Source organism: Nostocoides jenkinsii Ben 74 (assembly GCF_001046875.1).
Taxonomy (GTDB): Bacteria; Actinomycetota; Actinomycetes; order Actinomycetales; family Dermatophilaceae; genus Nostocoides_A; species Nostocoides_A jenkinsii.
Genome location: NZ_HF571038.1, coordinates 755,539 through 813,209, shown reverse-complemented (window position 1 = coordinate 813,209; position 57,671 = coordinate 755,539). Strand labels below are relative to the sequence as shown.

General features: G+C 67.6%; 54 protein-coding genes and 3 pseudogenes (1 of these 57 running past the window's edge). 31 read left to right on the top strand and 26 right to left on the bottom strand.

The features are described from left to right. Positions 1–826: pseudogene (locus BN13_RS20870) on the top strand (AfsR/SARP family transcriptional regulator); its annotated part reaches 197 nt to the left of the window's first position; the annotation flags it as partial. A gap of 284 nt (positions 827–1,110) precedes the next feature. Beyond that, positions 1,111–2,763 carry an ATP-binding protein gene (locus BN13_RS20550; protein WP_268806950.1) on the top strand — a complete coding sequence of 551 codons (1,653 nt, stop codon included), beginning with the start codon at positions 1,111–1,113 and terminating at the stop codon, positions 2,761–2,763. A gap of 36 nt (positions 2,764–2,799) precedes the next feature. On the opposite strand, the gene BN13_RS03800 is transcribed toward BN13_RS20550, so the two are convergent. Continuing rightward, positions 2,800–3,831, bottom strand: a complete 1,032-nt coding sequence (locus BN13_RS03800) for a hemolysin family protein (protein WP_048544560.1) — start codon at positions 3,829–3,831, stop codon at positions 2,800–2,802. Next, positions 3,828–5,159 (bottom strand): hemolysin family protein, encoded by a 1,332-nt coding sequence (locus BN13_RS03795; RefSeq protein WP_048544558.1) that lies wholly within the window; start codon positions 5,157–5,159, stop codon positions 3,828–3,830. Before BN13_RS03795 ends, BN13_RS03800 begins: the two co-directional genes overlap by 4 nt. A gap of 70 nt (positions 5,160–5,229) precedes the next feature. On the opposite strand from BN13_RS03795, the gene BN13_RS03790 reads away from it, so the two are divergent. The 4 genes from BN13_RS03790 to BN13_RS03775 all read left to right on the top strand — a co-directional run bounded on the left by BN13_RS03790 (position 5,230) and on the right by BN13_RS03775 (position 11,309). After that, the gene (locus BN13_RS03790; RefSeq protein WP_048544556.1) at positions 5,230–6,213 is read left to right on the top strand and encodes an ABC transporter ATP-binding protein; all 984 of its coding nucleotides are present in this window, start codon (positions 5,230–5,232) and stop codon (positions 6,211–6,213) included. Beyond that, positions 6,210–7,046, top strand: a complete 837-nt coding sequence (locus BN13_RS03785) for an ABC-2 transporter permease (protein ID WP_048544552.1) — start codon at positions 6,210–6,212, stop codon at positions 7,044–7,046. Before BN13_RS03790 ends, BN13_RS03785 begins: the two co-directional genes overlap by 4 nt. A gap of 142 nt (positions 7,047–7,188) precedes the next feature. After that, positions 7,189–11,070: a multifunctional oxoglutarate decarboxylase/oxoglutarate dehydrogenase thiamine pyrophosphate-binding subunit/dihydrolipoyllysine-residue succinyltransferase subunit gene (locus BN13_RS03780; RefSeq protein ID WP_048544551.1), complete on the top strand. Its 3,882-nt coding sequence runs from the start codon at positions 7,189–7,191 to the stop codon at positions 11,068–11,070. Next, positions 11,070–11,309, top strand: a complete 240-nt coding sequence (locus BN13_RS03775; protein ID WP_048544549.1) for a DUF6104 family protein — start codon at positions 11,070–11,072, stop codon at positions 11,307–11,309. The genes BN13_RS03780 and BN13_RS03775 overlap by 1 nt, the downstream gene beginning before the upstream one ends. 7 nt (positions 11,310–11,316) lie before the next feature. On the opposite strand, the gene BN13_RS19135 is transcribed toward BN13_RS03775, so the two are convergent. The 6 genes from BN13_RS19135 to BN13_RS03750 all read right to left on the bottom strand — a co-directional run bounded on the left by BN13_RS19135 (position 11,317) and on the right by BN13_RS03750 (position 14,821). Continuing rightward, positions 11,317–11,475, bottom strand: coding sequence for a hypothetical protein (locus BN13_RS19135; protein ID WP_157038415.1), 159 nt, complete (start codon positions 11,473–11,475; stop codon positions 11,317–11,319). Beyond that, the gene (locus BN13_RS03770; RefSeq protein WP_157038414.1) at positions 11,472–11,951 is read right to left on the bottom strand and encodes a hypothetical protein; all 480 of its coding nucleotides are present in this window, start codon (positions 11,949–11,951) and stop codon (positions 11,472–11,474) included. Before BN13_RS03770 ends, BN13_RS19135 begins: the two co-directional genes overlap by 4 nt. Before the next feature lie 300 nt (positions 11,952–12,251). After that, positions 12,252–12,833, bottom strand: coding sequence for an arsenate reductase/protein-tyrosine-phosphatase family protein (locus BN13_RS03765; RefSeq protein WP_048544546.1), 582 nt, complete (start codon positions 12,831–12,833; stop codon positions 12,252–12,254). Beyond that, positions 12,830–13,126 carry a PqqD family protein gene (locus BN13_RS03760; protein ID WP_048544544.1) on the bottom strand — a complete coding sequence of 99 codons (297 nt, stop codon included), beginning with the start codon at positions 13,124–13,126 and terminating at the stop codon, positions 12,830–12,832. Before BN13_RS03760 ends, BN13_RS03765 begins: the two co-directional genes overlap by 4 nt. Continuing rightward, a complete protein-coding gene (locus BN13_RS03755; RefSeq protein WP_048544542.1) occupies positions 13,123–13,557 on the bottom strand; it encodes an SGNH hydrolase domain-containing protein in 435 nt (144 codons plus the stop codon). Before BN13_RS03755 ends, BN13_RS03760 begins: the two co-directional genes overlap by 4 nt. Before the next feature lie 112 nt (positions 13,558–13,669). Further along, on the bottom strand, positions 13,670–14,821 hold the full coding sequence (locus tag BN13_RS03750) for an NAD(P)-dependent malic enzyme (RefSeq protein WP_048544540.1): 1,152 nt from the start codon (positions 14,819–14,821) through the stop codon (positions 13,670–13,672). A 42-nt stretch (positions 14,822–14,863) separates the two neighbouring features. On the opposite strand from BN13_RS03750, the gene BN13_RS03745 reads away from it, so the two are divergent. Both BN13_RS03745 and sodN read left to right on the top strand, forming a co-directional pair. After that, positions 14,864–15,220 carry a S24 family peptidase gene (locus BN13_RS03745; protein ID WP_201329040.1) on the top strand — a complete coding sequence of 119 codons (357 nt, stop codon included), beginning with the start codon at positions 14,864–14,866 and terminating at the stop codon, positions 15,218–15,220. 58 nt (positions 15,221–15,278) lie between these two features. Further along, positions 15,279–15,674 carry a superoxide dismutase, Ni gene (gene sodN / locus BN13_RS03740; RefSeq protein WP_048544538.1) on the top strand — a complete coding sequence of 132 codons (396 nt, stop codon included), beginning with the start codon at positions 15,279–15,281 and terminating at the stop codon, positions 15,672–15,674. A gap of 28 nt (positions 15,675–15,702) precedes the next feature. Here the strand turns inward: sodN and BN13_RS03735 are convergent, their stop codons facing one another. From BN13_RS03735 to BN13_RS03725, 3 genes are read right to left on the bottom strand one after another with little or no spacing between them, the layout of a single operon-like run. Further along, positions 15,703–16,974, bottom strand: a complete 1,272-nt coding sequence (locus BN13_RS03735; protein ID WP_048544536.1) for an HD-GYP domain-containing protein — start codon at positions 16,972–16,974, stop codon at positions 15,703–15,705. Next, positions 16,971–18,224, bottom strand: coding sequence for an HD-GYP domain-containing protein (locus tag BN13_RS19130; protein WP_048544535.1), 1,254 nt, complete (start codon positions 18,222–18,224; stop codon positions 16,971–16,973). Before BN13_RS19130 ends, BN13_RS03735 begins: the two co-directional genes overlap by 4 nt. Before the next feature lie 13 nt (positions 18,225–18,237). After that, the gene (locus tag BN13_RS03725) at positions 18,238–18,465 is read right to left on the bottom strand and encodes a hypothetical protein (protein ID WP_048544533.1); all 228 of its coding nucleotides are present in this window, start codon (positions 18,463–18,465) and stop codon (positions 18,238–18,240) included. A gap of 169 nt (positions 18,466–18,634) precedes the next feature. On the opposite strand from BN13_RS03725, the gene BN13_RS20865 reads away from it, so the two are divergent. Then, positions 18,635–18,709, top strand: a complete 75-nt coding sequence (locus BN13_RS20865) for a 50S ribosomal protein bL37 (RefSeq protein WP_369299113.1) — start codon at positions 18,635–18,637, stop codon at positions 18,707–18,709. 93 nt (positions 18,710–18,802) lie between these two features. Here BN13_RS20865 and rsrA read toward each other — a convergent pair whose 3' ends face one another. Together rsrA and BN13_RS03715 are read right to left on the bottom strand one after the other, a co-directional pair. Further along, a complete protein-coding gene (gene rsrA / locus BN13_RS03720; protein WP_048544532.1) occupies positions 18,803–19,066 on the bottom strand; it encodes a mycothiol system anti-sigma-R factor in 264 nt (87 codons plus the stop codon). Further along, positions 19,063–19,713: a sigma-70 family RNA polymerase sigma factor gene (locus BN13_RS03715; protein WP_048544531.1), complete on the bottom strand. Its 651-nt coding sequence runs from the start codon at positions 19,711–19,713 to the stop codon at positions 19,063–19,065. Before BN13_RS03715 ends, rsrA begins: the two co-directional genes overlap by 4 nt. Positions 19,714–19,892: 179 nt before the next feature. Between BN13_RS03715 and malQ the strand changes: the two genes are divergently transcribed. Next, positions 19,893–22,007, top strand: coding sequence for a 4-alpha-glucanotransferase (gene malQ / locus BN13_RS03710; protein ID WP_048544530.1), 2,115 nt, complete (start codon positions 19,893–19,895; stop codon positions 22,005–22,007). Between the two features lie 88 nt (positions 22,008–22,095). Here malQ and BN13_RS03705 read toward each other — a convergent pair whose 3' ends face one another. The 6 genes from BN13_RS03705 to BN13_RS03680 all read right to left on the bottom strand — a co-directional run bounded on the left by BN13_RS03705 (position 22,096) and on the right by BN13_RS03680 (position 28,864). Continuing rightward, complete coding sequence (locus tag BN13_RS03705; RefSeq protein WP_048544528.1) at positions 22,096–22,824, bottom strand: VIT1/CCC1 transporter family protein; 729 nt, start codon at positions 22,822–22,824, stop codon at positions 22,096–22,098. A gap of 59 nt (positions 22,825–22,883) precedes the next feature. Next, positions 22,884–24,020 (bottom strand): ABC transporter ATP-binding protein, encoded by a 1,137-nt coding sequence (locus BN13_RS03700; RefSeq protein ID WP_048544527.1) that lies wholly within the window; start codon positions 24,018–24,020, stop codon positions 22,884–22,886. Beyond that, positions 24,017–25,057, bottom strand: a complete 1,041-nt coding sequence (locus tag BN13_RS03695) for an ABC transporter ATP-binding protein (protein WP_048548849.1) — start codon at positions 25,055–25,057, stop codon at positions 24,017–24,019. Before BN13_RS03695 ends, BN13_RS03700 begins: the two co-directional genes overlap by 4 nt. Before the next feature lie 5 nt (positions 25,058–25,062). Then, positions 25,063–26,055 (bottom strand): ABC transporter permease, encoded by a 993-nt coding sequence (locus tag BN13_RS03690; protein ID WP_048544525.1) that lies wholly within the window; start codon positions 26,053–26,055, stop codon positions 25,063–25,065. Between the two features lie 7 nt (positions 26,056–26,062). Further along, positions 26,063–27,070, bottom strand: a complete 1,008-nt coding sequence (locus tag BN13_RS03685; RefSeq protein ID WP_048544523.1) for an ABC transporter permease — start codon at positions 27,068–27,070, stop codon at positions 26,063–26,065. Between the two features lie 96 nt (positions 27,071–27,166). After that, positions 27,167–28,864 (bottom strand): ABC transporter substrate-binding protein, encoded by a 1,698-nt coding sequence (locus BN13_RS03680; RefSeq protein ID WP_048544520.1) that lies wholly within the window; start codon positions 28,862–28,864, stop codon positions 27,167–27,169. Positions 28,865–29,259: 395 nt separating this feature from the next. On the opposite strand from BN13_RS03680, the gene BN13_RS03675 reads away from it, so the two are divergent. The 10 genes from BN13_RS03675 (at position 29,260) to BN13_RS03630 (ending at position 36,954) form a co-directional block, all read left to right on the top strand. Beyond that, positions 29,260–30,486 (top strand): CpaF family protein, encoded by a 1,227-nt coding sequence (locus BN13_RS03675; RefSeq protein WP_048544517.1) that lies wholly within the window; start codon positions 29,260–29,262, stop codon positions 30,484–30,486. Positions 30,487–30,490: 4 nt separating this feature from the next. Continuing rightward, positions 30,491–31,360 carry a type II secretion system F family protein gene (locus BN13_RS03670; RefSeq protein WP_048544516.1) on the top strand — a complete coding sequence of 290 codons (870 nt, stop codon included), beginning with the start codon at positions 30,491–30,493 and terminating at the stop codon, positions 31,358–31,360. After that, entirely contained in the window at positions 31,357–32,310 is a 954-nt protein-coding gene (locus tag BN13_RS03665) for a type II secretion system F family protein (RefSeq protein WP_048544515.1), read from the top strand. Before BN13_RS03670 ends, BN13_RS03665 begins: the two co-directional genes overlap by 4 nt. 52 nt (positions 32,311–32,362) lie before the next feature. After that, the gene (locus BN13_RS03660; RefSeq protein ID WP_053079708.1) at positions 32,363–32,572 is read left to right on the top strand and encodes a hypothetical protein; all 210 of its coding nucleotides are present in this window, start codon (positions 32,363–32,365) and stop codon (positions 32,570–32,572) included. A 4-nt stretch (positions 32,573–32,576) separates the two neighbouring features. After that, positions 32,577–32,993, top strand: a complete 417-nt coding sequence (locus tag BN13_RS03655) for a TadE family protein (RefSeq protein ID WP_235433925.1) — start codon at positions 32,577–32,579, stop codon at positions 32,991–32,993. Continuing rightward, positions 32,990–33,490: a pilus assembly protein gene (locus tag BN13_RS03650; protein WP_235433924.1), complete on the top strand. Its 501-nt coding sequence runs from the start codon at positions 32,990–32,992 to the stop codon at positions 33,488–33,490. Before BN13_RS03655 ends, BN13_RS03650 begins: the two co-directional genes overlap by 4 nt. A gap of 2 nt (positions 33,491–33,492) precedes the next feature. Further along, entirely contained in the window at positions 33,493–33,984 is a 492-nt protein-coding gene (locus BN13_RS03645; protein WP_235433923.1) for a pilus assembly protein TadG-related protein, read from the top strand. A 61-nt stretch (positions 33,985–34,045) separates the two neighbouring features. Continuing rightward, positions 34,046–35,257 (top strand): adenylyl-sulfate kinase, encoded by a 1,212-nt coding sequence (cysC, locus tag BN13_RS18525; protein WP_048544513.1) that lies wholly within the window; start codon positions 34,046–34,048, stop codon positions 35,255–35,257. Continuing rightward, complete coding sequence (locus BN13_RS03635) at positions 35,245–36,192, top strand: sulfite exporter TauE/SafE family protein (protein ID WP_048544512.1); 948 nt, start codon at positions 35,245–35,247, stop codon at positions 36,190–36,192. The genes cysC and BN13_RS03635 overlap by 13 nt, the downstream gene beginning before the upstream one ends. 3 nt (positions 36,193–36,195) lie before the next feature. Continuing rightward, positions 36,196–36,954, top strand: a complete 759-nt coding sequence (locus BN13_RS03630; RefSeq protein WP_048544510.1) for a 3'(2'),5'-bisphosphate nucleotidase CysQ — start codon at positions 36,196–36,198, stop codon at positions 36,952–36,954. Between the two features lie 115 nt (positions 36,955–37,069). Here the strand turns inward: BN13_RS03630 and BN13_RS03625 are convergent, their stop codons facing one another. Then, positions 37,070–38,662, bottom strand: a complete 1,593-nt coding sequence (locus BN13_RS03625; protein WP_048544509.1) for a polysaccharide biosynthesis tyrosine autokinase — start codon at positions 38,660–38,662, stop codon at positions 37,070–37,072. A gap of 189 nt (positions 38,663–38,851) precedes the next feature. Here BN13_RS03625 and BN13_RS03620 point away from each other — a divergent pair, with 189 nt between their 5' ends. From BN13_RS03620 to wecB, 9 genes are read left to right on the top strand one after another with little or no spacing between them, the layout of a single operon-like run. After that, positions 38,852–40,654, top strand: coding sequence for a polysaccharide biosynthesis protein (locus tag BN13_RS03620; protein ID WP_048544507.1), 1,803 nt, complete (start codon positions 38,852–38,854; stop codon positions 40,652–40,654). Beyond that, complete coding sequence (locus BN13_RS03615) at positions 40,651–41,787, top strand: DegT/DnrJ/EryC1/StrS family aminotransferase (RefSeq protein WP_235433922.1); 1,137 nt, start codon at positions 40,651–40,653, stop codon at positions 41,785–41,787. The genes BN13_RS03620 and BN13_RS03615 overlap by 4 nt, the downstream gene beginning before the upstream one ends. Next, positions 41,784–42,401: a sugar transferase gene (locus BN13_RS03610; protein ID WP_048544505.1), complete on the top strand. Its 618-nt coding sequence runs from the start codon at positions 41,784–41,786 to the stop codon at positions 42,399–42,401. Before BN13_RS03615 ends, BN13_RS03610 begins: the two co-directional genes overlap by 4 nt. After that, complete coding sequence (locus BN13_RS03605; protein ID WP_201329039.1) at positions 42,398–43,030, top strand: acetyltransferase; 633 nt, start codon at positions 42,398–42,400, stop codon at positions 43,028–43,030. Before BN13_RS03610 ends, BN13_RS03605 begins: the two co-directional genes overlap by 4 nt. Beyond that, positions 43,027–44,250 (top strand): glycosyltransferase family 4 protein, encoded by a 1,224-nt coding sequence (locus BN13_RS03600; RefSeq protein ID WP_157038412.1) that lies wholly within the window; start codon positions 43,027–43,029, stop codon positions 44,248–44,250. Before BN13_RS03605 ends, BN13_RS03600 begins: the two co-directional genes overlap by 4 nt. After that, entirely contained in the window at positions 44,247–45,269 is a 1,023-nt protein-coding gene (locus tag BN13_RS03595; RefSeq protein WP_084733544.1) for an SDR family NAD(P)-dependent oxidoreductase, read from the top strand. Before BN13_RS03600 ends, BN13_RS03595 begins: the two co-directional genes overlap by 4 nt. Next, a complete protein-coding gene (locus tag BN13_RS03590) occupies positions 45,266–46,366 on the top strand; it encodes a polysaccharide biosynthesis C-terminal domain-containing protein (RefSeq protein WP_048544499.1) in 1,101 nt (366 codons plus the stop codon). The genes BN13_RS03595 and BN13_RS03590 overlap by 4 nt, the downstream gene beginning before the upstream one ends. 8 nt (positions 46,367–46,374) lie before the next feature. Then, positions 46,375–46,983 (top strand): GNAT family N-acetyltransferase, encoded by a 609-nt coding sequence (locus BN13_RS03585; protein WP_235434124.1) that lies wholly within the window; start codon positions 46,375–46,377, stop codon positions 46,981–46,983. After that, complete coding sequence (wecB, locus tag BN13_RS03580; protein WP_048544495.1) at positions 46,980–48,113, top strand: non-hydrolyzing UDP-N-acetylglucosamine 2-epimerase; 1,134 nt, start codon at positions 46,980–46,982, stop codon at positions 48,111–48,113. The genes BN13_RS03585 and wecB overlap by 4 nt, the downstream gene beginning before the upstream one ends. Here the strand turns inward: wecB and BN13_RS03575 are convergent. From BN13_RS03575 to BN13_RS03550, 6 genes are read right to left on the bottom strand one after another with little or no spacing between them, the layout of a single operon-like run. Continuing rightward, complete coding sequence (locus tag BN13_RS03575) at positions 48,086–49,411, bottom strand: glycosyltransferase (protein ID WP_162199912.1); 1,326 nt, start codon at positions 49,409–49,411, stop codon at positions 48,086–48,088. The genes wecB and BN13_RS03575 overlap by 28 nt on opposite strands. A 35-nt stretch (positions 49,412–49,446) precedes the next feature. Then, positions 49,447–50,481 carry a polysaccharide pyruvyl transferase family protein gene (locus BN13_RS03570; protein ID WP_157038411.1) on the bottom strand — a complete coding sequence of 345 codons (1,035 nt, stop codon included), beginning with the start codon at positions 50,479–50,481 and terminating at the stop codon, positions 49,447–49,449. Between the two features lie 26 nt (positions 50,482–50,507). After that, a complete protein-coding gene (locus tag BN13_RS03565; protein ID WP_048544487.1) occupies positions 50,508–51,860 on the bottom strand; it encodes a hypothetical protein in 1,353 nt (450 codons plus the stop codon). Beyond that, complete coding sequence (locus BN13_RS03560; protein ID WP_162199910.1) at positions 51,857–52,813, bottom strand: glycosyltransferase family 2 protein; 957 nt, start codon at positions 52,811–52,813, stop codon at positions 51,857–51,859. The genes BN13_RS03565 and BN13_RS03560 overlap by 4 nt, the downstream gene beginning before the upstream one ends. A 13-nt stretch (positions 52,814–52,826) precedes the next feature. Further along, the gene (locus BN13_RS03555; RefSeq protein WP_048544481.1) at positions 52,827–54,320 is read right to left on the bottom strand and encodes a lipopolysaccharide biosynthesis protein; all 1,494 of its coding nucleotides are present in this window, start codon (positions 54,318–54,320) and stop codon (positions 52,827–52,829) included. Then, a complete protein-coding gene (locus BN13_RS03550) occupies positions 54,317–55,792 on the bottom strand; it encodes a Coenzyme F420 hydrogenase/dehydrogenase, beta subunit C-terminal domain (protein WP_048544479.1) in 1,476 nt (491 codons plus the stop codon). Before BN13_RS03550 ends, BN13_RS03555 begins: the two co-directional genes overlap by 4 nt. Positions 55,793–55,964: 172 nt before the next feature. Here BN13_RS03550 and cysD point away from each other — a divergent pair. Both cysD and BN13_RS03540 read left to right on the top strand, forming a co-directional pair. Then, positions 55,965–56,426, top strand: a pseudogene (gene cysD / locus BN13_RS03545) (sulfate adenylyltransferase subunit CysD); the annotation flags it as partial. 216 nt (positions 56,427–56,642) lie between these two features. After that, positions 56,643–57,671: pseudogene (locus BN13_RS03540) on the top strand (IS630 family transposase); the annotation flags it as partial.

The following is a 57,671-nucleotide window of genomic DNA, read 5'->3' as shown; positions in this document are numbered from 1 at the left end:
GGACGCCTCGGTGGAGGTGGACGTTCGTGACTTCCGGGCGGCACAGCACGCCGCTCGGGACGCCCGGCATCGCGGCGACGATGCGGGCGCGCTCGCGGCATACGACAACGCCTTGAGCCTGTGGACGGGGCCGGCGCTCGCGGACGTGCGCGACCTGCCCTTCGCCACGCTGGAGGCCGCCCACCTGGAACAGGAACGGCTGCTGACCGTGGAGGAGCGCATCGATGTCGCGCTCGCGCTCGGCCGCCATGCGCAGGAGGTGGCCGAGCTGGGTGAGTTGGTCCGCACGCACCCGACCCGCGAACGCCTCTGCGGCCAACTGATGACGGCCCTGTATCGGTGTGACCGGCAGGCCGACGCGCTGCAGGCGTACGCGCAGGCGCGGGAGCGGTTGGCCGAGGAACTCGGCATCGATCCTGGGGAGGCATTGAGGCAACTGGAGCTCGGCATCCTGCGGCAGGACCCCGCGCTCGCCGCCCCGGCGATCGCCGCCACGCCAGCGCCGGCGATGACGGGCCTGACGACCCCGCCTCCCGAGGAGAGCGCACGGGCGCGTCCGGCGCCACCCACCGCGCCGCGGGCGCGGGGCCGGATTCCCCGGCCGCCGACGCGCACCATCGGACGCGAAGCTCTGGTCGAGCACGTCGTTGCCGTGCTGAGCCGGCCCGACGTCTCCGTCGCCAGCCTGATCGGCCTGGGTGGGACGGGCAAGTCCCGCATCGCCATGGTCGCGGCCGAGTCGGCCCGCGCCCGAGCGCTTTTCGATGCGGTGTACTTCGTCGAGGTCACCGAGGCGACCGAGGCGAATCAACTCTTCCGCGAGATCGCCCTGCTCTTCGGCGCCGACGACGGGCCCGACGCCCTGGCCTCCCTCGGCAACGCCACCGGCATCACCTCGGGTCTGCTCGTCCTGGACAATCTCGAGTCCTTACCTGCCGGGGCCGACTTCGTCGTCGCGCTGACCACCGCGGCGCCCTACCTCACCGTCCTCGTCACCAGCAGACTTGGCCTCCGACTCAACCGTGAGCACGAAATTCCCGTTCCACCCCTCGATGTGCCGGAGCCGGCCGCAGAGCCGTCGGCCCCGCGATCCACACCGCGGCCGCCGAATTGTTCGTCGAAAGGGTCCAGGCGAGCGCCCCGACCCTCACTCTGGCGGGCCACGAGGAGCAGGTATGCCGCGTGGTCCGCCTCCTCGACGGCGTCCCCCTCGCGCTGGAGTTGGCAGCCGCCCGCGTGCGTCTGCTCGGACTCACCGGAGTCGAGGACGGATTGCGGGCGGGCCTGGACATCTTGTCCTCGACCGCGCCGGACCTCCCGGCGCGCCAGCGCACCATCTCCGGGACGATCGAGTGGAGCTACTCCCGACTCTCCGACGACGCCCGTCGGCTCTGTCACCGGGTAGCGCTCTTCGAGCGTGGGTTCACCATCGAGGCGGTGGAGGCGATCGCCTCGGACCTGCCGAATGTCCTCGAACTCCTGGGTGAGTTGCTCGATGCGCGGCTCATCCGCTCGGTCGCCGCGAGGGTCGGGATCCGATTCGTCGCGCTGGGAACTGTGCGCACCTTCGCGGCCGCCCGACTTGCGGGCGAGCCGCACCTCGCCGAACACCGCCGCCACCTCGCCCGTCACCTGTTGGCCCAGACCCGCACCCTCGCCGACTGTGGACCGACCGCGGCCGTCGACATCGCCCGGTTCGATGAGAACGCCGCCGACATCGAAGCGGCCATCCGGGCGGCCCGTGAGCGCGGCGAGGTCTCGCTGGCCACCGACCTGGTCGTCGCATCCACGCCCTGGTGGCTGGCCTCCGGGCGGGCTCGCGAGGGCCGAGACCTCAGCCATGACGTCCGCACCCTCGTCGGCGACGGTGGACCGGTCGAGCTGGCCCTGCGGCTGGCGAGCGCGCAGCTGGCCTATCACCTGACCGACTGGCCCAGCGCCATCAGCCATGCGACCGCGGCCCGGGACCTCGCCATCGCCACCGGGGACCGTGCCGCCGAGGCGACCGCCGCGTGCTACCTGGGCGCGGCCCTGGTGGTCACCGGCTCGCCCGAACGCGGTCAGGAACTCGCGCGCGCGGCATACGACCTGGCCAGTGACCTGGCGCTCTATCCGATCACGGCGGTCGCGCTCAGCGCGCAGGCGATCGCGTGCGCGATCAGGGGGGACTTCGACGGCGAACGCCGCCATTACGAGCGCCGGTTGGCGGTCGTGCGTGCCCGCCAGGACAACGCCCGGACCGCCGACACCCTGAACACCCTGGCCGAGATCGCCCTGGACGCCGACGACCCCACCGGCGCATACGACCTGGCCGGCGCCGCGCGTGACCTGGCGGGAGTCGCCTTCCCGCCCGAGGCACGGGACGCGACGATCACCCTGGCTCGGGCCGCGCTCCTCCTCGGTCGTCCGGCCGAGGCCGCCGACCTCTTGCAGACCGGCCTGACGCAGGCCGAGCGGTCGGGCCAGTCCCTCGCCCTGGCCCAATGCATCCGCGTGGGCGCCGGGCTGGCCACCATCTCCGGGCAGGCCGCAGTCGCCGTCCGTCTGTTTGCCGCGGCCCAGGAGGTCAGCGCCTCCCCGAACGGCACCACCATCCCGGTCGAGAGCGACTTCGCCACCCAACTCGCCCACGCCCGGGACGAGCTAGGGCAGACGGCGGCTCGCCAGGCGTGGCTCCTCGGGGAGATCGCCGGGCTGCCCGAGACCAAGCGCTCGGTGATGGCCGTGATCGCCTCCCATCGCGACACGCTGTCGACCCGCTGAGCTGCTGGCGTGCCCGCGCGCGGCCCCGGGCCACGCCTACCGCTGCGAGGCGTCCTGGACCTCGCCCACCAACTGCTCCAGCACGTCTTCGAGGAAGACGACTCCCCGCACGACCCCTTCGGCGTCGACCACCCGGGCCACATGCGATCCGGTGCGCTGCATGGTGGTCAGGACGTCCTCCACCTCGTCGGTTCGGGCGACGGTCGCGAGCCGCCGGATCCGCTTGGCCGGGACGGGCTCACTGCGCTGGGCCTCATCGGCATACAAGATGTCCTTGAGGTGGAGATAGCCGATCAGCTCCCCCGACGCGTTGGTGACGGGGTAGCGCGAGAACCCGTGCCGGGCCACCAGCCGCTCGATCTGCTCCGGCGTCGCGTCCTGACCCACCGTCACCAGATTGCGCAGCGCGATGCCGACCTCGCCGGCGCTCTTGTCGCTGAACTCCAGGGCCGCTCCGACGAGGCCGTATTGCTCCTCCTCCACCAGGCCCTCCCGGTGGGACTCGGCGACGATGTGCGAGACCTCTTCGGCGGTGAAGGCGCTCGACACCTCGTCCTTAGGCTCGATCCCGAGACGACGCACGACGAACTTCGCGGCCCCCTCCATGATCGAGATAAACGGCCGCAGCACCCGCGTCAGCCAATACAGCGGCGGGACCAGCACCAGCGCCGCGCGCTCGGGCGCGGAGATCGAGAGGTTCTTGGGGATCATCTCGCCGACCACGACGTGCAGATAGACCACGATCAGCAGCGCCAGCGCCAACGCCAAAGCGCTGGTGACCCGCTCGTCGAAGCCGAAGCGTTCCATCGGCCCCTCCAACACGTGGTGCAGCGCTGCCTCCGAGACCGCACCGAGCAGGACCGAGCACAAGGTGATGCCAAGTTGGGCGCAGGCCAACACCGACCCCATGTGCTCGCTCGCCTGCAAACACGTCGCCGCGCGTCGGCTGCCGCCGGCCGCCAGCGGCTCCAACTGGCTGCGTCGCGCCGCCATCGCGGCGAACTCCGCGCCGACGAAGAACGCATTGAGCAGCAACAACAGCACGGTGATCCAAAGGCTGAGGTTCATTCGCCGCCCTCGCCCGCTTTGTCGGCGGCCGGCTCGATGGCCGTCAGCCGCAGCCGGTCGACCCGGCGGCCCTCCATGTCAGCCACGCTCAGCCGCCACCCCGGGATCTCATCGATCTCGTCCCCGACCTGGGGCACCCGGCCGAGGACCGCCATGACATACCCACCCACGGTCTCGTATGCCGGGCCGTCCGGCAGCGGGGCCCCGATCCGCGTGCGCACCTCATCCGGGCGCCACAGACCCGGGATCGTCCACGACCCGTCGAACAGTCGGCGACCCGTTGTCTGGCCACGGTCGTGCTCGTCGCCGACATCCCCGACGATCTCCTCAACGACGTCCTCCAGCGTGACCACCCCGGAGGTGCCGCCGTATTCATCGACGACGACCGCGAACTGAAGACCCGACGCACGCAAGTTGGCCAGCAGCGGGTCGAGCCGAACGGTTTCGGGCACGATCACCGGGTCGACCATCAGCGCCGAGGCCGGCACCGCCGCGCGCCGCTCGTAGGGCACAGAGATCGCCGCCTTCACGTGCACGATTCCGTCGATGTCGTCCCAGTCGGTGCCCAGCACCGGGAACCGCGAGTGCCCCGTCGAGCGCGCCAAGGCCACGATCTCGGTGGCGGTGGTGGTGCGCTCCACACTCACGGCGCGCGAGCGCGGGGTCATGACATCGGCGGCGCTCTGCGCCCCAAACCCCAGTGAGGCGGTCACCAACCGCGCCGTGCCTGCGTCCAGCGTCCCGGCAGCCACCGACGTGCGGACCAGCGACGCGAGCTCCTGCGGAGTTCGCGCGGCCGAGAGTTCCTCCTGCGGCTCGATCCCGATGGCGCGCAGGATCGCGTTCGCCGAACCATTGAGTATGGCGATCAGCGGCTTGGCGACGATCGCGAACACCCGCACGGGGCCGGCAACGATCTTGGCCACCCGCAGCGGCGCGCTGATTCCGAGGAACTGCGGGACGAGTTCTCCGACGATCATCGAGAAGAGCGTCGCGATCACGAGCGCCACCAAGGACGCTGTGGTGCTCGCGGCTCCCTCCGCGAGCCCCGCCGAGAGGAGCGGCCCCTCGATCAGCGCCCCGAGGCTGGGCTCGGCGATGAATCCGAGGATCAGCGTGGTCAAGGTGATGCCGACCTGGGCGGAGGAGAGCTGCGTCGACAGACCGCGCAACGACGCCAACACCGTGCCGGCGCGCACATCCCCTTGGTCGACAGCGCGCTGGACCGACGGGCGGTCAAGGGCAACGAGGGAGAACTCGGCGGCGACGAAGACGGCGGTCCCCAAGGTGAGCACGACGGCGAGGACAACCAGGAGCCACTCGGTCATAGTGGCGTGAGTCTACGGGCGCGGCCTGATCTAATGGCAGAAGCCCACGAAGCCATTGGAGAGGAAGCGGATGACCACCGCCCCGCCGGCACCACCATCACAGATCGAGTTCCACAACCTATCCAAACGGTTCGGCGACTTCACCGCCGTTCGCGACCTCACCTTCACCGTCGAGCCCGGTCGGGTCACCGGCTTCCTCGGGCCGAATGGCGCGGGCAAGACCACGACTTTGCGTATGCTACTCGGCTTGATCCGCCCGTCCGAGGGCACCGCGACGATCGGCGGACGGCAGTATGGTGCCATCGCCAACCCGCTGCGGGTCGTCGGCTCGGCCCTGGAGGCCACCAACTTTCACCCGGGCCGCTCCGGCCGCGACCACCTGCGCGTCCTGGCCGCCGCCGCGGAGATCCCGGATAAGCGGGTCGATGAGATGCTCGAACTCGTCGCCATCCCGGCCGCCGCGCGCAAGCGCGCCGGCGGCTACTCGATGGGTATGCGGCAGCGCCTCGGCCTCGCCGCGGCCCTCCTGGGCGACCCCCAGGTCTTGGTCCTGGACGAGCCCGCCAACGGCTTGGACCCCGAGGGCATCCGGTGGTTGCGCGGATTCCTGCGCGGCCTCGCGGCGGACGGCCGCACCATACTCGTCTCGAGTCACATGCTCAGCGAGGTCGAGCAGACCGTGGACGACGTGGTCATCATCAGCAACGGCCAACTCGTGAAGTCGGGGACGATGGCCGATCTGCATGGTCCGAGTTCGGCGCTCGTGCGCACCTCGGACCCGAGCCGGCTCGCCGGTGCCCTGCGGGTCGCCGATGTGACCTCGCACGCGACCCCCGACGGCGCGCTCCTGGTCGAGACCGACGACCTGCGCTTGGTCGGTGACGTCGCGCTGCGGGCCGGCGTGCCGATCTGGCAGCTGCAAGCACAGGTGAGTGATCTCGAAGACATGTTCTTCCGGTTAACCGAGGGCCAGAACCGCAATCTGGGGGATGCCACAACGGCACCACGCGCAGGCGACGCCATCATGGGGCGCGACGGGGGGAACGAGAAGTGATCGGCGCTATCCGTTCCGAGATTCGCAAGGTCTTCACGACCCGTCTCTGGTGGGGCATGGCCTTGGGTATGTCCGTGCTGGCCGCCCTCATCGCGATGGGCTTCGCCGCCCTGCTCGGCAACGCCGACATGGATGGCGGTGAGGGACAAGGCAATCCGTTTGCGCGGCTCACGGTCGGCACGGCCCAGATGATCTACAACGCCGGCATCATCCAGCAGATGACCATCCTGTTCCCGCTGGCGATGGGCGTGCTGCTGATCACCGGCGAGTACCGCCACAAGACCATCACGGCGACCTTCCTCTCGACCCCGAACCGGTGGGTCGTGATGGTGTCCAAATTGGTCGCCGTCGCGGTGACCGGAGCCGTGTATGCCGTGCTGCACGCCGCCGCGAGCCTCGCCGGCGCGGTGCCCATCATCAAGTTCGTCAAGCACCAGCCGACAATGCTCAACGAGCCCAAGGTGTGGCAGTCGCTTGGCATCGGCATCATCGCCTTCATCATCTGGATGCTCTTGGGCTTCAGCGTCGGGATGCTCATCCGCAACCAGATCGCTGCCGTGCTGCTCGCGGTCGGGGCGACCTTCGTGATCCAAATCGCGCTGTCGATCATCTTCACGGTCAAGGAGTGGTACTCCGCGATGAAGTGGATCCCCGGCCAACTCACCACCAATATGGTCATCACGAGCAATCCCCTCGCTGGTCAGAGCGTCGATCCGAAGAGCGCTGCGCAGTACTTCGACCACTGGTGGCAAGCAGCCATCGTGCTGATCGTCTACGCCGCGGTCCTTTCGGTCACGGGCGCGTTCCTGACCACGCGCCGCGACGTCACCTGATGACACACCCCGACCACCTCGCGACCAGCCGAGGCCGGTGCCTCAAGGGGCGGACCGGCAGGAGGGTCGCGAGGTGAATCGGGGTACCCTTGAAGTTCCCCGTGTATCCGTCGACGACGACGAATGAAAGAGGCATCCGGCAGTGGCTGAGCCCCAGAACCCCGGTGATCAGAACGCGGCCTTCGGGCCCAACGACTGGCTCGTAGACGAGTTGTACGAGAGCTACCTCAAGGACCGCAACTCGGTTGATCGCGCCTGGTGGGAGTTCTTCTCGACCTACCGTCCCGCCGACAACGGGGGAACCCCGTCGTCCAATGGCGCACCACCGGCGCCCGCCCCGGCGAAGGCACCAACCGCGTCAGCCCCGCCGCCCGCCCCGGCCCCGGCGAAGGCACCAACCGCGTCGGTCCCGGCGCCCGCCGCCGCGGCTCCGGCAGCCCCCGCCGCGTCGGCTCCACCGGACCCGGCACCCGCCGCACCCGCACCCGCACCCGCACCAGCACCAGCAACGGCGGCACCCACCTCCCGGGCAGCCGATGCGGCCAAGCATGCCGCCCCCAAGACGGCACCCAAGCCGCGCGAGGCCCTGAACTCCCCGGCCGCCGAGTCCACCCAGGGCCCGGAAATCAGCCCGCTGCGTGGTGCGCCGGCGCGTGTCGTGACCAATATGGAGTCCTCGCTAGAGGTCCCCACCGCCACCAGCGTCCGCAGCCTCCCGGCGAAGCTGCTGATCGACAACCGCGTCGTCATCAACAACCACCTCGCCCGCTCCCGCGGCGGCAAGGTGTCGTTCACGCACCTCATCGGCTTCGCCCTCGTCCGGGCCCTAGCTAAGATGCCGGAGCTCAACTACAGCTTCACCGAGGTCAACGGCAAGCCCGCCGTCAGCATGCCGGCGCATGTCAACCTGGGCATCGCGATCGACCTAGCCAAGAGCGATGGCACCCGGCAGCTGCTCGTTCCCAGCATCAAGGCCGCCGAGACGATGGACTTCGGCCGGTTCTGGGCGGCATACGAAGGCATCATCCGCAAGGCGCGGTCCAACTCCCTGGCGGTGGAGGACTTCCAGGGCACGACCATCAGCCTGACCAATCCGGGCACGATCGGCACGGTTCACTCCGTCCCCCGGCTCATGAAGGGCCAAGGCGCGATCATCGGCGTCGGCGCGCTGGAGTACCCCGCGGAGTGGCAGGGCGCCAGCACGACCATCATCAACAAGAACGGCGTGAGCAAGATCCTCACGCTGACCTCGACCTACGACCACCGGATCATCCAGGGCGCCCAGTCCGGTGACCTTCTGCGCGTCATCCACCAACTGCTGCTCGGCGACGACGGGTTCTATGACGACATCTTCGAGAGCCTGCGCATCCCCTATGAGCCGGTTCGGTGGATGCAGGACATCGACGCCTCGCACGACGACGACATCAACAAGGTCGCCCGCGTCCAGGAGCTGATCCACTCCTACCGCGTCCGGGGCCACCTCATGGCCGACACGGATCCGCTCGAATACCGTCAGCGGCGCCACCCCGATCTCGACGTCGCGAGCCACGACCTCACGCTGTGGGACCTCGACCGGCACTTCGCCACCGGCGGATTCGGCGGCCAGAAGTTCCTGCCGCTGCGTCGCATCCTCGGCATCCTGCGTGACTCCTACTGCCGCGGCATCGGCATTGAATACATGCACATCACCGATCCCGAGCAGCGCGAGTGGATCCAGCGCAAGGTCGAGGTCGGCTATGCCAAGATCTCGCGCGACGAGCAGCTGCGCATCCTGCGCCGCCTGAACGCTGCGGAGGCCTTCGAGACCTTCCTCCAGACGAAGTTCGTCGGGCAGAAGCGATTCTCTCTAGAGGGCGGCGAGTCCGTCATCGCGGTGCTCGACCGCATCCTCTCGCGGGCCGCCAACGACCGCCTTGAGGAAGTCTGCATCGGTATGCCGCACCGCGGCCGCCTCAATGTCCTCGCCAATATCGCCGGCAAGTCCCCCGGACAGATCTTCCGCGAGTTCGAGGGCCGCACCGACCCCCGCTCGGTCCAAGGCTCCGGAGACGTGAAGTACCACCTTGGCACCGAGGGCGTCTTCACCGCCGAGAATGGCGCGACCACGAAGGTCTACCTCGCGGCCAACCCGTCCCACCTGGAGGCCGTCAACCCGGTCCTGGAGGGCATCGCCCGCGCCAAGCAGGACCGGATCAACCTCGGCGGGGAGGACTTCACCGTCCTGCCCATCCTGCTGCACGGTGACGCGGCCTTCGCCGGCCAGGGCCTGGTCGCCGAGACCCTCAACCTCTCGCAACTGCGGGGCTATCGCACCGGCGGCACCGTGCACGTGATTATCAACAACCAGGTCGGTTTCACCACCGCGCCGAGCAGCTCGCGGTCCTCGCTCTACTGCACCGACATGGCCAAGATGATCCAGGCCCCGATCTTCCACGTGAACGGCGACGACCCGGAGGCGTGCGTCCGGGTGGCCGAGCTTGCCTACGAGTTCCGGCAGGCGTTCAACAAGGACGTCGTCATCGACATGGTGTGCTACCGGCGCCGCGGCCACAACGAGGGCGATGACCCGTCGATGACCCAGCCGTTGATGTACAACCTCATCGAGGCCAAGCGCAGCGTCCGCAAGCTCTACACCGAGGCGCTCATCGGTCGTGGCGACATCTCCCAGGACGAGGCCGAGGCGGCCCTGCGCGACTACCAGTCGCAGTTGGAGCGCGTCTTCGCCGACACCAAGGCGGCGCTGTCCCAGGGGGACGCACCCAGCGACCCGGCCGTGCGCGGCACGGACGTCGAGGGGCACTCCGGTCTGGAGCGGCCGACCGCTCAGAACGCCGACGCTCCCCGGCACAGCTCCAGCCAGACGGCCATCAGTGAAGACATGCTGCACCGCATCGGCGACGCCTTCACCGACCCGCCGCCCGGCTTCACCGTGCACCCCAAGCTCGCCCAGGCCATGGAGAAGCGCACCGCTGCGGTGCGCGAGGGCGGCATCGACTGGGGCTTCGGCGAGCTCATCGCGTTCGGGTCGCTGCTGATGGAAGGCACCCCCGTGCGCTTGGCCGGCCAGGACAGCCGACGCGGCACCTTCGTGCAGCGTCACGCGGTCTTGATCGACAAGGAGACGGCGGGCGAGTGGACGCCGCTGCGCTACCTCAGCGACGACCAGGCCAAGCTGTGGGTCTACGACTCGCTGCTGTCGGAGTATGCCGCGATGGGCTTCGAGTACGGCTACTCGGTCGAGCGCCCGGACGCCCTCGTTCTCTGGGAGGCCCAGTTCGGTGACTTCGCCAATGGTGCGCAAACCATCATCGATGAGTTCATCTCCTCCTCGGAGCAGAAGTGGGGGCAGCGCTCCTCCGTGGTTCTGCTCCTGCCGCACGGCTACGAAGGCCAGGGCCCGGACCACTCCAGTGCCCGGATCGAGCGCTTCCTGCAGTTGTGCGCCGAGGACAATATGACGGTCGCCTACCCCTCGACGCCGGCCAGCCACTTCCACCTGCTGCGGCGTCAGGCGTATGCCCGTCCCCGTCGCCCGCTGATCGTGTTCACGCCGAAGTCGATGCTGCGCCTGAAGGCCGCCTCGTCGATGCCGACCGACTTCACGACCGGATCGTTCGAGCCGGTGCTGGGCGACCGGATCACTCTCGACGCCAACGCCGTGGATCGCGTTCTGCTGGCCAGCGGCAAGGTCGTCTATGAGTTGGAGGCCGAGCGGGAGAAGCGCGGCGACCAGCGCACCGTGATTCTTCGCCTTGAGCAGCTGTACCCACTCGCGGGAGACGCCATCGCTCGCCACCTGGCGCACTACCCCAACGCCGAACTCGTGCACGTGCAGGACGAGCCCAAGAACCAGGGTGCCTACCCGTTCCTGGCGCTCAACCTGCCGGAGCTGCTCGCGGCGCACGGCTACACCAAGCCCCTGCGATCCGTCAGCCGCCCCGCCTCCGCGTCCCCGGCCTCGGGCTCGTCCAAGAAGCACGCGGCCGAGCAGGCCACCCTCCTGGCTGCGGCCTTCGATCGCTGATGTACTTCACCGATCGCGGCATTGAGGAACTGGAGGAGCGCCGAGGCGAGGAAGAGGTCAGCCTCGGCTGGATCGCCGACCAGTTGCGGTCCTTCGTGGACGAGCACCCGGAGTTCGAGGTGCCGATCGAGCGCCTGGCCGCCTGGCTCGCGCGCCTCGACGACCCGCTCGATGAGGATTTGCTCGACGACTCATCGTCGATCAAGGACCGCAGGAACGACCCGTTGAACGCCGGTTGACGACCCGTCAGCCGGCGTTCAGCACGTCCACATCACCGGGCGTCAGGGTCGCGGCCAACTGCCGATCGTTGCCGCCGCGCCCGACATTGTCCGTATGGAGCGCGCCCTCCCCTTGGGACCGCGGGAAGCTCAGCGCAAAGCCGCGGCAGGGCACCCGGCGCGTCACGACGCCGGCGCGGAGTGCCTGGACGTTGATCCAGATGTCGTCCGCGCGCGGACAGGTCTCGGTGAAGGAGTCCCCCGCTTCGTGCATCTGCCAGTGAGGCGTTGCGGGAACACCACGCCCGCGCCACCGGTGAGGAACACCCGAGGGCCGCTCTCGCCGACGTCGGCGCTGGGCCACTCGGCATACGGTGTGAGTTCTCCTGCGACGTCGAGGAGCACCCGCTTCGCGCGATAGCCGACGAACTCCCCCGGGTGCGCCCGACGGGCGGCAATGAGCGCGGCCAGCCACCCCTGCGGATACATGATGTCGTCGGCGGTGACGAGATCGAGGCCGTCCGCGGCATACGCCTCGATGTAGGCGGCGACGGTGATGGAGCCTTCCGGCTTCAGACCGGACAGCCGGTAGGCCTCATCGACGACGGGTGGAGACTGGGCGAGCGTTTGGTATTGCGTGGCCTTCGCACGGGTGAAGGCCATCTGCGCCTGACCCTCGCCGACATTGGAACTGGAGCCGGCAAACACAATCGCGCTGACTGCGCGGTGTATTCGCGGGGCTGAACGAATGACCAGAGCGACGCCAGGATGACGCCGGCGCTCGCCAGCGTGAGCATGCCGCGTCAGTGTTGGATGAGGGCACGCCCGACGACCCTGAAGTCGACGAGCGCAGACTGCCCTGGTTCATTTGCCACGCGCGAAACCCGATCCCATCTATCGCGAGCCACATTCGGCAAGTCCGGACGGGCCTCGCCAACCAGCAAATCTACGTGGGCTTCAGAGCTATTCCGACCGCGCCGCGTCGATCACCACGTCGAGCAGGGGCAGCATCGTCGCGCGCATGCCTTCGTATGCCGCGCGCCCCCGCCGGTAGGGGTCCTCGATGTCCGCGTCATCCGCGCCACCGCGATAGCGGGCCACCTGGGCGATCGCGGCTCGCCACGCGTCGGGATCCGCGCCGGGACGCAACCCGCGGCCAGCGAGGACGTTGGCGAACTCCCGGATGGTGAACGTCCGCTTGAAGGCGGCCGGCACCTCGACGAGGACCCGGCTCCGGTGCTCAGTCGTCGCCGTCAGGATCAGGTCGGCGGCACGGATCTGCGCGATCTCCAACGGCCCGGAGGCGTGCCCCGTGAGACGGTCACCGACCTCGGGGGCGATCTCGATGAGGTCCTGCGGGACCGTCAACCCCTCGAACCACCCTGTGCCCCCGCTGGCAACTTGGAAGGCGTCGGGCGCCTCCTGCTGCAGGTGATGGGCGAGGTAGTGGTGCGCCAACGCCGACCGGCAGATGTTGCCAGTGCACACGACCAAAATCGAGAGGGGTTTCGGTGAGACGTGCGGCTCCGCGAGGGGCTGGCTCATCGACCCGCTTCCTTGGCAGAGGGGACCAGCACGCCATACCGCGCGAGCACCTCGACGACACGGTCGACGTCGTGACGCAGGACATCCTCGGAGACGTCGAACATTTCCAGGAGGGTGTCGACGATCTCTTCCAGGCTGCGGCCAGAGGAGAGTTCCAGGATCATCGCGGCGCTGTCATCCAAGGCTAGAGGCTGATCCGCGGTGGGAGCCAGGATGGTCAGGCGGCCATCGACCCTCGTCGACAGCAAACCCGGGGCGGGACACCACGAGACGGAGCTGCGGGTGCTCGTCATGGTTGTCCCTCCTTCTCCAGTTCTTGACGCAAGACCGGTCCCAGCGCCGCGGCGAAGGCCGCCGTCACGTGCGTAGTGTCCGTAAGGGTCAGATAGTGCCCCACGGTCAGGGGGCAGGTCGACCCGGCGCACATCCACGTCCTCACGTCGATCATTGCCACACCCACCGCTTGGGCCGCAGCGTGCTCGGCTTTCACCTTGCGCTCGTACACCCTATCTATCTCCGTGGTGCATCCGCGCGCCTGGGTGATTCGATTCAGACACAGTCGAGGGTCGCGGATAGTCGGGGGGCTGCCGAGGACGATCGGAGCGGACCCGGCCTCCTTCAGCCTGGTCAACGTCGTGATCGTCCCGTCCCTCCAGGCGTCGTCGAGGTTGGGTGCGTCCAATTGCAGCGGGAACTCCCCGACGGCGCTCGACACCAGGACCACGTCGGGATCGGGAGTTCCTCAGAGAACGGCGTTCTCCAGGCTCGGGAGTCAGGCTCGACGGGTCAGACTCGGGGTACAAAGAAGGGCCGGAACGGCAACCGGCAGCCCAATTCTAGGCCAGCGCGGCGACAGCCTTGGCAACGGCGGGCGCCACTCGCGGATCGAACACCGACGGGATGATCTCCTGCGGGGTCGGCGCCTCCACCAGCGTGGCGATGGTCTGGGCGGCGGCGAGCTTCATCTCCTCGGAGATCCGCTTGGCACCGGAGTCCAAGGCGCCGCGGAAGATGCCCGGGAAGGCCAGCACGTTGTTGATCTGGTTGGGGTGATCCGAGCGCCCAGTGGCGACGATCGCCGCATAGCGCCCGGCGAGCGTCGGCTCGACCTCCGGCGTCGGGTTGGCCAGGGCAAAGATCACGCTGTGCTCAGACATGCGGGCGATGGCGTCCTCCCCGATCGAGCCGCCGCTCACGCCGATCAACACGTCGGCACCGTCCAGCGCATCGGTCACCGAGCCGGACACCCCACGGGGATTGGTGGTGGCCGCCAACTCTTTCTTGTGCCCGGCCAGGTCTCGGCGGTCGGGGCCGAGCACGCCCCGGGAGTCACACACGATCAGATCGCGCGCACCCGCGAGTGCGAGCAGTTTGCAGACGGCGACCCCGGCCGCACCGGCGCCGCTGATCACGATCCGCAGATCCGCCAGCGCACGATCGAGCACCCGGGCTGCGTTGATCAGACCGGCCAGGACGACGATCGCCGTGCCGTGCTGATCATCGTGGAACACGGGAATGTCGAGGCGCGCGCGAAGCCGAGCCTCGATCTCGAAGCATCGCGGCGCCGAGATGTCTTCGAGGTTGATGCCGCCGTAGGTGGGGGCGATGCGGGCGATCGCCTCGACGAGTTCGTCGACGCTGCCGCTCTCCATACAGACCGGGACGGCGTCGACGTCGGCGAAGTGCTTGAACAGGATCGCCTTGCCCTCCATGACCGGCAACGCCCCCAACGGCCCGATGTCACCGAGCCCGAGGACGGCCGTGCCGTCGCTAATGACGGCGACGGTGTTGCGGCGCCACGTGTAGCGGAACGACAACTCCGCCTGCTGGGCGATCGCCGAACTCACCGCGGCGACGCCCGGGGTGTAGAGCAAGCTCAGATCGTCGCGGTCGCGCAGCGGCTTCGTCGCGGCGACGGCCAACTTGCCACCCTCGTGGGCCCGGAATACCGGGTCGTCGGTGGTGGGACTGTCGGCCTCCGGGGGCATCGCGCTGCTCCTTCGTCGTCGTCGCACGTAGGGTTTGCCATCGTGTCACATCGCCGCCGAGGCCTGGCCGTGGTCCGCGTCACGGGCGCGTCCATGGAGCCGACCTTGCGCGAGGGAGACCTGCTCCTTATTCGGTATGGCGCGCCGCCCCTCCTCGGGAGCATCGTCGTGGCGCGCTTGCCTCGCGACCGCGACGGGATGCCGCGCCCGGTCAGCGTCAAACGGCTCACCTCGCGAGACCCGGCCGATCCCGGGCGGTGGTGGGTCGAACGTGACAACCCCGCGGTCGGGGCGGACAGTTGGCTTTTCGGTTCGATCGGTGACGACGATGTGCTGGCTCGGGTGGTGTGTCGCATCTGGCCGCGCCCTGGCCGACGGGATGTCGGTCCGCGGCGGTAGGTTTGCTAGAAGAGGTCCCCGGGGATTCCGGCCGACCACTCCATCGAAAGGATCCGACATGTTCCGACGTCTTGCGGTCCGCACCGTCAGCGCGCACTGCGACCTGCCGTGCGGTGTCTATGACCCGGCCCAGGCCCGCATCGAGGCCGAGTCGATCAAGGCGATCTGCACCAAGGTTGCCGACAACGACGACCCCGACTTCCGGGTCCGGGCGGCGATCATCAAGGAGCAGCGCTCCGAGTTGGTCAAGCACCACCTGTGGGTGCTGTGGACGGACTACTTCAAGCCGCCGCACTTTGAGAAGTTCCCCAACCTGCACACCCTGGTCAACGAGGCCACGAAGCTGGCCGGTGCCGGTGGCACCAAAGCGAGCTTCGATGTCGCCAAGGCCGACGAATTGCTGGCCAAGATTGACGAGATCGCCGAGATCTTCGCCGAGACCAAGAAGGCCTGAGAAGGCCGACCCGAAGGCGCCGCCCGGGCTATCCGGGCGGTGCCTTCGTCACTCGGGCGAGCGCGTCGACACACCTCGGGTCGTACTCGTAACCGAGGCCAAGCTGGATGCGCTCCAGCGCGGCGGATCGCGTCGGGCCACCGCGCCCGCCGGTGAGATCGTCATACGCATTCGCCACCTTGAGGATGCGCGCCGCGAGGGGGATTTTCTCCCCGAACTCGCGCATGAGACGAAACTGCTGGGTGCTGGCGGTGATCGCGTCGCAGACCTCGACCTCAAGGCCGGCCTGCGACCCGATCCGGACACTGTCGCCCGCGATCCGCCGCTGACTGTCCGGATCGGCCAGGATGCTAGCCCCGCCCGGGAGCGGGACGGTCAGGGCGACTTGGCCGACGTCGTGCAGCAGGGCCGCCCGCTCAAGGTTGTCGACTTCGCGGTCCGACATGAGCAGCTCGTGGCCCATGGCACTGCACAGATCCGCGACGCGGCGGGCATGCCCCGGACGCGTGTGTCCGGAGTCGTCCGTCAGTCGCGAGAGTGCCGCCACTGTCTCCCGGTAGATCGCTTGGGTCCGCTCCCGGCGGCGCAGGCCCGCCATCGCCAGGGCCAACGGGCCGAGCACGAGGATCAGGGAGGTGGGACCCGCGACAGGCGCCACAAGCGCAACCAGCGGCCCGGCATGCGCCATCGCACTGCCGAGGGCCCCCGAGCGCATCAGGTCCTCACGAACCATCGACACAAGCGAGACCCGGCGCTGCCAGAAGATCAACGTCCAGGTCAGCAGTTCTACGAAGATCCCGGCAGCACACATCGCGATGAGCGCGAGAGCCGCTTGCCAAGCTCGCGCGTCGGTCGCCCACGTCAGCACTGGGCGTCCCTCAATCGTGAGATTGCGCGAGAGCACCACAGTGACCCCGAGACCGACCAGTCGTGCGGAGACCTCGTCGATGCCGGCCGACCAGCCGAGGGCGGCACGGATGCCGAGAGCCAAGAACACAGCCCCCAACACCACCACGATGACCTGCGCCGCCCGCAGCACTGTTGCGTCGGGGCCGATCGGCGTCAGCGCCAGGGCCATCGACCCGGCTACGGCCAAGGGGGCGGTGGTGCGGTAGTCGAGCGAGACGCGCCACAACTCGCCGATGACGATGGCCAGCCACGCGAGAACCACGAAGGTGGTGTCCTCTACGACCAACTCGGCTCCATTGCGCCACCACAACACCCCGGCAACCAGGGCGATTGCCGTGGCCGAGCCCACCACCGCCGGGCGCAGGCCGGCGGTGATGTCATCGGCACTCACGTGCGCCCCCGCCGCAGCAACCGAGTCAGTGCCTCGACGACGCTCGGGTCGTAGGTGGTTCCGCTGCTCGCCACGATGACCTGCCGTGCCGCCTCGTCCGCCTCCCGACCCGCGTCGGGACGGACCTCCAGGTGCGTGAACCGCTCCCGGGCCAGCACGAAATCGTCGGCGACCGCGAGGATCGCCGCCGAGCGCGGCGGGGCGGGGCGCGCGGCATACGGAATCCGCTGCCATTCCAGCGCCGGCCGGGCGGCGGCGAGGAAGGTGACTTGCCCCATCGCGCGGGTCGTGGTGAGGTCCGTGCCCTCGCCGTGGCCGGCGGAGGGGCGATCCACAGTCAGGATGTCGAGGTTGTGCAGCACCCCAGCCGTGCGCAGCATGTCCACTTCGTCGGCGGGCAGGGCGAGCGCGACGGCGAGGCCTTCGCAGAGGGTCGCCACCTCGGACGTATGCCGCGCCGCCGCCCCCGAGCGCACCTCGATCGCCGTCTGGAGTGCGGCCAAGGCGCCCTGCCGGGCGCGCTGCTCCGCGCCATACTGGGAGAGTTGCCAGCGCGTCGCGAGGATCGCGGGCCCGCCGAAGATCAGCGTGCTGGGGCCGAACCCGACCGGGATCCAGAGCACGTAGAGCAGGTAGGCCACGAATCCTTGCCCGAGATAGGGCAGGCCCGTCGATGACAGCAGCCCGAGCGCCTGGCCCCGCAGTGAGGTGCGCTCGGAGATCGCGACGACGGCGCCGACGAGGATGGCATTGAAGAGGCACTGCACGACAACGGCCAGCCCCAGGGCGGCGGCCGTCCACGCTAGCGATCGATCCTCCTGCGGGGCGCGCGCCAGCACCGCGACATAGATCAGACCCGCGACGGCGGCGATGACGGCGCGCATGCCCGCGTTGAAGACCAGTCGGCGAGTCTCGGTCGAGCCGACAGTGGCGAGGGCACCACCGAGGCCGACCAACGGTGCGGCGGCCGGTCCCGCCACCGGAATCGCCAGCATGATGAGTAAGGAGGAGATCGTGGAGAGGCCGACGATGCCGCGGACGCGGTTGAGCACACTCGCGCGACCGCTGGCGGCGGCCAGCGCGATCAGCAGGGCCAGCGCGACCACATCGGTGGGTGGGCCGGCGACGAGCCAGACAACCACCGACAGCAGCACCCCAAGCGTCGCGACGAGGGCGATGAACGCATTGGTGCGAGACCGTGTTGCGTGCTCTCGCGCCGACTCGGGTGTCGAGTGGGTTGCGGACGTCACGGCACGGCGGGGACTAGGCCCCGATGGACGTCCAGTCCCACACCTGGCCGCCGGGGTTGCCGTTCGTGCCGGGGTTCCCGTTTGTGCCGGGGCTGCCGTTTGTGCCGGGGTTGCCGGTCCCACCCCGACTATCTGCCACAACCGACGCCGACCCACCGGAGCTCGAGGACGCATTCGCGCCGGCGACGACCATCCCGCCCAGCACGATGGCGGCAAAGATGGTTGCGAGCGTCCGCTTCATGGTCCGTCCTTCGACAAGCGCGCTCCCAGGCGCGATCTGGTGCGGATTCTCGCACGGTCCACCGTCCAGCCGGAAGCATGCCTGGTCACTGGCACGCGTGTGGGAGACTTGATCATCCACTTTGACTGGTCAGCCTCGCCTGGCCGTCCCCACCGACTCTGGAGCAAAGATGAGCAAGCGTGCACGCAAGCGTCGCGACCGCAAGAAGAAGGGCGCCAACCACGGGCGCAAGCCCAACGCCTGACGACCCATCGCTTGGCGACAGGTTCACGACGAAGCCCCCGGGATTAGCCGGGGGCTTCGTCGTCTCACTAGACAGTTTGTCTGCGGTGGCTCGTCAGTCGGTGTAGCGAATCTCCACCGACGTGATCGACTGCACCACCATCATCCGTAGCCGTGCCGGCGCGGGCTCCGGCGCGCAGGACCGCTTGACCATGGCCTTGACCATCGTGTCGACGTCGTATTGGCGCAGGCACTCCACGCAGTGCGCGAGATGCGCCGCGATCTTGCCCTGGTCGGCGGGCTCCATCTCACCGTCGAGGTACTCGAAGACGCGATGCAGGGCCTCGGAGCAGTCGGCTTCGTTGAGTTGCTCGCTCACGACTCCTCCTCAACCCGGAAGCCGCGATCCGCGGCATACGACGAGAGAAGTTCGCGCAGTTGGCGCCGGCCCCGGTGCAGCCGTGACATCACGGTGCCGATCGGGGTGCCCATGATCTCGGCGATCTCCTTGTAAGCGAAGCCTTCGACATCGGCGAAGTAGACCGCGAGGCGGAACTCCTCGGGCAACTCCTGAAGCGCCCGCTTGACCTCGGAGTCGGGGAGGTGGTCGAGGGCCTCGACCTCGGCACTGCGCAGGCCCTTGGAGGTGTGCGACTCGGCCGCGGCGAGTTGGTAGTCCTCGATCTCGGCCGCATCGGACTGCAGCGGCTCGCGCTGCTTCTTCCGATAGCTGTTGATGTAGGTGTTGGTGAGGATGCGATACATCCACGCCTTGAGGTTGGTCCCCGGCCGGAACTGGTGGAAGGCAGCGAAGGCTTTGGCGTAGGTCTCCTGCACCAAGTCTTCGGCGTCGGCGGGGTTGCGCGTGGTGCGCAGCGCGGCCGAATAGAGCTGGTCCAGCAGCGGCAACGCGAGCGCCTCGAAGCGCGCCTGCCGCTCCGCCGGGGTCTCCGAGCTCACGTCGACATCGTCGAAGGGCGCCGGGTCTGCGGCGAGCAAGTCATCGGTAGGCGGCGTAGCAGTCATCGCCGACCACCCTAACGCGGGGGCCAGCGGTGACGCGGGTAGGAGAACGAGCACGTGAGGGTATCCGTTCGCAGGCGGCAAGTGACTTATTGGCAAAACCGCGACCGTCATCGGGATATTCCGTGACGTGACACACTGGACCACCCGACTCTTAAGGTCCTACGAGGAGTGTGTTTCCGATGTCCCCTTCCCCCTCCCCCGAACTCGCCGACCTCGCCGCGAGTTATCGGGTGGCGACCGATTACTGGGACTGGCAGGGGCGGCATACGGAGGTCTCGCAGGAATCCATCACCGCCGTCCTGACGGCGCTCGGCCTCGATGTGTCCTCCCCTGACGCCATCGCCAACGAGCGCGAGGAGATCTGGCGCAAGGAGTGGCGACGCACGCTGCCGGCGTGCGTGGTCGCCCGTGAAGGCTGGACGCCGTGGGTGCCGGTGCACGTGCCCCACGGTCGGCACGTGCATGTGGAGATCGAATTGGAGGACGGCGGTCGGCGCGCGGCCACGCAGGTCGACCGCTGGGTGCCATCACGGATCGTCGACGGGCAGGAGATCGGCGAGGCGACCTTCGCGCTGCCCGGCGATCTGCCCCTGGGGTGGCACCGGTTGCACGCCGTCGTCGAGGGGGTCGAGGGCGAGGCCGTGACAACCCTGGTGGTCACCCCGCAGCGTCTCGAACTTCCGCCGGCGCTGGCCCATCGCCGCGCGTGGGGCCTGATGACGCAGGTCTATCAACTGCGCTCCGCCTTCTCGTATGGCGTGGGCGACCTCGGCGATCTCGCCGACCTCGCGACCTTCGGCGGCGCCGAACTCGGGGCCGACTGGGTGCTCGTCAACCCCCTGCACGCCGCCCAGGCCACCCCGCCCATGGAGGCATCTCCCTACCTGCCGACGACGCGCCGCTTCGTCAACCCGATCTACATCCGAGTCGAGGATCTCCCCGAGATCGCCTACCTCGACGCCGCGACCCGCGCCCGCGTCGCCGAGGTCGCCGCGACCGGCCACGCCCTGAACGACGGCGCGACCATCGATCGCGCTGCGTCCTGGGCGGCGAAACGGGCCGCGCTCGAGCTGGTGTATGCCGCGGGGCGCAGCCCCCGACGTCAGCGCGCGTTCGACGGTTTCTGCGTCCGCGAAGGCCAGGGACTCGTCGACTTCGCGACGTGGTGCGCACTCACCGAGGCCCACGGGCAGTCGTGGCGGGAGTGGCCGGAGGAATTGCGCCGGCCGGACTCCCCCGCGGTGGCGCAGTTCCGGGACGCCAACGAGGCGGCCGTGGACTTCTTCCGCTGGCTGCAGTGGGTTTTGGAGGACCAGCTCGCCGCGACGCAACGGCTGGCAAAGGAGGCCGGGATGCGCCTCGGCGTCATCCATGACCTCGCCGTCGGCGTGCACCCCGACGGGGCCGACTCGTGGGGGCTGGCCGACGCGCTCGCCCGCGGGATCGACGTCGGCGCGCCGCCGGACCAGTTCAACCAGCTCGGCCAGAACTGGAGCCAGCCCCCCTGGCGGCCGGACCGGCTCGCGGAGCTGGGCTATGCGCCATACCGAGACATGCTGCGGACGGTCCTGCGGGACTCGGGCGGGATCCGCGTGGACCACGTCATCGGGCTGTTCCGCCTGTGGTGGGTGCCGCAGGGGTTGAGCGCCAAGGAGGGCACGTATGTGTCCTACGACCACGAGGCGTTGATCGGCATCCTGTGCCTGGAGGCGCACCGCGCCGGCGCGGTCGTGATCGGCGAGGACCTGGGGGTCGTGCAGCCCTTCGCCCGCGACTTCATGAAGGAGCGCGGCATCCTCGGCACCTCGATCCTGTGGTTCGAGTGGGACGGCGGGTTGCCGCTGGCGCCGGAGGACTATCGCGAGTTGTGCCTGGCCAGCGTCACGACCCACGACCTGCCGCCGACGGCGGGTTATCTGGAGTTGGCGCACGTTGCGTTGCGCGAGGAACTCGGTCTGCTGACCCGGCCCGTGGAGCAGGAGGCGGCCGCCGAGCGTGCCGCGATTGCCGCGGTGGCCGAGGCCTTGGCGCGGCGCGGGCTGCCCGCGGACCCGAACGAGGTGGCCGAATTCGTGGCGTCGATGCACCGCTACCTGGCGCTGTCGCCGGCCAAGATGCTGGGCGTCGCGGTGACCGACCTGATCGGCGACCGGCGCGCGATCAACCAGCCGGGCACGGACAAGGAATACCCGAACTGGTGCCTGCCACTGTCCGGGCCCGACGGCTCTTTGGTGACCTTGGAGGAGATCACCAGCGCCTCGGCGCCCCGTCGTCTGGCCCGCTACCTGGCCTGAACTACTTGTTCTGAGCGACTTGACCTGTTGCCCGCCGAACGGTCAGGCCGGCCCCCCCGTGCTCAAGTTCGGAAGGGGCCGGGCGGGGCTAGCCGCCGACGGCAGTGCCGAATAGCCGACCGATCAGGTAGGTGACGGCCATGGCCGCGACGCCACCGGCGAGCACCCGCACGACCGCTCGCCCGATCAGTGCGCCGCCCAGGCGGGCGCTGAGGTAGCCGGTGAGCGCCAGCGCGATGAGCACGATCACCACCGTCCCCGGGATGCGCCAGCCCGCGGACGGATTGAGCACCGCGATCAGCGGGAGCAAGGCGCCGAGGGTGAACGAAGCGAACGACGCGACGGCCGCCTGCCACGGGTTGGTCAGGGCGTGCGGGTCGATGCCGAGTTCGGCCTCGGCGTGCGCGGCCAGCGCGTCCTTGCGCGTCAACGCCTGCGCGACCTCCATGGCAAGGCCAGCCTCCAGCCCCTTGCCTTGATAGAGGCCCGCCAGTTCCTGCAACTCCGCTTCGGGGTCCTCGCGCAACTCCCGCCGCTCGATCGCCAGCAGTGCCTGCTCGGTGTCGCGTTGGGTGCTGACCGAGACGTACTCCCCCACGGCCATACTCATCGCACCGGCGGCAAGGCCCGCGAGCCCGGCGGTGAAGATCGCCCCGCGGTTCGTCGTCGCGGCGGCGACACCGATGACCAGGCCCGCTGTGGACACGATCCCGTCGTTGGCGCCGAGGACGCCGGCGCGCAGCCAGTTGAGCCGGCCGGCGGTGTCCTGGACGTGAAGTTCGGGCTCACCCTCGTGCGGGTCGGTCTCGCTGGTCACGCCAGTGAGGCTAGCCCGCCGCCACCTCGGCGCGTGCGCCCCACACTCAGACGTCGGTCTCAGATGTCGGTGACCTCGCCGATCGCGGCCGGCCCGCCGAACGAACCGAAGTCGTCCGACTCGCCCGCGGTCGGGTCCACGGCAACGGCCTCAACCTCGTGCTCACCGAGTTCGCCCAGCGCGATCGCCTCGGCGAAGTGGCAGGCGACCCGGTGCGTCGCCGGGACGCCGTCGATCTCGACCACGCGCAACTGCGGACGCTCGGTGTCGCAGCGGGTGGGCTGCCGCCACGGGCATCGCGTATGGAAGCGGCACCCCTTCGGCGGGTTCGCCGGCGACGGAAGGTCGCCGGTGAGCAGAATCCGCTCGCGTCGATCCTCCACGAGCGGGTCCGGCACCGGCACGGCGGACATCAGGGCGCGGGTGTAGGGGTGCAGCGGCGCGGCATACAAATCGTCGGCGGCGGCCTCCTCGACCAGCGCGCCGAGGTACATCACGCCCACCCGGTCGCTGATGTGCCGGACAACGGCGAGGTCGTGCGCGACGACGAGATAAGTGAGCCCGAACTTCTCTTGCAGGTCCTCCAACAGGTTGATGACCTGCGCCTGCACCGACACGTCCAGCGCGGACACCGGCTCGTCGGCCACGATCAACTTCGGGTCGACCGACAGCGCCCGGGCGATGCCGATGCGCTGGCGCTGCCCACCGGAGAACTCGTGGGGGTACTTCCGCAGCGCCGCCGCCGGCAGCCCGACGGCCTTGAGCAACTCGCGCAGTCGCGCGTTGGCCGCTTTCGCGTCCTTGACCAGCCCGTGCGCTTTCATCCCTTCCAGCAGCAGCGACTCCACCGATTGCCGCGGGTCGAGGCTGGAGAGCGGGTCCTGGAAGACCATCTGGATGTCTTTGCGCTTGGTGCGCAGGGTCTCGCCGCTCAGGCTGGCGATATCCGTGCCGTCGAAGACGACCTTGCCCTCGGTCGGGGGTTCGAGGTTGAGGATGGCGCGCCCCAGCGTGGACTTGCCGCAGCCCGACTCCCCCACCAGCCCGTAGGTCTCGCCGCGCCGGATCTGCAGGTCGACGCCGTCCACGGCATACACATAGCCGATCGTCCGATCGAAGATGACGCCCTTCTTGATCGGGAAGTGCACCTTGACGCCCTGGACGTCGACGAGGACATCGTCCGTGGCCGCGGTCATGAGCCCACCTCCTCTCGGTCTTGCGCCCGTGGGGCGTCGACCGGGTTGTGACAACGCAGGGCCGCCGGGCCGTCCTCGACGAACTCGGGGGTGCGCTCGCGGCATACGGGAAGGGGTTGGGAGCATCGGGGGGCGAAGGCGCACGCGTTCGCCCACGGGAGATTGTCCGCAACCGACCCGGGTATGGGGTGCAGCGGCTCCCCCCGGGCCCCGTCCAGTCGCGGGATGGAGCCCAGGAGACCGTGGGTATAGGGATGGCGGGGCGCCGCGAAGAGTTCGTGGCGCAGACCGCGCTCGACGATGCGACCGCCATACATGACATTGACTTCGTCACACAGACCCGCGACGACGCCGAGGTCGTGGGTGATCATGATGAGGGCGGTGCCGCTGTCGCGGACGAGTTCCTTGAGCAGTTGCAGAATCTGCGCCTGGATCGTCACGTCGAGCGCCGTCGTGGGCTCGTCAGCGATCAACAGGCGCGGCTCGCACGCCAGCGCCATCGCGATCAGGGCGCGCTGGCGCATCCCACCGGAGAGCTGGTGCGGATAGTCCTTCAGCCGCCGGTCGGGATCGGGGATGCCGACCTTGTCGAGCATCTCGCGCGCCTTCGGCATGGCCGCCTTGCGTGACATGCCCTTGTGCCGCTCCAACACCTCGGTGACCTGTATGCCGATGGGCACCACGGGATTCAACGACGAGAGCGGGTCCTGGAAGATCATGCCGAGATCGCGTCCGCGCCGATCACGCATCGCGTTGTTGTTGAGCGAGAGCAGGTTGACGCCGTCGAAGGTCGCCTGGCCGGTGACGTGATTGCCGCGGGCCGGCAGCAAGCCCATGATCGCCAGCGAGGTGACCGACTTGCCCGAGCCGGACTCCCCGACCAAGCCGACGGTCTGGCCGGGGCGGACATCGAAGCTGACCCCGTCGACGGCCACGAACGGCGCCTCCCCCTGGCGGCGGAACTCCACCGTGAGGTCGCGGACGGACAGGAGGGGTTCGGCGGCGCGCGAGTCGGCGGCATACGCCCTGGTGGTCATGGTGCTCACCTGCGGCTCTTGGGATCGAGGGCTTCCCGTAGGGACTCGCCCATCAGCGTGAACCCGAAGGCGACGACGATGATGCAGGCCGCGGGATAGAAGGCCATATGGGGATAGTCGGCGAGGTACTCCTGCGCCTTGCCGAGCATCTGCCCCCACTCGGGCTGGCGGTCGTCGGGGTTGCCGAGACCGAGGAAGGACAGGGCGGCGGCGTCGATGACGGCCGTGGCCAGCACCAGCGTCGCCTGGACGATGACCGGGCCGACCGAGTTGGGCAGCATGTGGCGGAAGACGATGGCCCCGCGTTTAACGCCGAGCGCTCGCGCAGCAAGCACGTGATCACTATGTCGCTGAGCAAGCATCGAGCCGCGTAGTAACCGGGCGAAGACGGGTAGATAGGCGATCGAGATCGCGATGATCACCGTCCACTGGCTCGGCCGCGCGGCCATGGCCGCGACCGAGAAGGCGAGCAGGAGCGAGGGGATCGACAGCAGGATGTCGACGACGCGCATCACCAGGGAGTCGACCCAGCCTCCGAGAGCACCCGCGAGGGTGCCGAGGATGAGGCCGCCGAGCAGGGAGAAGATCGTGGCGAACACACACACGATCAGTGTCTGCCGGCTCCCGACGATCAGCCGCGACAGCAGATCCCGCCCGCGATCGTCGGCACCCAACGGGAAACCGGGCTCCGGGCCGGGGATGGGGTTGGTCTGACGGCGGACCTTGGCGATGAGTTCGGGGATCGGCTTGGTCGGATCGTGCGGGGCGATGAGCGGGGCGAAGATCGCCACCAAGACGAAGATGATCGTGATCGTCAGGCCGATGAGGAAGATCCGGTCGCGGCGCAGGCGCTTCCAGGCGCTCGCGATCAGCGAGACGCCAGGCTTTTCGTCGACGTTGCCCGCATCGCTGACCGTCGCGCCGCTGGCGGCGAGTGCGTCGATGTGCTCCTTCTTGGCGGCGCCGGGGCGCCAGCCGTGCTTGGGCGATTCGCTCATGGAGTCCTCACCTCGTCCGGACCCGCGGGTCGATGACCGCGTAGGTGATGTCGACGAGCAGGTTGACGATGACGAAGGTGGCGGCGGAGGCCATGATCAGCACCTGCAGGACCGAATAGTCGCGATGCTCGAAGGCCAACGCCAGCGCCTCACCGATGCCCCCGAAGGAGAAGACGCTCTCGGTCAGAATGGCACCGGCCAACAGGCCGCCGACCTGCAGACCGATCGTCGTGACGACCGGCAGGAGGGCGTTGCGCAGCACATGCCGGCCGCGGATGATCCGATTGGTCAGGCCCTTGGACTCGGCGGTACGCACGAAGTCCTCGTCGAGCACCTCCAGCACGGAGGCGCGAGTGATGCGGAAGATCACCGCGAACGGGATGGTCGCAAGAGTGAACGCCGGCAGGATCAAGTGTTTGAAGGCGTCCCACGCAGCGTCCCACTCGCGCGTGAGGATGCCGTCGAGGACGAAGAAGCCGGTGACGCGAGTGGCGTCGATATTGCTCTGCCGCCCCGAGACCGGCAGCCAGCCGAGTTGGACGGCGAAGATGTACTTCAGCAGGAACGCGAGGAAGAAGACCGGGACGGCCACACCGATCAGCGAGACGATGACGCTGGCGTTGTCGAAGAAGGACGCCCGGCGGCGCGCGGCGAGATAGCCCATCGGGATGCCGAGGATGACCGCGATCAGGATCGCGAAGAAACTCAACTCGATGGTCCCCGGGAAGCGCGTCAGGAAGATGTCAAAGGCGTCGCGGCCGGGCAGGACGCCGGTCGAGGCGCCGAAGTTGCCGGTTAAGGCGCGCTTCAGGTAGGCCCAGTACTGCACCCAGATCGGCTGATCCAGCCCGAGCGCCTTCTCCAGCCTGGCCCGGGACTCGGGCGTGGCCCGGTCACCGAGGATCGCCGAAACCGTCCCCCCGGGCAGCATCCGAAGCCATATGAACAGCAGCAAGGACAAGACGAAGACGACGCCGACCATCTGCACCAGTCGACGCACGATAAATCGGAGCACCGCACCTCACCTCCAACCTGTCGCAATGACGACGACGGCCGCCCCGGCGGCAATGCCGGGGCGGCCGTCACCCTATCCGGTGAACACCGCGAGCGGTCAGCTCTTGGTCACGGTGACCGTGTCGAACATCTCCGCGGTCAATGGGCTGGCGGTCAGCCCCTCGACACCCTTGCCGACCACGAGGGCGGGCGGGCTGTGGCTGATCGGGAGACCGGGGAGGTAGTCCTCCATGATCTTCTTGTTGACGGCCTCGTATGCCGTGGTGCGCTCGCCTTCGTCGACGATGCCGTTGGCGTCATCCAGCTCCTTCGACAGGGTCTTGCCGAAGTCCGTCTTCCAGGTGTGGAAGTCGTTGACGTCGCTGCCGAAGAACGTGCCGATGAAGTTGTTGGCGGAGTTGTAGTCACCGGTCCAGCCGAGCAACCACGCGTCGAACAGGCCGTTGTCGACACCGTCGAGGTAGCCGCCGTTCCACGGCTTGGTGACCACGTCAACCTTGATGCCGATGGCCTCGAGGTTGGCGCGCAGCGCGTCGTGGATCTTCTGGGGGTCCGGCATGTAGGGCCGGGACACCTCAGACGGGTAGGCGAACTGCAGCGTCATACCCTCGGCGCCGGCCTCCTTCAGGAGGGCCTTGGCGGCCTCGGGGTCGTACTTCATCGGCTGCAGCGCGGTGTTGTAGCCGGCCACGGTGTCGGGCATGAATTGCGTGGCCACCTTGGCGCCCTCGGGAAGCTGCGTCTGGACGAGCTCGTCTCGGTTGAGCGCCATGTAGATCGCCTTGCGGACGCGAATGTCCTGGAGCTTGTCGTTCTTCTCGGGGTTGAGGCCCATGTAGAGGATGTTGAAGGCCGGGCGGACCAGGACCTGGTTGCCCTTCTCCTCCAGACCCTTCCAGTCGGCCGGGTTGGGCAGGTCGTAGGCGTTGATGCTGCCGGCCTCGAGCTCCTGGCGGCGCGTCGACTCGTCGGGGATGACCTTGAAGACCAGGTTGGCCGTCTTGGCCTTGTCGCCCCAGAAGTCGTCGTTGCGCACGAGGGTGATGGTCTTGTTGGCCTCGTCGTACTTGCTGAGCTTGTAGGGCCCGGTCCCGACGGGAGCCATCGCATAGGCGGGGTACTTGAAGCCGTCGCCTTCCTTCTGGACGTTGTTGGCGTCGCCGTCCTTGAGCGCCTTGGGGCTCTGCATGGAGAAGGACTCCAGCGTCAACAGGATCGGGAAGTCGGAGGTGTAGCGGGTGAGGTTGATGACGGCGGTCGAGTCGTCCTTGGCCTCGCAGCTCTTGTAGAGCGACTCCGTCTCGCTGCCCTTGAAGCCGAGCATCGTGTAGGCCCAGTATTCGGCCGGACCGGCCTGGGCGACCTCGTTCTGGTCGAACATGCGCTCGAAGTTGTAGCAGACGGCCGCGGCGTTGAAGACCTCGCCGTCGGTGAACTTCACGCCTTGACGCAGCTTGAAGGTCCACGACAGGCCGTCCTTGGACGGCTCCCAGCTCTCGGCAAGCTCGGGCTGCGGGTCGGCGGTGCCGGGCTTGATGCCGAGCAGGCCCTGGAAGATCTGCCGCGTGATGCGGAAGGTCTCGCCGTCGGAGGCGTAGTAGGGGTCGAACACCTCGGGCGCACCGGCGGCGCCGAAGGTGAAGGTGTCGCTGGCCGTGCCGCCGCCGGAGCCCGCGGATGAGGACCCGCTGGCGGTGTTGGAGTCGGTGGTGCGGTCGGACTTCGCACAGCCGGCCATGCCGACCATCACGGAACCGGCGAGAACGACGGTCGCCGCCCTTCGGGTGAGCTTCATGCATACCTCACATCAATGGAGCCACTCCGCTGTGGTCATTGTCCGGCCACAGCAGACTTGCAGGGCACTGTATGCCGCGCCGCCGACACCCGCCCCGCGCCGCCGGGCGTCGTTACCGGATGGATACGCGGTCGAGCCCCCTCGGGATGCGAGCCGCGCCCGCCTCGGTGAGGATGTCCTGGGGGCGCGCCGTCGACTGGGTAAGCCAGCGCCTACCACACGGTGAATTGCCAACATTTGCCCAAGTTTTGGTCAAGAAACAGTCAAAAACATCGCTTTGGCCGTCCTTGCCTGTGGATAACTCGGCTTTCACCTCGCGAGATTCGATAGTCCTCGCTTAGTGTCCAAAACGAGCGGCGCGGGGGACGCGCCGACTGCAACTTTCAGGGGGCGAGATGCTGGCGATCGCGACGGTCGAGAACGAGGTGCGCGACCTCATCCGCCATTCCGGGCTGGACCCGATCCGCGACGTCGATGAAGTCCGCGCGCTCGTGCGCGACACCGTCACCGACTACGACGACCGCAGCCTCGCCGGCGGCCTCCCTCGCCTCGATGACCTCGACCAAGCCACCAAGAGCGTGTTCGACGCGGTCGCCGGGTTCGGCCCCTTGCAGCAATATTTCGACGACCCCGAGGTCGAGGAGATCTGGGTCAACCAACCCAGCCGGGTCTTTGTCGCACGTCGCGGCATCGCGGAACTGACCTCGACAATCCTCACCGACGACGGCGTTCGCGACTTGGTCGAGCGGATGCTCAAGGCCAGCGGACGGCGCGTCGACTTGTCCTCACCCTTCGTCGACGCGGTCCTCGCCGACGGAAGTCGACTTCACGTCGTCATCCCCGACATCACCCGAGCCCACTGGTATGTCAACATCCGCAAGTTCGTGGTCAAGGCCGATCGGCTAGACGACCTCGTCCGCATCGGCACCCTCTCCGGCCAGGCCAGCCGGTTCCTCGAAGCCGCCGTGGCGGCCGGCCTCAACATCCTCGTGGCCGGTGGCACCCAAGCCGGGAAGACAACGCTGCTCAACTGTTTGTCGGCCGCGATCCCGCCGCGCGAGCGCATCGTCACGGCGGAAGAGGTGTTCGAATTAAAGATTCCCCAGAGAGACGTCGCCGCGATGCAGTGCCGCCAGCCCAGCCTCGAAGGCACCGGCGAAGTTCCGCTGCGCAGGTTGGTCAAGGAAGCGTTACGGATGCGCCCAAACCGGATCATCGTCGGTGAGGTGCGCCAAGCCGAGAGTCTCGACCTGCTCATCGCCCTCAACTCCGGCCTGCCCGGTATGGCCACCCTGCACGCCAACAGCGCCCGCGAGGCAATCGTGAAGATGTGCACGCTGCCGCTGCTGGCGGGTGAGAACGTCGGGTCGCGATTTGTCGTGCCGACCGTCGCGTCCTCAATCGACCTCGTCCTGCACGCCGCGCTAGAGCGCGACGGCGTCCGTCGGGTCCGCGAGATCGCCGCGGTGCCGGGGCGTTGCGAGGGCGATGTCGTGGAGATGGCCGACCTCTTTGTCCAGCGCAACGGCGTCCTGGTGCGGGCCGACGGCTTCCCGCCGCATGCCGAGCGGTTCGCCGCCGCCGGCTACGACCTCGCCGAGCTCCTGGCCCCGGAGCACTGATCCCATGAGCCCGACTCTCGTGTCGCTGATCTTCGGGATCGGACTGTTCCTGATCTGGTGGTCGTGTTGGGTTCCCGAGCCCGGCGAGGAGCGCCCCGGCCGGCGCCGCAGTTTCGTCGACCGACTCAGTGACGACCTGACTCAGGCGGGGTATGCCGCGATCGGCCCCCGCTCGCTCCTCGGCACCGCCGCCATGCTCGCCGTCGTCACCTTCGTGGTGGTCACGGCATACGTCCGCGTCACCTCGATCGCCGCCTGCTTCGCCCTGGGCATTGGCTTCGCGCCCATCCTCCTCGTGCGCGCGAGGGCGCGAAAGCGCCGCAGCAGCCTGCGGGACGTCTGGCCGGACGCCGTCGACAACATCGCTTCCGGCGTCCGGGCGGGCCTCGCCTTGCCCGAAGCCCTGGCGCAGTTGGCCACCCGAGGGCCGGTGGAATTGCGGCCGGCATTTCGCCGGTTCGCTGAGGACTACCGGACCACCGGTCGCTTCCACGACAGCCTCGACCTGCTCAAGGCTCGCCTCGCGGACCCGGTCGGCGATCGCCTGGTCGAGTCGCTGCGCATGGCTCGCGAGGTCGGCGGCAGCGACCTCGGCCGCCTGCTGCGGACGCTGTCGACATTCCTGCGTGAGGACGCCCGCGCCCGGGCCGAGTTGGAGACCCGGCAAAGCTGGACCGTCAACGCCGCCCGACTGGCCGTGGCTGCCCCGTGGATCGTCCTCGCCATGCTGTGCACCCGTCCGGAAGCCGTCCAGGCGTATGGCAGTCGCACCGGCACCATGGTCCTGGCCAGTGGCGCGGCCTGCACCTTCGTCGCCTACCGACTGATGATCCGCATCGCCCGCCTCCCCGAGGAAGACCGGGTGCTCGGATGAGCGGCTACCTACTCACCCTCGGTGCGGTGCGAACGGGGGCCCTCGCTGGCCTCCTGTTTGCCGCCGGCTCTTGGGTCGCCGTCCGGCGCCTCCCCTGGCTACGGCGACCGACGCTGGAGGCGCGGCTCGCGCCATACCTCTCGGATGCCGTGCGGCACACCCGACTTCGGGATCGCTCGGTGAGCAGCCCCGGCGGGGTCCTCGCCGTCCTGGGGCGACCACTTGTCGGCGACATCGCAGGCTGGATCGAACGCATCCTCGGCGGCGCCGCCTCCGTGCGCCAGCGGCTGCTGCGCGCCGGCAAGACCCCGGACGTCGACCGCTTTCGCGCGGAGCAGGTCATCGCCGGTGCTCTCGGCGGCGTCGCCGGGGCCGTTGTCGGCGTCAGCGCCGTGCTTGGCAACGGGTCGAGCCCGTTCCTGCTCGTCATGATCGTCTTCCTCGGCGTCGGGCTCGGCGTCATCGGCTGGGATCACAGGCTGACTCGCAAAGCCGTGCGCCGCGAGGAGCTGATGCTCACCGAGTTCCCGACCATCGCCGAGCTACTTGCGCTGGCCGTGGGCGCCGGCGAGGGCGCAGTCGGCGCGCTCGAACGCGTATGCCGCCTCTCCAATGGCGCCCTCGCCGACGAACTCGGCCGCTGTCTCGGCGACGCCCGCGCCGGCGCCAACCTCCCGTCTGCGCTGGAGGGCCTGGCCAACCGCACCGGCCTCGCCTCCCTTACGCGGTTCGTCGACGGCATCGTCATCGCCGTCGAGCGCGGCACCCCACTGGCTGACGTTCTGCGCGCACAAGCCCAGGACGTCCGCGAGGAGAGCCGGCGGGATCTGATGGAGAAGGGTGGCAAGAAGGAGATCGCGATGATGGTTCCCGTCGTCTTCCTCGTGCTCCCGATAACCATCCTTTTTGCTGTTTTTCCCGGGTGGGATTTCCTCAACTTCAGCATGTGACCTCAGTGGCCCGCGCCCGCGGACCCGCACTCAAAAGGAAAGGACGACGACCATGTCGACGCAACTGATCAAGGCCCACGTTCGCTTCACCGCGGCACTGCGCGCGGCGATGAACCCCGACCCCGAATCCGAGCGTGGCGACGTGCCCGGCTGGGTGCTCATCACCTTGATGACCGCAGGCATCGTCACCCTGCTGTGGGGCTTCGCCGGCGAGAAGCTGCGCGGGATGTTCGAGGCCGCCCTCGACGGCGTGCACGGCTGAGCCGATGATGCGGATCCTCGCCCGGAGGTTGCGGGCGCGGGAGCCGGACGACACCGATGCGGGCGCGGCGGTTGCCGACTTCGCCATGGTCAGCGGGCTGCTCATGCTCGTCTTCGCGATGGTCTTCCAACTCGGGCTCGCGCTGCACGTGCGCAACACCCTGATCTCGTGCGCCGCCGAAGGCGCCCGGCTGGGCGCACGGGCCGACGCGCAGCCCGGGGAGGCGATCACGCGGACACGGGAGCTGATCGGCAAATCCATCTCCACCCGGTTCGCCCAGGACATCACGGCCTCGGACGGGTCGGTGGACGGGGTTGCCGTGGTCGTCGTGCGAGTCAAGGCACCCCTACCGTTGCTCGGCCCCTTCGGCCCCAGCGGCGGACTCGATGTCGTCGGCCGCGCCTTCCAGGAGCGGCAGTGAGCAGGCTTCGCCACTGCCTGGCGTCCGTGCCGCACCGCCTGCGGAGACTTCGACAACGCCTGGCGGCTGCCGACGCCCCGGCTCAGGAGGGCAGCGCAATCGTCGAGTTCGTCTTCCTCGGCGTCCTGATGCTCGTGCCGCTGATCTACCTCACCTTGATGGTTGCGCGCGTCCAGGCAGGTTCGTATGCCGCGACCCAGGCCGCGCGCGAAGCGAGCCGAGCGTTCGTCACGGCCGCCTCGGAAGACAGTGCCTCAGGGCGAGCCCAAGCCGCCGCGGCGATCGCCTTCACCGATCAAGGCTTCACCGGCGACCAGGCCACGCTGGCCATCTCGTGCGCCGCGTCGCCCTGCTTCACCCCGGAGGCAAAGGTGGAGATGTCCACCACCGTCACCGTGCCACTGCCCCTCATACCGTCCTTCGCGCGGGACGTCATCCCGTTGGACGTGCCGGTGTCGGCGACCCAGGTCGTCACGATCGAGCGGTTTCGGGGGTAGTCATGCGGATGCGCACGAAGGGGAGCGGCGCCGCATACGGGAAGAAGTCGGACGACGACCGCGAGGCGGGGACGATCGCGCTGATGATCCTCGCGCTCTGCCTGATCGGCTCCGTCCTCATCCTGGGCACGATCACCGTCACTAGCGCCCAACTTGCCCGGATGCGGCTGCTCGATGCCGCCGATGCGGCGGCGTTGGATGCGGCCGACACGGTCAGCGATGTCGTCTACGTCAACGGCGTCGGCGAGGCCGTCCCGCTGACCGACGCGGCCGTCGTGCAGAGCGCGAGCGCCTACCTGGCCGCCCGGCCGCTGCCGAGCCGGATACAAACCTGGTCCATCGCTCCCGGCACAGGGAGCCCGGACGGCACCAGCGCCGTCGTGGTCCTGACTGGCACCGCGGAACTACCCATCCTCGGCTCCGCGCTCGACGCCCTAGGCGGCTCGATCACCATCACCGTCTCGTCCCGGGCCCGCGCCGACGTGGTGCCGTGACCTGCCCAGCACCAAGCGGCCCGTTCGAACTACCCCCCAACCAGTGGCAGAATTGTCGGTTGTGACTGCCGCGACTCCGAGCCTGCCGCAGTTCTGCCCACCGGTCGACCAACTCGATGATCTTGAGTTGCTGCACGCCGGTGCTTTGACTGAGCAGGACATCGACCGGCTGACCCCGCTCCACATCCCGCACACCATCGCCGACCAGGCGCTGGCCGCCGGCGGGGTGGAGATCGTCGATCCCGAAGGCGTGCCGTTCGCGCAGGTCCCGACCGGTTCGGCCACCCCCGACCGCGACGGCTGTCTCGACCTGCCGGCCCACGCAACCTGGACCGGCCGCCCCTCCCCGCGCACCTTCGAGCGCTACTACGCCTCCCCCGAGGAGAACGCCGGCCAACTCGAAGACGGCACCGTCAGCGTGGTCGTCGACCGCCCGGTCCGCACGGACGACCTGCTCGACATCGTCGCGACGGCAGGCAAGCGTCCTCTGCAATTCCTCGTCCTCGCCGGGCCTACCCACACGGCACACTCCCCCGCCGTGGCCGCCATCCGCTCCGCCCTCGAAGCCGTCGTGCGCCTGCGCCGCGGCCACGTCGTCGCCGTCCCCCTGAGCCCGCGCGCGAGCGCGGCCAAGCGGGAGCGGGTCGTCGCGGCATACGCCCCGGGGGACGTCGTGAACCTGACGCCCCTCCCGAGCGAGCCACGGCCCCACGGTCTGGTCCTGTTCTTCACCGGCCTCTCCGGCTCCGGGAAGTCCACGATCGCCCGCACCGTGCGCGACCTCATCCTCGAGGACGGGGAGCGCAGCGTCACTTTGCTCGACGGTGACCTCGTTCGACGGCACTTGAGCGCGGGCCTGAGCTTCTCGGCCGCCGACCGCGAGACCAATATCCGCCGCATCGGCTGGGTCGGCGCCGAGATCGCCCGCCACGGCGGCGTCGCCATCTGTAGCCCGATCGCCCCCTTCGCTTCCACCCGTCAGGCCGTGCGCCAGATGGTCGAAGAAGCCGGCGGCGACTTCCTCCTCGTCCACATCGCCACGCCGCTCGCCGAGTGCGAGCGCCGCGACCGCAAGGGTCTCTACGCCAAGGCCCGCCGCGGCGAGATCCCCGAGTTCACCGGCATCTCCTCCCCGTATGAGGAGCCCACCGACGCCGACCTCGTCATCGACACCACGGGGCGCACCATCGAATCCGCCGTCGGGGACGTCCTGAGCCTCCTGCAGCAGAGCGGGCACCTCAGCAAGGAAGAAGTTCTGGAATGGGCGATCTGATCACCGCCGACACCCCCGGCCTGCTGGCCGTCGCCTTCCTCATCGGCATCGTCGTCGGGCTGACCGGTATGGGGGGCGGCGCCCTCATGACGCCGGCCCTGATCTTCCTCGGCATCCCCCCGACCGCCGCCGTCGCCAACGACCTGACCGCCGCCGCGATCAACAAGACGGTCGGCGCGGCCGTGCACTACAAGCACGGCTCCCCCAACCTCAAGCTCGCGAAGTGGCTGATCATCGGCTCGGTGCCCACGTCGTTCGCCGGGGCGTGGATCATCCAGGCGATCGGCGCCGACGCCGACCAGCAGGCGTTCGTCAAGAAGGCCATCGGCGTCGCCCTGCTGCTCACGGCAGTGACCTTCTCCCTGCGGATTTACCTGGAGATGCGCCGCGGCTTCCAGGATGACCCCGACCGGCCGGATCCGGTGGTCCGCCCGCTGCCGACGCTCGCCGTCGGCGCGATCGGCGGCCTGCTCGTCGGTATGACGAGTGTCGGCTCCGGCTCGCTCATCATGATCAGCCTGCTGCTGCTTTATCCCACGCTCTCCGCCCGCAAACTCGTCGGGACCGACCTGGTGCAGGCCATCCCGCTGGTGCTCTCGGCGGCCATCTCACACATGATCGTCAGCGGTATCGACTGGGAGATTCTGCTCCCGCTGATCATCGGCGGCAGCCCGGGGACGTTCGTGGGGGCGCGGCTCGCGGCATACACCTCGCAGTCGATCCTGCGACGCGGGATCGCGATCGTGCTGACCCTGACCGGCCTCGGGCTGTTGAAGCTGCCCCCGGTGTGGGTGGGCATCCTCGGCGCCGCGATGGTGATCCTCGGACCGGTCGTATGGGGCCTGGTCAAGCACGCCCACGGGCGACCCGCTTTCCAACATTTCGGGGCCGGCAAACGCTCCCCCGAATCGCAACACATATCGAAGGGGAATTGACACGTGGCCGACCCACGCAACGACCACATCCTGGCCCGGGACCTCGCCGTCGAGGCGGGCAAGGTGCTGCTCGCCATCCGCGCGGACTTCCCGCAGGACGGCGACCCGAAGGCGCTCAGGGACGCCGGTGACCGCGGCTCGCACGACTTCCTGATGGACGCCCTCGCGCAGGCGCGTCCCGACGACGCCGTCCTGAGCGAGGAAGGCGCCGACAACCCGGTGCGGCTCCGCTCCGAGCGCGTCTGGATCGTGGACCCGCTCGACGGCACCCGCGAGTTCTCCGAGCGCCCCCGCGACGACTGGGCCGTTCACGTAGCCCTGTGGGAGCGCGGCGAGCTCGTCGCGGGCGCCGTTGCCCTGCCCGCGCGCGACCAGGTCTTCTCCACGGATGCCGTGCCGGCGATTCCCGAGGCCACCGGCGGCCCGATCCGGCTCGCGGTGTCGCGTTCGCGCCCGCCGGCCTGGCTGCCCGGGCTGGTCGAGGCGCTGGACGCGGAGTTGGTCCCGATGGGATCGGCCGGCGTGAAGGCTGTCTCGGTGCTCGACGGGTCGACGGACGCCTACGTCCACGCCGGCGGTCAGTATGAATGGGACTCCGCCGCCCCGGTCGTCGTCGCCGCCGCTGCTGGGCTGTTCACGAGCCGGGTGGACGGGAGCAAACTGCTCTACAACCAGCCCAACGTCTCGCTCCCCGATCTGATCGTATGCCGTCCCGAGCTCGCCGAGCAGGTGCTCGCCGCGGTCGCGACCTTGGAATTCTGAGCCGCCGCAAAGGCTTTCGCAGCGACAGACGAGGGCGGACTGCCGGGGATCTCCCCCGTGCAGCCCGCCCTCGTGGTCGTATGCCCCGTGCCGCCCCGCCCGTGGGCGGCACGCGTCAGTCGGCGGGCCGGGCGTCGGAAGCGGTGGCGCCGGCCGGGGCGGGAGTGTCGACGTCGCCGGCGTCGATCCGGTCGGCCAGGGAGCCCGGAGGCGGCGGGGCCGGCGCGGGGAAGCGGGCGACGGGGGGCGGGCCGTCGTAGCCGTCGGGGGTGGGCGCCGCGGGGGCCTTGGCCTCCTTGCCCTTGCCCTTCGCCTCGTCGTGGCCGTAATACGAGCCGTAGTAGCCATAGCCGCCGTAGTTGCCATAGCCGGAGGCGAAGCCGGACTCGATCCTGTTGAAGATGACACCGAGCACGTGGCCGTTGACCTGCTCGAGGCTGGTGAGGGCACCGTCGAGCTGGGTGTCGAGGGTCTTGCCGGCGGTGATGACGACGAGGGCACCGTCGGCATTGGCCGTGAGCACGGCAGCATCGGTGACGGGCAGCAGCGGCGGCGCGTCGACGATGATCATGTGGTTGCGGCGCAGGGTCTGCAGCAGCTGGCGCATGACATTGGAGCCGAGCAGCTCGCTCGGGTTGGGCGGGATGCTGCCGGCGCCGACGACCGTGAGATTCGGGGTCTGGGCCGGGTGCTGGGCGACCTCGTCGAGGGTGGCCTTGCCGGTCAGCAGGTCGGTCAGGCCGGCGCCCTCGAGCAGGCCGAAGGATTCGGCGACCACCGGGTGGCGCAGGTCGCCGTCGAGCAGGATCACCGACTCGCCCGCCTCGGCGAGCGCGATGGCGAGATTGGCCGAGACCGTCGACTTGCCGTCACCCGGCAGCGGGCTCGTCACGACGATGACCCGCGGCGGGTTGTCGATATCCATGAACTGCAGGTTGGTGCGGATCTTGAGGAAGGACTCCACGACCTGGCTGCGCTTGCTGTCGCCCCGGCCCCCGAAGACCACGGGCACGTGCCCCTCCTCGTTGCGGCGCAGGATCTCGCTCGCCGGGATGGCACCGGCGACGGTGACACCGAACTGCCGGGTGACCGTGTCGACATCGCGGATGCGACGGTCGATCCGGGAGCGCAGCAGGGCGTATGCCGATCCGGCCAGCCCCCCGAGCAGGAAGCCGAGCGCGAGATTGCGCACCGGATTCGGGGAGACGGGCCCGCCAGGAAGCGCCGCGTTCTCCACGGGGATCATGCGGATGCTCGATCCCTTGCCTGCCGGGTCCTCGAGCTCCTTGATCTGCTCGGTCAAGGCCACGACCCAGGTGTCCGCCAACTGCTGCGCGCCGGACGGCGACCCGGCCCGGGCCTGCACCTTGATCGTCGCCGTCTGCACCGGCTGGGTGACGGTGATATGGGAGATCAGGGCGTCGGGCGTGGTGTCGAGGCCGAGCTTGTCGATGGCCTTCTGCGCCACCGGACGACTCTTCGCGACGTCGACATAGGCGACGGCCCGCGACTTGGCCAGCGTGTCCCCCAGGGACTCCTCCGCGGGGCTCTCGGCCACGCCGGAGCGCACCATCCCGGAGGCGGTCGCGGCATAGACCCGGGGTGTGAACAATGTCACCAGCCAGGCCGTCAGCAGGCCGAGGGCGATGAAGGTCAGGATCGCCTTGTAGTGCAGGCGGGCGATGCGCAGATAGTCACGGAGTTCCACGGGCCGTAAGCGTCCTCAGAGAGCAGGGGGGAAAGAGGTTCGCCGTAGATTACCCGTCCGTCACGCGGGGCACGAGTCGTCGGGGTGTCTCGCCCCTAGGCCCACCAGCAGGCACAATGCTCAGGTGGCACGCCTTTGGGTGGTGCGTTATAGTCGTTGGCGATCTCGCCAGTGTCACGAAAGCCCACAATGCCCGCTACCCCCCCTGACGCTCTGGCGCGGTGGCGATGGCCGGCTCTCGATGTCCTGATCTGGATCGTGGCGGTCGCCCTCGCCGTGCTGCTGCGCTTCGACTTCCGCCTCGAGCACGTGTCTGAGGGCCTGCCTCTTTTCGTCGGCCTCGTCGTCGTGCTCCACCTGGTGACGGGCTTCACCGTGGGGCCGTATGCCATCGGTCACGTCATGGGATCCCTCGAAGAAGTCGTCGACCTGCTGCGCATCATCGCCCTGACCGTCGTCCCGGCCTTCGCCATCAATTGGTTCACCTCGCCCTTGTGGGCGCCGCGCTCGGTGCCGCTGATCGGCGGGCTGATCGCGATCCTCGCCATGTTCGGCGCGCGCTTCGTGGTGCGCCTGCGCACGACTCGACCTGGCGCGCGCGAGGATGCCGAGCGCGTCATCGTCTTCGGTGCCGGGCGCGGTGGCCGCCAGCTCATCCGCAGCCTGATCACCGACCCGGCAAGTCAAATGGCGCCGGTCGCCGTCCTCGACGACGACCCGGCGAAGCGGCGGTGGAGCATCGACGGCATCCGGGTGCGCGGTGGGCGCGGCGATCTCGCGTCGGTGGCCCACCTCTCGGGTGCAACCATGCTCGCCGTCGCCGTCGCCGTCCCGAGCGCGAGCGGCGAACTGCTGAACGAGCTGCGCGAAGCCGCCGCTGCCCTCGACCTCGACCTGCGGGTCCTGCCCCCCACGCGCGACCTGCTGGGCTCGGTCAGGCACACGGACCTGCGCAGCCTGGACCTCGCCGACCTGCTCGGCCGCGGCGAAGTGGCCCTCGACGCCGACGCCATCTCTGGAACCATCAGCGGCAAGACCGTGCTCGTGACGGGAGCCGGCGGCTCCATCGGATCGGAGCTCTGCCGCCAGGTCGCACGCTTCGACCCACGCCGCCTCGTCATGCTCGATCGGGACGAATCGGGATTGCACGCAACGCAACTCACGCTCGCGGGCCACGGCCTGCTCGACGGCGACGACACCGTGCTCGCCGACATTCGCGATGCCGCGCGCATGCACGAGGTGATGAATGACATCCGACCCGATGTGGTCTTCCACGCGGCCGCGCTGAAGCACTTGCCCCTCCTCGAGAGCTATCCCGAGGAGGCGTGGAAGACCAACGTCCTCGGAACCCTCAACGTGCTCAAAGCCGCCCGGGCGGCGGGTGTCGAGGTCTTCGTCAATATCTCTACCGACAAAGCGGCGAACCCCTCGTCCGTCCTCGGATATAGCAAGCGCCTGACCGAGCGGCTCACCGCCCACGAGGCGACGCAGGGCGGCGGACGCTATGTCAGTGTCCGCTTCGGCAATGTCCTCGGCTCGCGCGGCTCGGTGATCACGGCGTTCACTCAGCAGATCGAGCAGGGCGGCCCGGTGACGGTGACCCATCCGGATGTCGAGCGCTATTTCATGCTGATCCCCGAGGCCTGCCAGCTGGTGCTGCAGTCCGCCGCCATCGGGGACGATGGACGCGTGATGGTGCTGGATATGGGCGAGCCGATGAAGATCCTCGACGTCGCCCGCACCCTGATCAGCCTTTCGGGACGCCGCGACATCGAGATCACCGACACCGGCCTACGTGCAGGCGAGAAGCTGACCGAGGAACTCTTCGCTCCTGGGGAAGCAGCGGAATCGGCCGGTCATCCGCTGGTTCGTTGCGTCGACGTGCCGCCCTTGCCGGACTCCGAGGTGGGAACGCGTCGTTTCGCCTCCGCCAAAGAGTCGGAGGCGTTCATGCGGTCCGCAGCGCTCGTGCCCATGGAGAACGCCCGGTGAGCAGTCCTGTCATCGCTCTCTCCGTCCCCGACCTCGGTCCGGCGGAAGCAGCAGCCGCCGCCGCGTCCGTCGACGTCGTGCGGGGCGGCAAGGTCGATCTCGGCGCCATCGAGCAGTTCGAGCGCGGGATCGCGGAGGTGACTGGGTGCCGATATGCCGTCGCCCTCTCCTCGGGAACGGCCGCCTTGCATCTCGCGCTGATCCACCTCGGGGCACGCCCCGGAACGGTGGTGCTCACCTCGAGCATGACTTTTGCGGCCACTGCCAATGCGATCCGCTACACCGGCGCGGAGCCCGTCTTCGTCGACTCGCAGGCGAGCGATGCGAATGTTAACCCGCACCTGTTGCTCAACGCCGCGGACCAACTGCTGGCTCAAGGCCGCGAGATCGCAGCAGCCGTCCCCGTCGATCTGTATGGACGGTGCGCCGACTATTCGGTCCTCGAGCCGGGCCTGCGCGAACGCGGCATCCCCCTTCTCTGTGATGCGGCCGAGTCCCTCGGCGCCGCGCACAACGGCCGCCCTGCGGGGTCCTTCGGTGAGGCCGGCGTCTTCTCCTTCAACGTGAACAAGCTGCTGACGACGCTCGGCGGCGGCATGCTGGTCAGCGACGACGAGGACCTCGTCGCGCACGCCCGCAAGCTCGCGACGCAAGCTCGCGAAAATGTGCCGTGGTATGAGCACACCGAACTCGGCTTCAACTACCGGATGACCCACACCTCCGCCGCCATCGGGAACGCGCAGCTCGCGCGCCTGCCCGAACTTCTCGCCGCTCGGCGCGCAATCCGCGACGGGTATGCCGGGCATTTCGCGGACGTGCCCAGCGTGCGCATCCTCGGCAGGGACGCCGGCGACGGAGGCGACAATTGCTGGCTGACCTCGATCGTTGTCAACGACCCGACGTTCGACGCGGCCGCGGCCGTGGCGGCGCTCCAGGCCGAGGGCATCGAAGCGCGCCAATTGTGGAAGCCCATGCATCTGCAGCCGGTCTATGCCGACGCAACGGTCGTCGGCGGCGAGCTCGCCGAAGACCTGTTCGCGCGCGGCCTCAATCTCCCAAGCAGTTCCGTATTGACCGACAGCGAACTTGACCGTGTGGTTGAGCGCCTGACCAGATGGCTGGACGCGCAATGAGTCCCGGATACCGCGGCAAGCGGGCCTTGGACCTGGCGATCAGCGTGCCCGCACTGGTGGCCAGCCTTCCCATTCAAGCCGCTATCGCGCTGGCCGTCCGCCGTCGGCTTGGTACGCCTGTCCTGTTCCGCCAGACCCGTCCGGGCCTGCACGGTGAGCCCTTTGAACTGGTCAAATTCCGGTCGATGCGCGATATCGATGAGGCCGCCGGCCTCGTCACGGACGCCCAGCGGTTGACGGCTTTCGGGGTATGGCTGCGCTCCACCAGCCTCGACGAGCTGCCGAGTTTGTGGAATGTGGTGAAAGGCGATATGTCGATCGTTGGGCCGCGTCCTCTGCTCATGCGCTACCTGACGAGGTACACGCCCGAGCAGGCCCGACGCCATGATGTGCGGCCCGGGCTGACCGGCCTTGCGCAGATCAGCGGGCGCAACGCCATCAGTTGGGAACAGAAGTTCGCCCTGGACGCGGAGTATGCCGCCACCGCGAGCCCGCGGCTCGATCTGCGGATAATCCTTGGCACCGTGAAGCAGGTGTTTCGTCGCGACGGCATCACCGCCGACAACGATGCGACGATGCCCGAGTTCCTCGGCTTGGAGGGACAGCCCGTATGAAGCGCATCATCATCGTTGGGGCGGGTGGCCACGGCAGGGAGATGGAGGATCTGATTCAGGCCATCAACTCCGTAGCTGGCACGTGGGACATCGTTGGAATCGTCGACGACGCCCCGTCGCCGGAGAATCGAGATCGCGTTGCTCGTCTCGGGCAGCGCTTCATCGGTGGATTGAACGACCTTTTCGGTGAGTCGCCAGGCCACTTCGTCATCGGTATCGGCAACGGGCAGCACCGCGCCGCAATAGATCAGCAGCTCGTCCTGAAGGGCTGGGAGCCAGCCGTTCTCGTTCATCCCGCCGCGTATGTGGGAGCAGATGTAGCTCTCGGCCCGGGCAGCGTGATCTGCGCCGGCGTCACGGCCACCACCAATATCAGCCTCGGACGTCATGTCCATGTGAATCGAAATGCGACGCTTGGACACGACTCGTACTTGGAGGATTACGTCACGGTGAATCCTCTTGCAGCTATCTCCGGCAATGTGCGCATCGGGACAATGACGATGATCGGCACGACGGCCGCCATCTTGCAGAACCTGTCGGTCGGTGCGCGATCCACGGTTGGCGCCGGGGCGGTCGTCACCAAGGACGTCGGCGACGACGTCATCGTCAAAGGCATCCCGGCGCGGTGAGAGTCTGTCTGGTCACGCAGTGGTTCCCGCCGGAGCCGGGAACCATGGTCCCGTCGGCGATCGCGCAGTCGTTGCAGGATCTCGGGCACACCGTCGATGTGCTCACCGGATTTCCGAACTACCCCACGGGCCGACTGCCCGAGGGCTGGCGCGTGCGTCCATATCAGCGTGACGTCATCAGCGATGACCTCACCATCCACCGGGCGCCCTTGTATCCCAGCCATGACGCCAACGCCGTGCGCCGGATGGCCAACTATGTGAGCTTCGCGGCCGGGGCATCGCTGGTCGCCAACACCCGCGTGCCCCAGCCCGACGCCTGGCTCATCTATTCCTCCCCCGCGACGGCTGCCCTGCCCGCGATGCTCGCGCGGCGTGGCTTCCGCGCGCCCAGGGCGATGATCGTTCAGGATCTCTGGCCGGACAGCGTCACCGGCAGCGGCATGGTTGACGGACTGTCGGGCAAGATCATCGGCGGCTCTCTCGGCGCTTTTTGCCGGGCTAGCTACCGCTCGTGCGGAGCGATCGGGGTCATCTCCCCTGGCATGGCAGACGTCTTGCAGGCGCGCGGCGTCCCCGCGGACAAGATTCACTACACCCCCAACTCGGTGGACGATTCCTTCCTCATGGGTGCCGAGCCGGTGGATTGGCGCGCCGAAATCAGCCTCCCCGAGGGCCTCGTCTTTCTGTATGCCGGCAATATCGGCCCCTTGCAAGACCTCGTCCCGTTGGTGCGCGCCTTCGCCGGAATAGAGCGCGCCCATCTCGTCATCGTGGGCGACGGTGTCGCGCGTGACGCAGTCGAGGACGCAGCCGCAGGAATGCCGAATGTTCATCTCCGTCCCGCGGTCGGCTCAGCCGAGATAGGGCGCCTCATCATGGGCGCTGACGTGCAAGTCGTCTCCCTTCAGGACACCCCACTGATGCGGGTGACGATGCCAAGCAAGGTGCAGACCTCCCTCGCTTCGGGCCGGCCAGTTCTTGTGCATGCGGCCGGGGACCCGGCCGAACTCGTCACCGCCGCTGGGGCGGGCTGGTCGAGCCCGCCCGGTGACGTCGAGGCGACACAGCACGTGCTCCGTAGGATTCTGTCCACGTCGGTGGAACAACGGCTGGCAGCGGGTCAACGGGCTCGAATGCTATTTGAGGCGAACTTCACGACCACTGCCGCGCTGACGCATCTCCATGAACTTCTCGACTATGCAGGAAGGGGCGGCAAGTGACGCAGCTCGCGGGCGCCACCATCGTCATCACCGGTGGGACTGGCTCGTTCGGACGCACGATGGCCAGGCATTTGCTCACGGAAGGGGTCGCGCGCATCCACATTTTCTCGCGGGACGAGGCGAAGCAGGATGAAATGCGCCAGCAGTTCAGCGATACCCGCCTGCGCTTCTTCCTTGGCGACGTTCGGGATCGTCACAGTGTCGACTCAGCAATGACGGGGGCGGACTACGCCTTCCACGCGGCCGCGCTAAAGCAGGTGCCGAGCTGTGAGTTCTTTCCCGACCAAGCGGTCAAGACCAATGTCTTGGGTAGTCAGAATGTCATCGAGTCCGCGCACGAGCACGAGCTGCGCTCGGTCGTGTGCCTGAGCACCGACAAGGCGGTCTATCCGGTCAATGCGATGGGCATGAGCAAGGCCCTGATGGAGAAGACCGCGCAGGCGTTCGCTCGCAACCACCCCGAATCCCGGACGACCGTCTCCATCACGCGCTACGGCAACGTCATGTACTCCCGGGGTTCGGTCATCCCCCTCTTCGTCCGCCTCATCGAGCAGGGCAAGCCGCTGACGGTCACCGAGCCCACGATGACTCGCTTCCTCATGTCGCTCGACGAGAGCGTCGACCTCGTCAAGCACGCCTTCTTCCACGCCGAGCCTGGCGACCTCTTCGTCAAGAAGGCTCCGGCCTGCACCGTGGCGACCCTCGCGACGGCCGTGGCCGAACTCATGGGTGTCGAGCCCGACCTGCGCAAGATCGGGATGCGGCACGGGGAAAAGATGTGGGAGACGCTGCTCTCGCGCGAGGAGAAGATCAAGGCGACCGACCAGGGCGACTACTTCCGGGTCCCCCTCGACGCGCGCTCACTCGACTACAGCAAGTACGTCGAGGACGGCGAGGACGGCACCGTGACAGCCGAGGACTACGACTCGGACAACACTGAGCGGCTCGACGTCGAGCAGACGAAGGCTCTCGTCGCCGCGTTGCCCGAGATGCAGGCCGTCCTGGAGGCTCGACGATGAAGATCCTGCTCACCGGCGCCCGCGGCTTCCTCGGCTGGCACACCCGGCTACGGCTGCACGCACTCACCGATCACGAGGTCGTCCCCGTCGGCCGCGACGAGTGGCACGACCTCCCACTGCTCGTCGCCGACAGCGATGCGGTCATTCACATCGCAGGTGTTAATCGTGCCGAGACTGACGACGAGGTCGAGGGTGGCAACGTAGCCCTGGCCGAGGACCTCGCCGCCGCGATCCGCGGGGCGGGCCACCCCCTTCGCATCGTCTACGCCAACTCCATCCAGGCGGGGAACGGGACCCCCTACGGGCGGGGCAAGGAGCGGGCAGCGGAGATCCTCCGTGACGCCACCCAGACCGGCGTCGGCCATCTCGTCGACGTGCTGCTGCCAAACATCTTCGGCGAGCACGGACGACCGCAGTACAACTCCTTCGTCGCCACCTTCGTCGACGCCACCGTGCGGGGCGAGACCCCGTCCATCAACGACAACCAGGTCGGCCTGCTGCACGTCCAGGACGCGGCCCAGGCCCTCCTCGACGGGCTCGAGATAAGCGACGCCCAGCTCTCGCCCGAGCCCGAGACCCACGGGGTGCAAGAGGTCTGGGACCTGCTCCAGGAGTTCCACGCGAACTACGTGCCGGTCGGTGAGATCCCCGACCTGAGCACGAAGTTCCGCATCGACCTCTTCAACACCTACCGCGCGGCGCTCTTCCCCGAGCACTACCCGATCCGGCTCACCCCGCACAGCGACCCGCGAGGCTCCTTCGTCGAGACCGTGCGATGCCGCGGCGGCGAGGGCCAGACCTCGTTCTCCACAACGGTCCCCGGCATCACGCGCGGCGAGCACTACCACCTGCACAAGATCGAGCGCTTCGCGGTGATCTCCGGGTCGGCGACGATGGAGCTGCGCAAGATGTTCAGCGACGAGGTGCTGACCTTCCCCGCGACGGGCGACGAGCCCGTCGCCATCGACATGCCCGTCGGGTGGGTGCACAACATCACCAACACCGGTGACGAGGTGCTTCTCACCCAGTTCTGGAGCCACGAGCTCTTCCGGCCGGACGCACCCGACACCTTCCCCGAGCCGGTGAGGTTGGATTGACGGTGCAGATGTCGCCCATCCGCCGTGAGGACGCCGACGCCCTCGCGCGGCTGCACGCGCGGGCCTTCCCAAGCTTCTTCCTCAGCTCTCTCGGCGTCCCCTTCCTCCGGCAGTTCTACCTCGGATTCGTGGGGGACCCCACGGCCGTCACCGTCGTCGCGCGCGACGGCGGCACACCAGTGGGCTGCGTCGTGGGCACGATCGAGCCGCAAGGATTCTTCACCCGTCTGCTTCGGCGCCGCCTCGTCGGTTTCGGCGTGGCATCGGCTCGCGCTGCGATCACCCGCCCCCGGTCGATCCACCGCCTGCTCCGCGGGCTGCTCTACCGCGGGGGCGCCGACCACGCACCGACCGGCGGCGCGCTCCACAGCTCTATCTGCGTGGACCCCGCCCGTCGGGACATCGGCCTCGGCGCGGATCTCATCTCCCGATGGTCCGAGCTGCCTGCGTCGAAGGGCGCCTCCACCGCGTACCTCACGACGGACGCCATCGATAACGAAGCAGTCAACCGCTTCTACCAGCGCGCAGGGTGGACGATCGCCGGTACCGCATCCACGCCTGAGGGACGATCGATGCACACCTACACCGTCACGCTGCCCACAGGAGCCTCGAATTGAAGGTCATGACCGTCGTCGGCACCCGCCCGGAGCTCATCAGGCTCTCTCGGGTACTGCATCGCCTCGACTCCACCGACGGGATCGAGCACGTCCTGGTGCACACCGGGCAGAACTACGACTACGAGCTCAACCAGGTCTTCTTCGACGACCTGGGGATCCGCAAGCCCGACCACATGCTCGGGGTGGACACCTCGAGCCTCGGGAAGGTCCTCGGCGGGACCCTTATCGCGGTCGAGGACGTCCTCGACCGCGAACAGCCGGATGCGCTCCTCGTGCTCGGCGACACCAACTCCTGCATCGCAGCGCTCATGGCACGCCGCAAGAAGGTCCCCGTGTACCACATGGAGGCCGGCAACCGGTGCTTCGACCTCAACGTCCCCGAGGAGACGAACCGCCGGCTCGTCGACCACGTAAGCGACTTCAACCTCGTCTACACCGAGCACGCACGCCGCAACCTCCTCGCCGAGGGCCTGCACCCGCGGCGGATCCTCAAGACCGGATCGCCCATGCGTGAGGTCCTCGACGCCTACCGAGCCAAGATCGACGCCTCGACCGTCCTGACCGACAAGGGCCTGACCGAGGGCGAGTACTTCCTCGTCAGCGCCCACCGCGAGGAGAACGTCGACTCGCCCGAGCGGCTGCGCATGCTGCTGGGCTGCCTGACCGCAGTGCATGCCGCCTACGGCAAGCCGGTCTTCGTCTCGACCCACCCCCGCACCCGCAAGCGCCTCGAGGCCCTCCCGGACTGGTCCGAGCCGGAGGGCATCACCTTCAGCGAGCCGCTCGGCTTCCACGACTACAACAAGCTGCAGCTGTCCGCCGCCTGCTGCCTGTCCGACTCGGGCACGATCGCGGAGGAATCGACGCTCATTGGCTTCCCGGCGGTGACTCTCCGTGACTCGATCGAGCGCCCCGAAGCCCTCGACACCGGCGGGATCATGATGACTGGCCTCGATTCCGACGACGTCGTCGCGGCGGTCGGTGTCGCGATGGCCAGCGGGTACGAGCGGGATGGCGTCAGCCACCTCACCCCCGACGACTACCTCATCGACAACACGAGCGAGCGGACGGTGAAGTTCATCCTGTCCACGGCGGGGCGCCACTACCAGTGGGCGGGCATTCGGGCCTGACAACCAGACTTAGCGCTCCAGCCGCTCCCGCGGCTGACCAACCCGGACAGGACTTCCCGGACGAGAGCTGAAACCTTGGAGCTGGAATGGTTGATGACGGCCAATTCTAGGCCTCGCGCGCTCAGGCGACCTCGCTCCTCGGGATCTTGCGCCAGGTCCCGCGCGGCTGACAGGAGGTCCTCCGGGTCCTGAGTGGTCACGCAGCGCCCGAAACCACCGTCGCGGACATACAGCATCGACGCCACGTCCTCAGGCCCGATCGCGAGGATGGGCACCCCGTACGCCATGTACTCAGGGATCTTCGTCGAGATGGAGAGCGCAGTAACCGCTTTGCTCTCCCGGTCAAATGCCTCGACGTGAACCGCCACCGTCGCACGAGCGAGCACTTGAGCAACCTCCTCCTGGCCAAGTGAACCCCCGTACGTGACCCGGGACGACGCCAGTCCGGCCCCGGCCTCTCCAGTGGGTCTGTCCCGGGCGTAGACGGTCAGTTCGCAGTCGACTCCCTCTGTGCGCAGAACCTGAATGGCGGACCCAAGATCGCTGAGCACACGCCACCGATTGCTATGCAGGCTTCCGACGTAGACGAAATCGACACGTTCTCCGGCGACAGACTGCGGTGGCGTCCGCCTGCCAATGTCAACGGCGTTCATGATCGGCACGGACGAGAATCCGAAACGCGCCTCGTAGACCTTGCTCATATGATCACCGATCGTGAAGATTGCGCCGGCTCCCCTGGTCATTCGTCTGAATACTCGCCGGGTCCAGCGACGGTAGATCAGGCGAGCGGGCGATCGCGTGCTGATGGGGAGGACGTAGTCGTCGGTGATGTAGAAGGCGACGGGAATATCGAACCTGCGTGCCCAACCTTCGACGGCCGGGTACAGGTAGTTGGCGTCCCCTCCACAGAAGAAGATCACCTGGGGGTCGAACTCGTCTAGCCAGGCGACAAGCGCAGGACTGGACTCCCATGGGGTAAATCTCCACGCCAGGCTTCTCAGCAGACGGAGCCACCACCATCCCTTCACCCGATCCAAGTTTGCCTGGCTCGCGACGCTCTGCCCCGTTGTAGCCGCCTCGGCGTGAAGCGCCTCGGCCGCAACCGGGCGTCGGCCATAACCCGTGAGGAACCGAAGAATGTGCGCGTCGGTTATTCGGATGTATTTGCGACAAACCGGCGACGAGGGCGCCTCTCGGTGGAAGAAGACCTGAGCGATCGAATCGACCGGGTGGCCTTCGAAGAAGGAGGCGATGGTCTTGCCGTTGTTCGAGGTGGCTGACAGGGGATTAACGGACACCACGAGGACACGAGGAGGTGGGTGGCTTGCGGACGTCACTGAACAGCCCCCAATGCCGTGATGAGGAAGTGCCAGGACGCCGCACGGGCGGGCTCCAGCCGTGCCTCAAGCTCCTCCCAGTCGCACGGTTCCACAAGGAACGGTCTACCCGCCCGACAGGCCGTCTTGTCCACCCCCATGACATCCAGAACAGCCTCGAAACGGCCCCCCATGCCCTCACGGGGAAGCACGAGCACGGGCTTTCGATACATCACAGCGAAGGCGAAGGCATGGAAGGAATTGGTCGCGACAAAGGCAGCAGCAGAGATTCCTTCGACCAGTGCGAGCGGAGACAGCCCGGACCCAGGTGGCAGATGCTGCACAGCAAGACCCCTCGCACGCGTGCTCTCCTCGGCAACATTCTGATCCTGGCTGGACAGTCCCACTCCGAAGACCAGCCCCGCTCCCGCGGCCGGACCAGCCTTCGGCGGAACGAGACTGTGCCACATCTCAGGACCTGCGAGCAGGGTGGGGTCCAGAACCACCGGCACCTCGCGCCCAGTGAGCTCACGGACGATCAGCGCGCCCTCGGGCTCGCGAACCGAGATTGCATCGATCCCCGTCAGCCCGGAGGCATACGTGTCGCGGAGCCAGCTCGGTAAACTCGCATGACCGAAACTCGCAGCATACGCAATCCGTCGTCCTGGCGGGGCGAAACTGAGGAAGTCCACGGGCGACGCAAACCTGTAAAGCGGGTTCCACACCTGATCCGAACCGACAATGAACGCATCGAACTGCGAGCTCGCCTGCTCCAACGATCCCTCGAACATGCGAACGGGAATGACCGCGTTCTCGATCCGGGACAACTCCCCCGCGTCTGCGGAGGACCGTCGCAGAGATCTGGCAATCTGCAGTGCCGTCATCCACAGCCCGATTCGCTCGGCCTTGAGCCGTAGGTACGATCCATTACCGAACGCGTCGTGTAGTTGGGGGCTGTTGACGATGGTCCGCACCTCGGCGACGCCAGCGCGCCTCACCATCTCCTGCAGAGCAAAGTTCTGAAGACGGTTGCCGAAGTTGTTGAAGTCCACGATGGTGACGATCGCCGCTGATCCGATCACGCTAAGGCCTCCGCTCGTGATTTTTGCGGCTGGGTCGGACGAAGATTTTTGCGGCTGGGTCGGACGAACAAGAACGCGAAAAGTAGCAGGAGCGACAGGTACCGGTTGTCGGCCGACACGAAAACGAAGTTTCCGACGGGAAACGACAGCATCTGCATGATGACGAAGTATTGCACCATGAGCGCCACAGCGGTCCGCTTGGGACTTGCTCTACGGTACAGGGAGCCGAGTAGCAAGCAGCCCATAACCAGACCGATAAACCCGGCAGTCTGCAGCAAGAGGATCATGTCCGGGCGCCACCGAGCGCCCATGCTCACAATCGCATCCATCAGAGACGAAGGATCATCCATGTAGAAGCGCGACAACCCACCCGGAAACAGCCCAGCGTCCAATGACGCCCCGCTGCTCAGCCAAAGCTGATCGACGAAGGTCGAGGAGTAGTATATCCCGAATCCCCAGTAGTCAAACATGCCGGAGGTAAAGGTAGTCACGACCGACGGAAGAGCGCCACTGTCGTCGATCTGGATGTCCGACGCAGCCCGGTGGCCGAACTCCCGCCCACGCTCCTGGATATTGTAGGTGAAGTACCAGATCGCTCCGAGGGCAAGGGTAGCAATGAGGAGAATTCGCTTGGGTGACAAGCCCGACTTGCCGAACGCCCCGGCGCGCATGAAGAACGCAAACATCAGAAGGACCGCGAGCTCAAAGACCTCGAACGTCGTACCTCTAGCAAGAGATCCGTAGATCTGCGCAGCAGCGCACATGCCGATGAACACCCAGTGGCGCGCTCTCGGCTTCCGAGTCAGGACGACGATGGCCATCACGCCATAGATCAGCAGCGCCTTCTTGTACATCATGAGGATGAGGTATGGCCACTGGGCGAAGCCACTCTCGCGCACGATCTCGTCGAACTGGATGTACTCGAGGTATCTGCCCGATCCGCCCGACAAGGAGGCCAGGACCTCGCTCGGTCCGACGCCCGCGAACACCCTGGCGATGATGACAGCGCAAACGAGCGTGCTGGCTCCGAGGATCATCAGGACAGGACCACTGCTTCGAGCGATCCAGGGCTGCTCCGCTGCGAACTGATCCAGCTGTACGGGTTCCTGCCGCTCGGTGCTCCGCCCGGAAGCCTGGGCAACCGACCGCGCGTGACCGCGCGCGGACCTGCACAGAAGCGCCTTTGGTGAAACGAGAGTACCCATCTTAAACAAGAGAAAGAGCACCCACATGAGGGCGGTGCCCGCAAGAACGTCATCGATAACGAGGGTGGTGCCAGCAACAGCGAGCAGCGCCAAGGTCGAGAAGGCGACGTACGCCCAGAAGACTGGTCGAGTTCCGGAGATCAACGCGAGGCCCTCTTCATCGTATGAACCACCCTATGACCAAGGGCCAGGAGCCGGGCAGAGGAGGCTGCGATCGTCAACGGGGGCACGAGACGCAGCGATTCTAGCCCCACCGGCAACTGCTGGAGGACCGCGCGAGCAGCCCTCACCACGCGTCGAAGATCCTCGTTGGAGACCTCGGGAGACTTCCACATCAGGAACCCCAAGGTCTTGATGCAGTGCACGTTGAACGAGGACGCCGCGGCGCGCATCCGGAGACCACCCGGGGCTGTCTCAACCAGCAGAAGTTGCCCTGCGTCCAGCATCGTCAACCAACGAGCGTTGAACGGTTGGGTGTTGGCACTTGCCTCGGCGGGGGTGTACAGGTAGAGAGGGCCGGGAACGAGCACCACCCGGCGTGCCCTGCCGAGTGCGCGAGCCGTGAAAACGGCATCCTCAAAAATGTGGATGTCTTCGGGGAAGCTCGTGCCCACCAGAAGCTCCCTGCGGAACACATGCGCCCAGACGGAAGTAGGTCCCGCCAACCGCATCATGCGCTCGGTCGCGGCCAAGGCCGAGAGAAGGGTCGGCACTGGACTACCCGCGTCAGGAGCCCTGCGGACCGTGTAGTCCCGTAGGCCGACAACCTGAGCGTCGGACTCTGCCGCTGCCATGAGAAGCGTCTCCAGGTAGTCCGGCTTAGCCCACGCATCGTCGCTGTCGAGAAAGGTGACCCAGTCACCTTTCGCGATCCTCAGGCCGGCATTTCTTGCCGCCGAGACCCCCTGCTTTCGCTCGACGAGGACCTGAACACGCTTGTCCTGCCGAGCTATCCGCTGCGCCACGCGATACGAGTCGTCGGCGGAGTTGTTGTCGACGACCAGGACCTCGACATCTCCCCATCCTTGGTCAAGCGCGGAGCGCACGCACCTCTCAAGTGACTCCTGCGCGTTGAAGACGGGGACGATAACGCTCACGAGTGCCGCCACATCAGACCCATCTGCTCATGACGAGCGCACGAAAACCCGAACGTTCATCCCCGCTCATACCGACCCACCAAGTGACGGTGACGTAGGTCAGCACCGTGACACCTGCCCCCACCAGCGCATATACGAGCGATTCAGCGAACAAATGACGGCAAGCAAGGGCAGTGGCTGCGCTGAGGACTACCGGCGCCCACACGGTACGACCGACGGCACGCCAAGCCGAGATGAGATCCACGCCAACGCGGACCTGGCTGTACACGCCGATCGCTAGTCCATTCGCTACCACCAGGATAATCGCAGTCCCAAGTGCAGCCCCTCTGGCTCCCAGGTGCTGGCTGAGCTGAACGCTTATCGCGACATTCAGCAAAGATGCTCCGGCCAGCAAAAGAATGCGGAAGCGATGCAGGTTGCGCGCCTTCTGAACCTCGATCGCGACGTTCTGAACGAAAGCGATGAATCCCCCAGCCATGAGCACCGCAGCGACGGTGTAGGACTCGGCGTAGGCGGGCCCCACCCACGCGATCATGAGCGGCTTCCCCCAGAAGACGAAAGTCAAAAGAACAAGCGCGAGACTCATCGCCTGGATCCTGGCGAGAGCGGTGACTCGGGAACCGAGGGAAGCCTGGTCTCTGCGGGCCACCAGCTCGTGAACCAGGGGCGTGAAGACAGCGAGCAGTGAGACAGAGAGCATCATGAAGTAGAAGTTGACCTGGGCACCCAAGGAGTAGACAGCAACCTCCGACACCCCCGACGTCCAACTCAAGAGAATCTTGTCGGCTGTCCAGTTCACCTGGTCGATGAGTGTGTTGAGCAGCAGGAAGGAAGAGAACCCTCCGACTGCCAGCGCGAGGCTGCGGTCGAACTCCCTAGCCACTCGGAAGCCGAGGTGGTGGACGCAGCGCCACAGAGTCCAGGCGGACGTAACGCCATACAGACCGAAGGTGACTACGGCCATCCCCAGCGAACCGGCGCCAGCGAGTACCGCGGGGACGAACAGCAGCGGGGCAACCACTTGCCGCACCATCGCAACCACCTTGTTCGCGACAATGTTGTCCTTCGCGAGAAGGTAGGTGTCAAAGAGGTTCATGGGGATGGACAGCGCGACTGTGAGAACCATGAGCAACCACAGTTCACGGACGAGCGTCGCCTGCGGGCCTGAACCGGAGCCGCCGAGAAGACTTGGAGCGAAGGGGCTCAGTAGAAGGCCGACAATCGCGACGATGCCTCCGGTGACGACCAGGAGGGTGGCGAAGACGCGGTTGATCGAGGCCTCCCGTAGGCCCTCCACGGTCCCGTGCCAGTAGAAGCGCAGGTATGCCGCGTTGAACCCTGCTCCTACGAGGCCGAGTAGATTCGCCGCGGCGAAAACGAGGCTGTAGATCCCGAACTCGGTCTGACCCAGCGAGCGAAGGATGATGGGCATCGTGACAAGGTTGACGACCGCGGCTAGCGCGATCGTCAGATAGCCTAATGCCGCGCCTCCGAATCTCTGGCTCATCGCCGACGGCGCCGCAGCCGGAGCGCCGTCCTCCGGATGATGCCTTTCGCCTTCGAGGCCCGGACGCGCACTGCGCTGGGCCGGTACAACCTTTCGTATTCACCTATCAGAGGACTCATGCGGGAAACAAAGTCGTCGAAGGTGCCGGCGCTCAGGAACATCTCAAGGCTCGCCGCCCTGAGAAGCATCCGCTGAGCGTATATCCGCCGCCGCTGCAACGGGATGTCCGCTGACGCCGCGACTCGCTTGAGGGGCCGGATGTGGTGAGCGGCGTCACGACGGCTTAGTCGGTATGCGAGCCCCTCTCGACGATCACGCAGCCCGCCGGCTTGCGACGCGCGGATCTGGTCGGCATCCACCGGTTCGAGACAGACCTCGTCGCCTGAACCGCTCAGGAGTTCCACTGCTTGCTGACTTCGGAGAGCGACGATGCTCGTGCCTTGAGGGTTCGCCACGTACGGGGCCAACCAAGCATCGCCGATGCTGATGTCCGCGGTCTCTGCAAGCACGTCGTCGCAGACGTCGCACGCCGGGTACCTGAATAGACCTTTACCCCAGTCGTACGAGAACATCTCACGGGCGGGGCGGACGACCGAACCTCCGTCCTCGCGCGTCAGTTCGATATTGTAGTCCGAGGCGGGCCCGACCGTCCCTTTCGCCCGGTAGTCGATCGTGCGCAACTCACCAGGGGCGAGCCCCATCTCGGAGGCCAGCGCCGCAGTGAAGAGCGAGCTCTTCATGTGGCCGCACACGAGGCCGACAGTGAATACGATGCGCTTGGCAAATACTGGCTCCTTCTCCTGCAGGAGTCGGACTGCCTTGATGAAGCACGGAACACCGACGACGGCGAACGCGGAGTTAGATGCTCTTACCGTCTCAAGGACGCGCGCCAGGGTCACGGGTGAATACCGCGTCTTTGCACCATCAGCGATCTCGAGGCTTGACGACGAGATCGCGTACTCGAAGTGCAGACCCGCCGCGCTGTCCTCGCTTGGTCGTACGTGGATCACCGAGTCGACAACACCGGTCGCAAGAAGGCGTTGGAGTACCCACGTGGCAATACCCCCCGAGCTGGACAATGCCCGCGCTTTCTCGTCGCGGACGTGCCCGACCAGTAGCCGCCTCGAGTATCCGACGCCAGGGTCGTAGTGAGTGGTCGAGTCCGGCAGGAGATGACTCGTCGCGAGGTCATCCTCGCTCCGCGTCGTCACGAAGGGACAGGTATTGACGAAGTCCGTGGAGGGATCGGAAGGGGCACGACCCTCCTCGACCTGAAGGAGGCCTTTAGGCGACAGACCGACCTGGAGCGTGGATCCCGTGATCGCCGCGCACGCGCCGCACCCGGTGCACATGTCCCCAGCCCGAACGATCGACAGGAACGACGCCTCGTCGAGGCGGACATCCTGCGAATCACTGCAAGCGCTCAAGGGGGGAGTGTTGGCCAGACCGAGGTCCCTGTCCGGCGAGCCCATCGGGAACCTCCTACGTTGGCCTGTGCACATACGCGCCGGTGCTCAAGACGGCCACCTGCGACCCTCACACGATATCAAGCCCGCCCACGCCTCCGTCCAACACCTGACATCTGGTTTGGACACCCATAACGGACGGTTATGCTTCAGCGGTCCCCGACGAGAGGTCCCCGCTGTGCCCGTAGCTGTTCCCCCGGCTGCCCTGACGCACCTCGACGTGCTCGAGAGCGAGTCGATCCACATCATCCGCGAGGTCGCCGCCGAGTTCGAGCGACCCGTCCTGATGTTCAGCGGCGGCAAGGACTCCATCGTCATGCTCCGCCTCGCCGAGCGCGCCTTCGCCCCGGCTCGCGTCCCCTTCGGCCTCCTCCAGGTCGACACGGGTTACGACTTCCCCGAGGTCCTCGCCACCCGTGACCGCTGGGTCGAGCGGCTCGGCATCGAGCTGCACGTCGCCTCGGTCGAGCAGGCGATCGCCGACGGCGTCGTCGTCGACGACGGGCGGACCTCACGCAACCGCCTCCAGATCGGCACACTGCTGCATGCCATCGAGGAGCGCGGCTACACCGCGGCCTTCGGCGGCGGCCGCCGCGACGAGGAGAAGGCTCGCGCCAAGGAGCGGATCTACAGCCACCGGCGGCCCCGACCTCGGACCGATCAACTCTGCGGTCGCGACGATCGCCGAGCACCTCCAGCCCGGCCCGCATCGCCGTCGTCCACGGCTCCCAGCTGAGGGTCACCGGTGCGCTGGTGGCCAAGTTGTCGGCCTGGGTCCACAGGTGCACGTTCTCGGCGAGGTCCAGGACCGCCCCCACCAGCACCAGCCACATCGCGAGCCGCGCCGCCTGCCACCAGGACCACGTCCGGTCGCCCGGTCCTGGTGCAGCGTGCCAGGGCGCTGCTGCTGGCCGGGGACGGGATGGCGAACACCGCGATCGCGGCGCAGGTGGGCGCGACAGTGAAGACGGTGCGGGCGTGGCGGGAACGGTTCGTAGGTGAGGGTCTGGTGAAGTTCGCGCAGGTCAAGGAGGGCCGGGGTCGCAAGGCGACGATCCCGCAGGCGAAGATTGAGGAGATCGTCGATCTCACGCTGCATTCCAAACCGGCGGGCGAGACGCACTGGTCGTGCCGGACGATGGCCGCGAAAACGGGCGTGTCGTCCTCACAAGTGCAGCGGATCTGGTCGGCCCGAGGGCTCAAACCGCACCTGGTCGACACGTTCAAGTTGTCCAACGACCCGCAATTCGAGACCAAGCTCGTTGACGTGGTGGGTTGTACCTGAACCCGCCCGAGCAGGCGATCGTGCTGTGCATGGACGAGAAGAGCCAGATCCAGGCGCTGGACCGCACCCAGCCGTCGCTGCCACTGAAGCCCGGACGAGCCGGCACGATGACGCACGATTACAAGCGCAACGGCACCACGACGCTGTTCGCCGCGTTGGAAGTCGCCACGGGAAAGGTGATCGGACAGTGCCTACCCAAACATCGTCACGATGAATTCCTGACGTTCCTGCGAAGGATCGACCGCGCCGTGCCCGCCGACCTGCAGGTGCATCTGATCTTGGACAACTACGCCACCCACAACCACGCCGACGTGACGAAGTGGCTCACGAAACACCCCCGGTTTCACCTGCACTTCACACCGACCTCGTCGTCATGGCTGAACCTCGTCGAACGTTGGTTCCGGGATCTGGACCAGAAGGCACTGCGCCGCGGCGTGTTCAAGAGCGTCCCCGATCTCATCACCGCGATCGAGGACTACCTCAACGCCCACAACGACCAACCTCGACCACTGGTCTGGACCGCATCAGCCGAGTCCATCCTGGAGAAAGTCACCCGCGGCCGAGTCGCCCTCAACCAGGTAACCAACACTGGGACAGACC

Coding starts and splice junctions, on each gene's coding strand:
- BN13_RS03655 (WP_235433925.1), top strand. CDS start 32,577: ATGATGCGGATCCTCGCCCGGAGGTTGCGGGCGCGGGAGCCGGACGAC.
- BN13_RS03665 (WP_048544515.1), top strand. CDS start 31,357: ATGAGCGGCTACCTACTCACCCTCGGTGCGGTGCGAACGGGGGCCCTC.
- BN13_RS03760 (WP_048544544.1), bottom strand. CDS start 13,126: ATGACGAGCACCCGCAGCTCCGTCTCGTGGTGTCCCGCCCCGGGTTTG.
- BN13_RS03690 (WP_048544525.1), bottom strand. CDS start 26,055: ATGAGCGAATCGCCCAAGCACGGCTGGCGCCCCGGCGCCGCCAAGAAG.
- BN13_RS03635 (WP_048544512.1), top strand. CDS start 35,245: ATGGGCGATCTGATCACCGCCGACACCCCCGGCCTGCTGGCCGTCGCC.
- BN13_RS03675 (WP_048544517.1), top strand. CDS start 29,260: ATGCTGGCGATCGCGACGGTCGAGAACGAGGTGCGCGACCTCATCCGC.
- BN13_RS03725 (WP_048544533.1), bottom strand. CDS start 18,465: ATGAAGCGGACGCTCGCAACCATCTTTGCCGCCATCGTGCTGGGCGGG.
- BN13_RS03750 (WP_048544540.1), bottom strand. CDS start 14,821: ATGCCCCCGGAGGCCGACAGTCCCACCACCGACGACCCGGTATTCCGG.
- BN13_RS03695 (WP_048548849.1), bottom strand. CDS start 25,057: ATGACCACCAGGGCGTATGCCGCCGACTCGCGCGCCGCCGAACCCCTC.
- BN13_RS03795 (WP_048544558.1), bottom strand. CDS start 5,159: ATGACCGAGTGGCTCCTGGTTGTCCTCGCCGTCGTGCTCACCTTGGGG.
- BN13_RS03645 (WP_235433923.1), top strand. CDS start 33,493: ATGCGGATGCGCACGAAGGGGAGCGGCGCCGCATACGGGAAGAAGTCG.
- BN13_RS03555 (WP_048544481.1), bottom strand. CDS start 54,320: ATGAGCCAGAGATTCGGAGGCGCGGCATTAGGCTATCTGACGATCGCG.
- BN13_RS03680 (WP_048544520.1), bottom strand. CDS start 28,864: ATGAAGCTCACCCGAAGGGCGGCGACCGTCGTTCTCGCCGGTTCCGTG.
- BN13_RS03590 (WP_048544499.1), top strand. CDS start 45,266: ATGAAGATCCTGCTCACCGGCGCCCGCGGCTTCCTCGGCTGGCACACC.
- BN13_RS03605 (WP_201329039.1), top strand. CDS start 42,398: ATGAAGCGCATCATCATCGTTGGGGCGGGTGGCCACGGCAGGGAGATG.
- BN13_RS03550 (WP_048544479.1), bottom strand. CDS start 55,792: ATGGGCTCGCCGGACAGGGACCTCGGTCTGGCCAACACTCCCCCCTTG.
- BN13_RS03765 (WP_048544546.1), bottom strand. CDS start 12,833: ATGAGCCAGCCCCTCGCGGAGCCGCACGTCTCACCGAAACCCCTCTCG.
- BN13_RS03620 (WP_048544507.1), top strand. CDS start 38,852: ATGCCCGCTACCCCCCCTGACGCTCTGGCGCGGTGGCGATGGCCGGCT.
- BN13_RS03800 (WP_048544560.1), bottom strand. CDS start 3,831: ATGAACCTCAGCCTTTGGATCACCGTGCTGTTGTTGCTGCTCAATGCG.
- BN13_RS03775 (WP_048544549.1), top strand. CDS start 11,070: ATGTACTTCACCGATCGCGGCATTGAGGAACTGGAGGAGCGCCGAGGC.
- BN13_RS03790 (WP_048544556.1), top strand. CDS start 5,230: ATGACCACCGCCCCGCCGGCACCACCATCACAGATCGAGTTCCACAAC.
- BN13_RS03700 (WP_048544527.1), bottom strand. CDS start 24,020: ATGACCGCGGCCACGGACGATGTCCTCGTCGACGTCCAGGGCGTCAAG.
- BN13_RS03670 (WP_048544516.1), top strand. CDS start 30,491: ATGAGCCCGACTCTCGTGTCGCTGATCTTCGGGATCGGACTGTTCCTG.
- malQ (WP_048544530.1), top strand. CDS start 19,893: ATGTCCCCTTCCCCCTCCCCCGAACTCGCCGACCTCGCCGCGAGTTAT.
- BN13_RS03585 (WP_235434124.1), top strand. CDS start 46,375: ATGTCGCCCATCCGCCGTGAGGACGCCGACGCCCTCGCGCGGCTGCAC.
- sodN (WP_048544538.1), top strand. CDS start 15,279: ATGTTCCGACGTCTTGCGGTCCGCACCGTCAGCGCGCACTGCGACCTG.
- BN13_RS03610 (WP_048544505.1), top strand. CDS start 41,784: ATGAGTCCCGGATACCGCGGCAAGCGGGCCTTGGACCTGGCGATCAGC.
- BN13_RS03770 (WP_157038414.1), bottom strand. CDS start 11,951: ATGGCCTTCACCCGTGCGAAGGCCACGCAATACCAAACGCTCGCCCAG.
- BN13_RS03715 (WP_048544531.1), bottom strand. CDS start 19,713: ATGACTGCTACGCCGCCTACCGATGACTTGCTCGCCGCAGACCCGGCG.
- BN13_RS03660 (WP_053079708.1), top strand. CDS start 32,363: ATGTCGACGCAACTGATCAAGGCCCACGTTCGCTTCACCGCGGCACTG.